46 protein-coding genes and 1 tRNA gene (2 of these 47 cut by a window edge) are annotated in these 57,671 nt (G+C 58.6%); 9 read left to right on the top strand and 38 right to left on the bottom strand.

Going from position 1 to position 57,671, the window contains the following annotated elements:
• The 9 genes from O3648_RS02090 to clpS form a co-directional block, all read right to left on the bottom strand.
• On the bottom strand, positions 1–389 hold the 5' end (the start) of the coding sequence (locus O3648_RS02090) for a cytochrome ubiquinol oxidase subunit I (RefSeq protein WP_279754616.1). Its footprint begins 1,183 nt before the window's first position; only the first 389 of its 1,572 coding nucleotides appear in the window; its start codon is at positions 387–389; the stop codon falls past the left edge of the window.
• 492 nt (positions 390–881) lie between these two features.
• On the bottom strand, positions 882–2,984 hold the full coding sequence (locus O3648_RS02085) for a type IIA DNA topoisomerase subunit B (RefSeq protein ID WP_279740564.1): 2,103 nt from the start codon (positions 2,982–2,984) through the stop codon (positions 882–884).
• A gap of 416 nt (positions 2,985–3,400) precedes the next feature.
• Positions 3,401–4,630 carry a peptidase E gene (locus tag O3648_RS02080; protein ID WP_279754619.1) on the bottom strand — a complete coding sequence of 410 codons (1,230 nt, stop codon included), beginning with the start codon at positions 4,628–4,630 and terminating at the stop codon, positions 3,401–3,403.
• A 308-nt stretch (positions 4,631–4,938) separates the two neighbouring features.
• Complete coding sequence (locus O3648_RS02075) at positions 4,939–5,595, bottom strand: non-canonical purine NTP pyrophosphatase (RefSeq protein ID WP_371568108.1); 657 nt, start codon at positions 5,593–5,595, stop codon at positions 4,939–4,941.
• Positions 5,596–5,633: 38 nt separating this feature from the next.
• Complete coding sequence (gene rph / locus O3648_RS02070; RefSeq protein ID WP_005506419.1) at positions 5,634–6,365, bottom strand: ribonuclease PH; 732 nt, start codon at positions 6,363–6,365, stop codon at positions 5,634–5,636.
• Positions 6,366–6,507: 142 nt separating this feature from the next.
• Complete coding sequence (locus tag O3648_RS02065) at positions 6,508–7,401, bottom strand: MBL fold metallo-hydrolase (protein WP_279740558.1); 894 nt, start codon at positions 7,399–7,401, stop codon at positions 6,508–6,510.
• The gene (murI, locus tag O3648_RS02060; protein WP_279740557.1) at positions 7,392–8,444 is read right to left on the bottom strand and encodes a glutamate racemase; all 1,053 of its coding nucleotides are present in this window, start codon (positions 8,442–8,444) and stop codon (positions 7,392–7,394) included. The genes O3648_RS02065 and murI overlap by 10 nt, the downstream gene beginning before the upstream one ends.
• A 154-nt stretch (positions 8,445–8,598) precedes the next feature.
• Entirely contained in the window at positions 8,599–9,213 is a 615-nt protein-coding gene (locus O3648_RS02055; RefSeq protein ID WP_371568105.1) for a DUF2017 domain-containing protein, read from the bottom strand.
• Positions 9,213–9,533 (bottom strand): ATP-dependent Clp protease adapter ClpS, encoded by a 321-nt coding sequence (clpS, locus tag O3648_RS02050; protein WP_371568103.1) that lies wholly within the window; start codon positions 9,531–9,533, stop codon positions 9,213–9,215. Before clpS ends, O3648_RS02055 begins: the two co-directional genes overlap by 1 nt.
• A 217-nt stretch (positions 9,534–9,750) precedes the next feature.
• Between clpS and O3648_RS02045 the strand changes: the two genes are divergently transcribed.
• Together O3648_RS02045 and O3648_RS02040 are read left to right on the top strand one after the other, a co-directional pair.
• The gene (locus O3648_RS02045; protein ID WP_279740551.1) at positions 9,751–11,049 is read left to right on the top strand and encodes a nicotinate phosphoribosyltransferase; all 1,299 of its coding nucleotides are present in this window, start codon (positions 9,751–9,753) and stop codon (positions 11,047–11,049) included.
• 72 nt (positions 11,050–11,121) lie between these two features.
• The gene (locus O3648_RS02040) at positions 11,122–11,748 is read left to right on the top strand and encodes an isochorismatase family protein (RefSeq protein WP_279740549.1); all 627 of its coding nucleotides are present in this window, start codon (positions 11,122–11,124) and stop codon (positions 11,746–11,748) included.
• 664 nt (positions 11,749–12,412) lie between these two features.
• Here O3648_RS02040 and O3648_RS02035 read toward each other — a convergent pair.
• The 5 genes from O3648_RS02035 to O3648_RS02015 form a co-directional block, all read right to left on the bottom strand.
• Positions 12,413–14,200: a DEAD/DEAH box helicase gene (locus tag O3648_RS02035; protein ID WP_279754622.1), complete on the bottom strand. Its 1,788-nt coding sequence runs from the start codon at positions 14,198–14,200 to the stop codon at positions 12,413–12,415.
• 267 nt (positions 14,201–14,467) lie between these two features.
• Entirely contained in the window at positions 14,468–14,767 is a 300-nt protein-coding gene (locus O3648_RS02030) for a DUF3039 domain-containing protein (protein WP_279740544.1), read from the bottom strand.
• Between the two features lie 290 nt (positions 14,768–15,057).
• Positions 15,058–16,722, bottom strand: coding sequence for a transporter (locus O3648_RS02025; RefSeq protein WP_279754623.1), 1,665 nt, complete (start codon positions 16,720–16,722; stop codon positions 15,058–15,060).
• Positions 16,698–17,699 (bottom strand): ABC transporter ATP-binding protein, encoded by a 1,002-nt coding sequence (locus tag O3648_RS02020; RefSeq protein ID WP_371568098.1) that lies wholly within the window; start codon positions 17,697–17,699, stop codon positions 16,698–16,700. The genes O3648_RS02025 and O3648_RS02020 overlap by 25 nt, the downstream gene beginning before the upstream one ends.
• Positions 17,700–17,998: 299 nt before the next feature.
• Complete coding sequence (locus O3648_RS02015) at positions 17,999–18,997, bottom strand: co-chaperone YbbN (RefSeq protein WP_279754625.1); 999 nt, start codon at positions 18,995–18,997, stop codon at positions 17,999–18,001.
• A 312-nt stretch (positions 18,998–19,309) separates the two neighbouring features.
• Between O3648_RS02015 and O3648_RS02010 the strand changes: the two genes are divergently transcribed.
• Positions 19,310–20,596: an AI-2E family transporter gene (locus O3648_RS02010; RefSeq protein WP_371568095.1), complete on the top strand. Its 1,287-nt coding sequence runs from the start codon at positions 19,310–19,312 to the stop codon at positions 20,594–20,596.
• A gap of 150 nt (positions 20,597–20,746) precedes the next feature.
• Here O3648_RS02010 and O3648_RS02005 read toward each other — a convergent pair whose 3' ends face one another.
• Entirely contained in the window at positions 20,747–21,565 is an 819-nt protein-coding gene (locus tag O3648_RS02005; protein WP_371568093.1) for an alpha/beta hydrolase, read from the bottom strand.
• A gap of 581 nt (positions 21,566–22,146) precedes the next feature.
• Here O3648_RS02005 and nucS point away from each other — a divergent pair.
• On the top strand, positions 22,147–22,860 hold the full coding sequence (gene nucS, locus O3648_RS02000; RefSeq protein ID WP_279740532.1) for an endonuclease NucS: 714 nt from the start codon (positions 22,147–22,149) through the stop codon (positions 22,858–22,860).
• Between the two features lie 223 nt (positions 22,861–23,083).
• Here the strand turns inward: nucS and O3648_RS01995 are convergent, their stop codons facing one another.
• The 13 genes from O3648_RS01995 to O3648_RS01935 all read right to left on the bottom strand — a co-directional run bounded on the left by O3648_RS01995 (position 23,084) and on the right by O3648_RS01935 (position 36,635).
• Complete coding sequence (locus tag O3648_RS01995; protein ID WP_279740530.1) at positions 23,084–23,341, bottom strand: F0F1 ATP synthase subunit epsilon; 258 nt, start codon at positions 23,339–23,341, stop codon at positions 23,084–23,086.
• A gap of 2 nt (positions 23,342–23,343) precedes the next feature.
• Positions 23,344–24,807, bottom strand: coding sequence for a F0F1 ATP synthase subunit beta (atpD, locus tag O3648_RS01990; RefSeq protein WP_371568089.1), 1,464 nt, complete (start codon positions 24,805–24,807; stop codon positions 23,344–23,346).
• Between the two features lie 56 nt (positions 24,808–24,863).
• Positions 24,864–25,805 (bottom strand): F0F1 ATP synthase subunit gamma, encoded by a 942-nt coding sequence (locus O3648_RS01985; protein ID WP_371568088.1) that lies wholly within the window; start codon positions 25,803–25,805, stop codon positions 24,864–24,866.
• 75 nt (positions 25,806–25,880) lie between these two features.
• The gene (gene atpA / locus O3648_RS01980; RefSeq protein WP_371568086.1) at positions 25,881–27,506 is read right to left on the bottom strand and encodes a F0F1 ATP synthase subunit alpha; all 1,626 of its coding nucleotides are present in this window, start codon (positions 27,504–27,506) and stop codon (positions 25,881–25,883) included.
• Positions 27,507–27,693: 187 nt separating this feature from the next.
• Positions 27,694–28,506 carry a F0F1 ATP synthase subunit delta gene (locus O3648_RS01975; RefSeq protein ID WP_279740525.1) on the bottom strand — a complete coding sequence of 271 codons (813 nt, stop codon included), beginning with the start codon at positions 28,504–28,506 and terminating at the stop codon, positions 27,694–27,696.
• The gene (locus O3648_RS01970) at positions 28,506–29,063 is read right to left on the bottom strand and encodes a F0F1 ATP synthase subunit B (protein ID WP_005506460.1); all 558 of its coding nucleotides are present in this window, start codon (positions 29,061–29,063) and stop codon (positions 28,506–28,508) included. The genes O3648_RS01975 and O3648_RS01970 overlap by 1 nt, the downstream gene beginning before the upstream one ends.
• A 51-nt stretch (positions 29,064–29,114) precedes the next feature.
• Positions 29,115–29,318, bottom strand: coding sequence for an ATP synthase F0 subunit C (atpE, locus tag O3648_RS01965; protein WP_005506461.1), 204 nt, complete (start codon positions 29,316–29,318; stop codon positions 29,115–29,117).
• A 142-nt stretch (positions 29,319–29,460) separates the two neighbouring features.
• The gene (gene atpB / locus O3648_RS01960) at positions 29,461–30,252 is read right to left on the bottom strand and encodes a F0F1 ATP synthase subunit A (RefSeq protein ID WP_005507804.1); all 792 of its coding nucleotides are present in this window, start codon (positions 30,250–30,252) and stop codon (positions 29,461–29,463) included.
• Positions 30,253–30,365: 113 nt separating this feature from the next.
• Positions 30,366–30,626: a hypothetical protein gene (locus tag O3648_RS01955; protein WP_279754629.1), complete on the bottom strand. Its 261-nt coding sequence runs from the start codon at positions 30,624–30,626 to the stop codon at positions 30,366–30,368.
• Positions 30,627–30,654: 28 nt separating this feature from the next.
• Positions 30,655–31,221: a hypothetical protein gene (locus tag O3648_RS01950; protein WP_371568083.1), complete on the bottom strand. Its 567-nt coding sequence runs from the start codon at positions 31,219–31,221 to the stop codon at positions 30,655–30,657.
• The gene (locus O3648_RS01945) at positions 31,221–32,498 is read right to left on the bottom strand and encodes a glycosyltransferase family 4 protein (protein WP_371568081.1); all 1,278 of its coding nucleotides are present in this window, start codon (positions 32,496–32,498) and stop codon (positions 31,221–31,223) included. The genes O3648_RS01950 and O3648_RS01945 overlap by 1 nt, the downstream gene beginning before the upstream one ends.
• A 214-nt stretch (positions 32,499–32,712) precedes the next feature.
• Positions 32,713–34,671 carry a polysaccharide biosynthesis protein gene (locus O3648_RS01940; protein ID WP_371568079.1) on the bottom strand — a complete coding sequence of 653 codons (1,959 nt, stop codon included), beginning with the start codon at positions 34,669–34,671 and terminating at the stop codon, positions 32,713–32,715.
• A complete protein-coding gene (locus O3648_RS01935) occupies positions 34,671–36,635 on the bottom strand; it encodes a glycosyltransferase (RefSeq protein WP_371568155.1) in 1,965 nt (654 codons plus the stop codon). Before O3648_RS01935 ends, O3648_RS01940 begins: the two co-directional genes overlap by 1 nt.
• 428 nt (positions 36,636–37,063) lie before the next feature.
• Between O3648_RS01935 and O3648_RS01930 the strand changes: the two genes are divergently transcribed.
• Positions 37,064–38,065, top strand: coding sequence for an NAD(P)-dependent oxidoreductase (locus O3648_RS01930; protein WP_279740512.1), 1,002 nt, complete (start codon positions 37,064–37,066; stop codon positions 38,063–38,065).
• 160 nt (positions 38,066–38,225) lie between these two features.
• Here the strand turns inward: O3648_RS01930 and O3648_RS01925 are convergent, their stop codons facing one another.
• The 9 genes from O3648_RS01925 to argS form a co-directional block, all read right to left on the bottom strand.
• Complete coding sequence (locus tag O3648_RS01925; protein WP_371568076.1) at positions 38,226–39,404, bottom strand: L-threonylcarbamoyladenylate synthase; 1,179 nt, start codon at positions 39,402–39,404, stop codon at positions 38,226–38,228.
• 170 nt (positions 39,405–39,574) lie between these two features.
• On the bottom strand, positions 39,575–40,483 hold the full coding sequence (gene prmC / locus O3648_RS01920) for a peptide chain release factor N(5)-glutamine methyltransferase (protein WP_371568074.1): 909 nt from the start codon (positions 40,481–40,483) through the stop codon (positions 39,575–39,577).
• Positions 40,484–40,651: 168 nt separating this feature from the next.
• Positions 40,652–41,734: a peptide chain release factor 1 gene (prfA, locus tag O3648_RS01915; protein WP_049337341.1), complete on the bottom strand. Its 1,083-nt coding sequence runs from the start codon at positions 41,732–41,734 to the stop codon at positions 40,652–40,654.
• A 143-nt stretch (positions 41,735–41,877) separates the two neighbouring features.
• Positions 41,878–44,022: a transcription termination factor Rho gene (gene rho, locus O3648_RS01910; RefSeq protein WP_279788707.1), complete on the bottom strand. Its 2,145-nt coding sequence runs from the start codon at positions 44,020–44,022 to the stop codon at positions 41,878–41,880.
• Between the two features lie 512 nt (positions 44,023–44,534).
• Positions 44,535–45,503 carry a homoserine kinase gene (gene thrB / locus O3648_RS01905; protein WP_279740504.1) on the bottom strand — a complete coding sequence of 323 codons (969 nt, stop codon included), beginning with the start codon at positions 45,501–45,503 and terminating at the stop codon, positions 44,535–44,537.
• 125 nt (positions 45,504–45,628) lie between these two features.
• Positions 45,629–46,729, bottom strand: coding sequence for a threonine synthase (gene thrC / locus O3648_RS01900; protein WP_044150573.1), 1,101 nt, complete (start codon positions 46,727–46,729; stop codon positions 45,629–45,631).
• A gap of 165 nt (positions 46,730–46,894) precedes the next feature.
• The gene (locus tag O3648_RS01895; RefSeq protein WP_371568070.1) at positions 46,895–48,184 is read right to left on the bottom strand and encodes a homoserine dehydrogenase; all 1,290 of its coding nucleotides are present in this window, start codon (positions 48,182–48,184) and stop codon (positions 46,895–46,897) included.
• A 317-nt stretch (positions 48,185–48,501) separates the two neighbouring features.
• Positions 48,502–50,022, bottom strand: a complete 1,521-nt coding sequence (locus O3648_RS01890) for a diaminopimelate decarboxylase (RefSeq protein WP_371568068.1) — start codon at positions 50,020–50,022, stop codon at positions 48,502–48,504.
• Between the two features lie 83 nt (positions 50,023–50,105).
• Positions 50,106–51,770, bottom strand: coding sequence for an arginine--tRNA ligase (gene argS / locus O3648_RS01885; protein WP_279740499.1), 1,665 nt, complete (start codon positions 51,768–51,770; stop codon positions 50,106–50,108).
• 75 nt (positions 51,771–51,845) lie between these two features.
• On the opposite strand from argS, the gene O3648_RS01880 reads away from it, so the two are divergent.
• From O3648_RS01880 to O3648_RS01870, 3 genes are all read left to right on the top strand, one after another.
• Positions 51,846–51,919, top strand: a tRNA-Arg gene (locus tag O3648_RS01880).
• A 235-nt stretch (positions 51,920–52,154) separates the two neighbouring features.
• Positions 52,155–53,102: an NADP-dependent oxidoreductase gene (locus O3648_RS01875; protein WP_279754648.1), complete on the top strand. Its 948-nt coding sequence runs from the start codon at positions 52,155–52,157 to the stop codon at positions 53,100–53,102.
• Positions 53,103–53,116: 14 nt separating this feature from the next.
• The gene (locus O3648_RS01870; RefSeq protein WP_371568065.1) at positions 53,117–54,328 is read left to right on the top strand and encodes an alpha/beta hydrolase fold domain-containing protein; all 1,212 of its coding nucleotides are present in this window, start codon (positions 53,117–53,119) and stop codon (positions 54,326–54,328) included.
• 68 nt (positions 54,329–54,396) lie between these two features.
• On the opposite strand, the gene O3648_RS01865 is transcribed toward O3648_RS01870, so the two are convergent.
• The gene (locus O3648_RS01865; protein WP_279740493.1) at positions 54,397–54,858 is read right to left on the bottom strand and encodes a helix-turn-helix domain-containing protein; all 462 of its coding nucleotides are present in this window, start codon (positions 54,856–54,858) and stop codon (positions 54,397–54,399) included.
• Between the two features lie 285 nt (positions 54,859–55,143).
• Here O3648_RS01865 and hrpA point away from each other — a divergent pair, with 285 nt between their 5' ends.
• Positions 55,144–57,671, top strand: partial view of an ATP-dependent RNA helicase HrpA gene (gene hrpA / locus O3648_RS01860; RefSeq protein WP_371568063.1) — the 5' portion only. Its footprint extends 1,963 nt past the window's final position; only the first 2,528 of its 4,491 coding nucleotides appear in the window; it begins with the start codon at positions 55,144–55,146; its stop codon lies beyond the right edge, outside the window.

Here is a 57,671-nt window from a genome sequence, read left to right as displayed (position 1 = left end):
AACAGCGAGAATGCGTGTACAGCAGGCTTGAGTCGGTCCCAACCGAAGATCCACAGACCGAGGAAGGTAGACTCAACGAAGAAGGCGAAGAGGCCTTCCATTGCCAGCGGAGCGCCGAAGACGTCGCCGACGAAGCGGGAGTATTCGCTCCACGCCATGCCGAACTGGAATTCCTGAACCAGACCGGTGGCCACACCCATAGCGAAATTAATGAGGTACAGCTTGCCCCAGAACTTCGTCATGCGCTTGTATTCGTCCTTCTTGGTACGAACGTAGCGAATGTACAGGTAGGTCACCACAAGGCCCAGACCCAGAGTCAGCGGAACCATGAAGAAGTGGTAGACGGTGGTAATACCGAACTGCCACCTACCAAAATCAAGGGGATCCATTGATAGGTCCTTACTATGTGTGTACTTAATGTGTGTTTGTGCCAGATTTCGGGTAGTCCCCCACCAATGGAGGGCATACGAGAGTTACTGACACAGTGTCTCTCATGCTTCTAAGGTACAGGGTTTTCCTTGGGAGCTGTGAGTAGACTGTGCATAGTATGGACGTTTATTGTTTGACGTTTCTCTAAAGGTACCTTGAACGTTATCCCTCGGCGTGCGGATGGATTGAGGGACGAAACACGATAGTGCCTTGCGGGGTTGGAAGGTACTTTCGGAACTAGGGTGAAACTTTGCAGTTTTATATCACTTTTGCAAAATTTTGGTGACAGATTCCCGGATTGTGACAGGTAATCCAAGTAGCACTCAAAGCTTAAACTTGCCCAAGTTATACCAATTTTACTGAGATTTCCAAGAAATATTGTGATTATTATCATGGAAAAATCATAGAATGTGACACGCCAGCCGCCACTACCCCGTAAGGTACACCGCAAGCTACATATCAATACTCTCAGTATCCAGCTGATGAGCACCCGCAATGATGAATTCCTTACGCGGAGCCACCTCAGAACCCATCAACAAGGAGAACGCACGCTCGGCAGCCTCCGCATCCTCAATGCGAATACGGCGCAACATGCGATGGCGCGGATCCATCGTCGTCTCAGCCAGCTGATCGGCATCCATCTCACCCAGACCCTTATAACGCTGGATGGGTTCCTTATAAGACACATCCTGCTCCTGCAAAGATTCCAGAAGCTCGTGCAGCTGCTTCTCCGAGTAGGTGTACACCATCTCGTTCGGCTTGCCGCGGCGCACCACCTCTACACGATGCAGAGGCGGAACCGCAGCGTACACGCGACCGGCCTCAATCAGCGGACGCATGTAACGGTAGAACAGGGTCAGCAGCAGGGTACGAATGTGGGCACCGTCCACGTCCGCATCGGTCATCATAATAACCTTCCCGTAGCGAGCAGAGTCCAGGTCAAAAGTACGACCCGAGCCCGCACCGATAACCTGAATCAGCGCCGCGCACTCAGCATTCGCGAGCACATCAGTCACCGAAGCACGCTGAGTGTTCAGGATCTTACCGCGAATCGGTAGCAGAGCCTGATACGAGGAAGAACGCGCCAGACGCGCAGTACCCAACGCCGAGTCACCCTCCACAATGAACAGCTCAGAATGCTCAACATTGGTCGAACGGCAATCCACCAGCTTAGTGGGCATAGATGAAGACTCCAGTGCGGTCTTACGGCGCTGAGTTTCCTTATGGATGCGCGCCGAGACGCGGGTTTTCATCTCAGAGACAACCTTCTCGCACAGAGCGGTCGCCTGAGCCTTCTCCGCACGAGCGGTCGACTCCAGGCGAGCCTTCAGGGCATCCCCCACGACCTTCGACACGATTTGGCGGACCGCCGGGGTACCCAGAATTTCCTTGGTCTGACCCTCAAACTGCGGCTCAGCAAGACGCACGGTCAGCACGGCGGTCAAGCCGGCGAGCACGTCGTCCTTCTCAATCTTGTCGTTACCCGCCTTGTACTTGCGTGCGTTATCGGCAAGGTGCTTGCGCATCACGCGCAGCAGTCCCTGCTCAAAACCGGTAGTGTGAGTACCACCTTTGGGGGTGGCAATAATGTTCACGAAGCTACGGACCGTCGTCTCATAGCCAATACCCCAGCGCAGCGCAACGTCCACTTCACAATCGCGCTCCACATCGGTCAGCTGTGAGCGGCCATCCTCACCCAGCACGGGCACGGTCTCGGTGAAAGAGCCACTGCCGCTAAAACGCCAGGTGTCGGTAATACGCTCATCATGAGCCAAGAACTCGACGAACTCGCTAATGCCGCCATCGTACTGGAAAACTTCCTCGTGGGGCTCCAACTCGCCGGGGGTGCCAGGCAGGCGGCGCTCATCGCGGATGCAAATACGCAGACCCGGAATAAGGAACGCGGTCTGGCGCGCACGAGCAGCCAAGTCCTCGTAGCTGAACTTAGCATCGGGGGTGAAAATCTGCGGGTCAGCCCAATAGCGCACACGGGTGCCGGTCACCCCGCGCTTAGCGCGACCCACAATCTGCAGGGCGTCAGTACCCTCGGTTGCGGTAGTGAACGGATCTTCGGGCTTGGGGGTGCGACCGGACTCGAAGTGACCGGGAATGCCGTGGCGGAAGGACATCTGGTAGGTCTTCGAGCCACGGTCCACCTGCACATCCAGGCGGGAAGACAGCGCGTTCACCACAGAAGCGCCCACACCGTGCAAACCACCGGAGGCGTTATAGGAGCCGCCGCCAAACTTACCGCCGGCGTGCAGCTTAGTGAACACGACCTCCACACCGGACAGGCCGGTGCGCGGCTCAATATCGGTGGGGATACCGCGGCCATCATCGCGCACCTCAACCGAACCGTCACGGTACAGAATGACCTGAATGGACTGACCGAAACCGGCGAGCGCCTCATCCACCGAGTTGTCGATAATCTCCCAAAGGCAGTGCATCAGGCCGCGGGAGTCGGTGGAGCCAATGTACATGCCCGGGCGTTTGCGTACAGCTTCCAGACCTTCCAACACGGAGAGGTGGCGGGCGGTGTAGTTCGAAGACGCCACGGGAATCCTTTCGGCAAGTGATGACTGTGTGTTCTCTGTAGGTGTTCCCTGCAGATGCTCTCTGCAAATATGCTCTGCAGATGTTTTCAGCACGGCAAGCTCGCGAAAGGGAGAAAATGCCCCGGGCTTGTACTCATAGTGCTCTAAGTTTCTATTCTATCGTGGCTTGTTGTTGCTTTCTGTCTGCCCCGTCATTAGGCCCTACACCGTCATGAGGCTCTGCCGAGAAACTGGGAACGCAGAGAAGGAACACAGAGAAGCACCGGCTGCCACCCCCCCCCTGGAGTAGCAGCCGGTGTGTGAGTATCTGTGGGTATCTGAATTTTATTTTTAGGGTGAACTTTTTGAGGTATTCAGTCTGGGCGCTTCCAGCCTGTGCATTTCCATCCTGATCGCCTCATAGCAGAGGCACTCCCCTAGTGTGCTTCACCCGAGGCACGCGAGGAGCTCTCGTGACGGTTCGTGACCATGATATTGGACTTGAAGTAGAACTCTTCGGGAAGCTCATTCGTGACCGGGCCATGCGGGAACTCGCTGAGCTTCGGCACGAAGTGCCAGTCCATCAGCTCGCCGCTGCTCTGCTTGAGCACACGGCGTTCTCTCATGGCGTGGTGTACCTTGCGGCGCAGACGCGGGCTGTCTTTCAGGGTGCTGGTGAAGACCCACGGAGTCTCGTAGCCTTCGGTGACCATGCCGAAGGTAATGCGCAGGTTGCCGTTCTCGTCGGCGTCCATCGTGAAGTCGCCGTCTGCGATGTCGGTGAAGGCGAGCATCCAGCTGTGGCGGCGTTCGTAGCTTTCGCGGGTGGTTTGCAGTGCCACAATGATGCGGTGGTCGACCAGCAGCTCCACCTTACGTTCGGTGATTTCGCCCAGACGAGCGTAAGAGCCGAAGGCACGATTCGCACCGCTGCGGCGAGGCCACTTGGTGACCGCACCGTGCGGCACCTCCCCCGCAAAGGTGAAGGGGCCCGTCATGGTACCGGGCAGACGCAGACGCTCAAACGGAGCGGTCGGCAGGAACGTTGTCAACAGCTGATCGGAGCTGACCGATTTACCCCAGCGCGCCATCTCCAAAATCGTCGGTTCAGGACCTACGGGGTAGATATGCGGCATCTTCCGACCGAATTCATCAAAGCCCTCAATAAACTCACCGTTAGAGCTGTACCCGGGCATGGTCGCACCGAGCGGGCGAGTCCAAGACCCCGAATACGGTTTGGTCAGGTGCGGGTTCTCCACCGGCAGGATGCTGGTGCGAGCACCCAGGTAGGCGGGCATCCGCGAGAGGTTGCGCCAGGCGAACTTCGCGGCAACTGCTTCACGCCACCACATCGGGCGTTTGCCCGGGGTCTGCCCGCCCAGGCAGTGCATGAGCAGCCAGAATCCAGCCCAGCCGAGGCAACCTACGGCAATCACCCAGAAAATAATCGTCAGCACGGTGTGCAGGGTTCCGGTCACCCATATGTTCGTGGCGATGAGAGCCATGAACGCCGCCCACGCCGCCATGATGTACGGGCCGAGCGTAATCATCGGGTCGACCACCTTCACGGCGGCAATGACGCGGCGGTTCAGTCCGCGCCACACATAGGAGTACGCCCAGCATCCGGCGGCAAGGGCGAATGCCATCAGCAGAAGAAGGATGAGCATCGGTGTGTCTCTTTCGCTGCAGGTTTTTCTACCACGGTCGGTGACAGCAAGCATCGGGGCAGATGCAGCGTTGAAAGGCTCTTCAATAGCAAAACTCGTCTGCCGAAGGTACCTTCAGCAGACGAGTTTCTTTGGTGTCACTAACCTTGAGGTAAAGCTTCTCACACTATTGTGCCTTTAATTGGTATCCCTGTGGGGGATTTTAGAGGGATGCGTAAAAAAATCGCACCCAGCCCCGCGTTTTCACCCATCAGGCCAGCGCAGTGAGACCGGCACAGCGAGTACACTCTGGCACCTCAGCGACGGTTTTAGGAAGCCAGCGCCGCAGCAATCTGAGGAATTAGCGCCTCAAAAGCACGCGCACGGTGGCTAATCGAATTCTTAATCTCGGCGGGAATCTCAGCGCACGACTTGCCAGCGTACTGGCCCTCATACAGGGCGTTCTCGCCGTTCAGCTCCACGGGGCGCAGAATCGGGTCGTAGCCGAAGCCGCCCTTCCCAGCCGGTGCAGTCAGCAACTCGCCAGGCAGCTCGCCGTACTCGACCGCCTCAAAACCGTTCGGGGAGGCGACTGACGCCGCACAGCAGAACTTCGCACCGCGGTGCTCGGCAGGAATATCGCTCAGCTGAGCCAGCAGCAGGTTCAGGTTCGCGGTGTCATCACCGTGGTTACCCGCCCAGCGTGCCGAGAAAATACCGGGGGCGCCGTTGAGCACATCCACCGACAGGCCGGAATCGTCAGCAATAGCGACCAGGCCAGTTGCCTCGGCAACAGCGCGTGCCTTCAGCAGGGAGTTCTCAGCGAAGGTCACGCCGGTCTCGGGAACATCGGGTGCGTTCACGCTGGAGGCGTCAACCACCTGGGTATTAATGTCCAGGCCATCAATGCGTCCGCGCAGAATTTCGCGCAGTTCCTTGAGCTTGCCCTTATTGTGGCTTGCCAGAACAATCTTTGCGTCTGCCATAGTTTCTCCTTATCGACGGAACTAGTTACCGGGACGGGTTAGTGTGCTAGTGCTTCACGCTGAATCTGAGCCAGCTCTGCAGTGCCTTCCAGCGCCAGGTCGAGCAGGCTGTTGAGTTCGTCGCGATCGAAGGGTGCCCCCTCGGCGGTGCCCTGCACCTCAACGAACTTGCCGCTGCCGGTAACGACCACGTTCATGTCGGTCTCTGCGCGTACGTCCTCGGTGTAGGGCAAATCCAGCATGGGGGTGCCGTCAATAATGCCCACCGAAATTGCGGATACCGAATCAATCAGCGGGTTCGCCTTAGCAGGCAGAATCTTCTGTTCCTTCGCCCAAGAAATAGCGTCAGCCAGTGCCACATATGCGCCGGTGATGGAGGCGGTGCGGGTGCCGCCATCAGCCTGCAGAACATCACAGTCGAGCACAATAGTGTTCTCGCCCAGCTCATCCATGTTGATGACGGCGCGCAGGGAGCGACCAATCAGGCGAGAAATTTCGTGGGTGCGGCCGCCCACGCGGCCCTTGAGCGACTCGCGAGAAGAACGGGTGTTGGTGGCGCGCGGCAACATCGCGTACTCGGCGGTCACCCAGCCCTTACCTTCACCTTTGAGCCAGCGAGGCACACCCTCGGTGAAGGATGCGGTGCACAGCACGCGGGTGTTGCCGAACTCGATGAGCGCGGAGCCCTCAGCGTTGCGGGACCAACCGCGGGTGATGGTGATGGGGCGCAGCTCGTTGAGGGCGCGGCCGTCTTCGCGGGTAGCAGTCATGGGTTCTCCTTGAATCTGTCTGCGGGATTTATGTCTGTCTGTTGATTCTATGTCAAAAAGTGGGCGGGACTGAGCACAGTTTGCACTAGTCCAGCTCGTTTTAGCCTAGCTCGGGTTTGGTCTAGTCCAGTTCGGGCTTCGCCTAATCTAGCTCTGGCTTAGGGAGAGCAATCGCGGTATTCAGCGGCGGATCAAGCACCTCGACCACATTCAGGGTGGACGTGACCGGGTGAGCCTCCGTCGGGCGCGGGTAGATGCGGTAGCTTGCCGCCATTTCGGCAATGCCGACCGGGCCGGAGAAGGCACTGCGCGCCTCCGCGTAGGCGATATCCGGGTCGTTCCACACGGGTAGGTGGGTCAGCAGCAGGTTACGCACACCCGCCTCCGTGGCAGCCTCACCGGCACGCTTGCCAGTCAGGTGAATACCGCGCAGGGCATCATCGCGACCCTCCTGGTATGCCGCCTCACAGAGGAACAGGTCAGCGCCGCGCGCAGCCTTAACCAGGCCCTCGCACAGGTCGGTATCGCCCGAGTACGAGAACACGGTGTGGCCCTCGCGGTCGTTGCAGGTGATACGCAGGGCGTACGGGTCCTTCGAGGGGTGAACCACACGGAACGGCTCCACCCGGAAGGGCCCTATCTGCACGGTCTCGCCCTCAGTCCAGGTGTGGTACTCGAATTCGGTGCTCATGCCCGGGTCCGGGTCCAGGCCGTGAGTCGCAGAAAGGTACTCGTTAATTGCGGCGGGACCGTACAGCGGAATACGGCCCTTAGGCCAGCCGCGCGGATCCCACTTGACCGCCACGTGCAGACCGGACAGGTCAATGCAGTGGTCCGGGTGCAGGTGCGAAATCAGAATCGCGTCGATATCGCTCAGATCGATATGGTGCTGGAGCATGCCGAGTGAGCCGTTGCCCATGTCCATGATGATGCGCCAGGTTCGACCCGCGAAGTCCGTGGCGGTGAGCATATAGCAACTAGCCGGTGAGACGGGGCCGGGGAAGGAGCCCGTGCAACCGATAACGGTTAGACGCATGAGGTGTCGTCCTTAGGGATGGTGCCAGAAAATTCGGTACCCACGGAGATGCGTGCCGCCTCTGCAGGATCTGCCGATTCGTTGATGTTGATGTTGCGGTGTGCCGTAAGCATTTCGGGAGTGAGTGCAGCCAGCGAGCCGGTCGGGTAGCGTTCCGCAACCGAGCTGGTGTGGCGCACGTTGGTGACCTCAGGGCCGAGGAATCGGCGCGCCAGGTGCGAGAACGTCTCAGATTCGCCGGTGGCGAGGAATTCGTGGTGCGGGTTTTCCTCGGGGACCGGGCTTTCAATGGCGTGGTTGAGCAGTTCGCGGTACACGTCCTTCGCGGTCTCATCCGCGGAGGAAACCAGGCTGACGTCCTCACCCATAATGTAGGAAATCACACCGGTTAGCAACGGGTAGTGGGTACAGCCGAGCACGAGGGTGTCCACGCCGGCGTCCTTGAGCGGCTGCAGGTACTGGCGGGCGGTCTCCAGCAGCTCGGGGCCGGAGGTAATACCCTTCTCCACGAACTCTACGAAGCGCGGGCATGCTACCGAGTACACCTCAAGGTTCGGGGTAATCGCGAAAGTATCCTCGTAGGCGCGGGAGGTGACGGTCGCCTCCGTCGCAATCACACCGATCTTACGGTTGCGGGTTGCGGCGAGCGCACGGCGGGCGGCGGGCTGAATCACCTCAATGACGGGGATGCCGTACTGGCGGGTGTAGCGTTCGCGGGCGTCGCGGAGCACCGCTGCGGAGGCGGTATTGCAGGCGATGACGAGCATTTTCACGCCTGAGTCGACGAGTTCGTCCATGATGCGTAGCGCGTTGGCGCGTACTTCTGCGATTTTGAGGGGGCCGTAGGGTCCGTGAGCGGTGTCGCCGACGTAGATAATGCGTTCGTGAGGCAACTGGTCCATGATGGCGCGTGCCACGGTGAGTCCGCCGACACCAGAGTCGAAGACGCCGATGGGTGCCGCAGCCGTGGGGCCTACGGGCGCAGGGCTACCCCAGGGGGTGCGGGCACGGTAGGGATTGGTCGCGTCGATGCTGTCACTCATGTGTCACCTACACTTCGTTATCGGTCGGGTACCACGTTCTATGCTAACTCGCTAAGGTTACCCTTTTAGTCCGTTGAGCGGTTAGATGAGTCGAGAACCACCATTAAGTGGTTGTATATGACGATAGTTTGAGGGGTAACTCGAAAAATTCGCTCTATTCTTGCTCGGTTGTCTCGCCACATGCTCGACCGGGTGTTTCTTTGTCATCCAGCCCGTCGATCATGGCGAGCATGAGCGAGTCCTGAACCCAGGAGACGAAGTTATACACCACAGCCATGTACTCTTCCTGGGTCTCAATCTCGGAAGGGTCGGTAAACGCCGCAATGTCTTCTGCGGTGTCTTCGTCCACGATGTAGAGGCGGTCGGCGAGCACTAGACGAATATCGCCGAGCGCGGCAGCCCAGGCACGGGCATGTTCCTCGTTCAGGCTCAGGTCCCTGGATTCGATGTCGAATGCCAGCATGGCGAGGTTTGCGCGTTTGGTTTCGCGCAGGTCGCGTTCGGTGTAGCGGCGGTATTCGATGGCGGTCTCCTCGTCGTTGCTTGCGGCCGGTAGCAGGCGCGCTACTGCGCTGTCGGCGGGGAGGGTGGGCTTTTCGGTGATGCCGACCAGCGCCTCCAGCGGGTCGACGGTGCTACCGTCAGCGGTGGTGTCTGCCGGGCGCAGTAGTGCGCGCACGTCTTCGGCGAGTTCGCGGATCAGGTCGCGTTCAGCGGGTTCGAAGGAGGCGGTGTAGCCTCCGGGGGTGCGGCGGAAGGGTCGCGCCATTAGTTTTCTACTTTCTCGAAGGTTGCCAGCAGGCCCCAGGCGTGCATTGCCTGGGTGTGTTTTTCGGCGTCTTCGCGTGAGCCGGTGAAGACGATTACCTTGCCGTTGTTGTGCACCTGCAGCATGAGCTCTTCGGCGCGGGCGCGGGAATAGCCAAAGTGACTGCGGAAGACGTAGGACACGTAGGTCATGAGATTGACGGGGTCGTTCCAGACGATGACTTTCCAGGGGATGTCTGTGGCGAGGATGTTTTCCAGGGCGGTGTCGAGGTCGGTCTCTTCAAGGGTTCCGGTGGAGAGGGTCACGGCGGTAGTGTTCATTGGTTTCCTTTGCGGCCGGTTCCCTTTGATTATACGGGCGGGTATGTGTTGCCCCTGTGTTCGTCCTGCGCTACTGCGGTGTTTAGACTGCGTTGTTCATACACAGAATGCTGGTAATTTGTCATACTACAGTACTTAGAGTCAAGAATACTTTATGTAGTGATTGACACGCCGACTCAAGAGGAAAAATACCCTAATTCCCCTCTACAATAAACACATGGCTACTACCTCTCTTCTCACCGATCACTACGAACTGACCATGCTCCAGGCGGCACTCGCATCCGGCGCAGCCAACCGTAAGTGCACCTTCGAAGTCTTCACCCGCCGCCTACCCGCAGGCCGCCGCTACGGTATCCTCGCAGGCACCGGCCGATTCCTCGAAGGCCTCGCAGACTTCCACTTCAACGACGAAGAACTCTCCTTCCTCTCCTCCCGCAACATCGTCAACAAAGAAACCCTCTCCTACCTCGAATCTTTCACCTTCAGCGGCGAGATCCGCGGCTACGCAGAAGGCGAAGCGTTCTTCCCCCACTCCCCCGTCCTGCAGGTCGAAGGTACCTTCGCCGAAGCGTGCGTCCTCGAAACGTACCTGCTGTCCATCCTGAACTTTGACTCCGCCGTGGCGAGTGCAGCCTCCCGCATGAGCGCAGCCGCAGGCAACCGACCCTGCCTCGAAATGGGTTCGCGCCGCGCCCACGAACGCGCCGCCGTCTCCGCTGCACGTGCCGCCGTTATCGCCGGCTTCGTGGGCACCTCCAACCTGGAGGCTGGTCTGCGCTACGGCCTGCACACCATCGGCACCAGCGCCCACGCTTTCACCCTGCTGCACGACAGCGAACGTGAAGCATTCGAGGCACAGCTGCGTTCCCTCGGTGCCCGCACCACCCTGCTCGTCGACACCTACAACGTGGACGAGGCAGTCCGCCTCGGCGTGGAACTCGCTGGCGAAGAGCTCGGGGGTGTGCGTCTGGATTCCGGCGACCTGGTCGCTACCGCGGCACGCGTGCGTGAACTGCTCGACTCGCTCGGCAATACCCACACCAAGATCACCGTCACCAGCGATCTGGACGAGTACGCTATCGCATCCCTGGCGGCAGCACCCGTGGACTCCTACGGCGTGGGTACCAAGCTGGTCACCGGTTCCGGTGCGCCGACTTCCTCCATGGTGTACAAGGTCGTCGAGCGTGAGAACGCCGCTGGTGAAATGCAGCCGGTCGCTAAGGCCTCGGCTGGCAAGGCTTCTATCGGTGGTGCCAAGCGTGCGGCCCGCCGACTCAACGGCATGGGCATTGCGACCGCCGAGGTTCTGGGCACCCACGAGGACCCGAGCCTGCTCGAAGACACCCGCCCGCTCATGGTGGACTTCGTTCGCAACGGCGAACTGCTGCCCGGCTTCACCGGTGAGGAAGGCGTGCGCCGCGCAACCGCCCGCCACGCAGCCTCCCTGGCTGAGCTTCCGGAAGCTGCCCACCGCCTCTCGGAGGGTGAGCCGATCATTCCGACCGAGTTCATCTAAACCATCCTTCTGAGATACTGTTTTCACCTGGCGAATCAGAGTGAAGACCTTCCCTACTTGTAAAGGACAGACATGTCTAAGGCACTGATTATTGTTGACGTGCAGAACGATTTCTGCGCCGGCGGCACCCTCGCTACTGAGCGCGGCGCGGATATTGCCGCGCTGATTAGCGAGTATGTGGAGAACAATCACCACCGCTATGACGCGATTGTTGCCACCCAGGATTGGCATATTGATCCGGGTTCACACTTCTCCGACACCCCGGACTTTGTGGACTCCTGGCCGGTGCACTGCGTCGCGAAGAGCGAAGGCTCACAGATTCATGAAAATCTGGACACCGACTATATTGAGGCGTACTTCCGTAAGGGCCGCTTCGAGGCAGCTTACTCGGGGTTTGAGGGCCTTCTGGCACCCGAGGATGAGGTCGCAACCGGCGAGCACGAACCCGGTGTAGACGCGTCCGAGGGAGGCCCGCAGACTCCCCTGTCGGAGTGGCTGGATGAGCACGGTATCGAGTTCGTCGATATTGTTGGTATCGCGACCGATTATTGCGTGTCGGCAACCGCTCGCGATGCGGTCGATGCAGGATACGAGACTCGCGTATTGGTTGACCTGACCGCGCCCGTGCACGAGGACAAGCTCGACGACGTGGTTGCCGAGCTTGAAGATGAGGGCGTTGAGGTGGTTGAGGTTCTCTAACCTCCACTATCACTGTAGGTAACTCGTCATTTCAGGCGGCGTTGAATATATAGAGACGCAGAATATGCAGAGGCGGGGAGTCTTGGGATGTGCTATCCCAGGCTCCCCGCCTCTAGCGTGCCTATGACTTAGTGTGCCCACGACTCATCGAACGATACAACTCGAGTAGCCGCGGCTACTTAGTCAGCCAAGCTGCCGCGTACCCATTCCAGACCGCAGACCGGGTTAATGCATAGCTGGATCCGGGCAGCGGTGCGGTGAAGCTGAGTTCGCGTACGCCCACCGGGACGGTGAAGATCTTGGCCGTTTACCTGTCCTTTGACCATGGGCGGGGGGAGGTGTGGGTTTGTGCGCCATTGGCTGCGTATGCGGGTACTAGGGCGGAAGCCACAATGATGGGCAGTGCCCATGCTGCGCCAGTGAGGATGGTGCGCCGGGTGGGGTGTGCGTTGTGTGGGATGAGGTTTTCTTTCATGGGATTTCAGATGGGTGAATAATTTACACCTTTGTATACTGTGTACAATATTCATTTTCTGGGGTATAGAACCCGAAAAACATTCTCAACTCATCACGCCATAACTTCGCTCAACCAGGCATTTCCGGGCATGAAAAAGCCCCGCGAGCACACACACTCGCGGGGCTTTCCGTACGTTCTATTCACATTCTAGCGTCGACCGACGAACCAGTCCGACAGCTTATCGATACGCGCCTGAATCTGCTCAGCAGAAGCCTGCGCCACCGCCGGGCCGCCACAAATCTTACGCAGCTCATTATGAATCACGCCGTGCGGCTGCCCTGAACGAATCGACCACGCCGCCACATTCTTCGCCAGCTTATTGCGCAGCGCCTTCAGTTGGCGGTGATCCACCACCGAAGGTGCGGCAGTGGCCGGGCGACGTGCCGCATGCTCACGCTGATGCGCTCGCAGCAGCGTACCGACCTGTTCGGCATCCAGCAGACCCGGAATACCCAGGAAGTCTTGCTCCTCCTCGCTACCGACCGCCAAATCACCAGATGCGAACTCGGCGCCGTCGAACAGCACACCGTGGAAGGATGCCTCGGAGCCGAGCGCCTCGAACTTGCCGCGTGCCAGCTGCTCGGAGGCACGCTCCTCGCGGTTTGCTTCTTCGAGCAGGTGGTCGTCCAGACCCTCAACCATGGGGTCGATTTCCTGGGGTGCTCCGCGGTCAAGGGCGTGGTCACGTTCCACTTCCATGTCGTTGGCGAGCATCATCAGCTGCGGCACGGACGGCAGGAACACTGAGGCGGTTTCGCCGCGCTTACGAGCACGCACGAAACGACCAATCGCCTGCGCGAAGAATAGCGGGGTACTGGTGCTGGTGGCATACACACCCACGGCGAGGCGGGGCACGTCCACGCCTTCGGACACCATGCGCACCGCAACCATCCAGCGCTGCATGCCTTCACGGAATTCGTCAATTTTTGCGGAGGCTTCACGATCGTCAGAGAGGATCACGGCGGGGTATTCGCCGGTGATTTTCTGGATCTGTTCGGCGTAGGCTTTAGCGTCCGCGTGGTCGGTAGCGATGACGAGTGCACCGGCGTCGGGCACGGTGCGGCGCACCTCGGTCAGGCGCTTGTCGGCTGCCGCGAGCACGGTCGGGATCCATTCGCCGTTGGGGTCAAGGGCGGTTCGCCACGCTTGGGAGGTGATATCCTTGGTGAATCCTTCACCAAGGTTTGCCGCCATTTCCTCACCGGCGGAGGTGCGCCAACGCATCTGCCCCGAGTAGGCCATGAAGATGACCGGGCGTACCACGTGGTCCTTCAACGCGGGGCCGTAACCGTAGGAGTAATCTGCCTTGGAGCGGCGGATACCGTCATTGTCGACCTCGTAGGTGACGAACGGAATCGGGGAGGTATCCGAGCGGAACGGGGTACCCGTGAGCGCCACGCGGCGGGTCGCATCGTCGAACGCTTCACGCAGGCCGTCACCCCAGGACAGCGAATCACCTGCGTGGTGAATCTCATCAAAAATCACGAGGGTTTTCGTCGCCTCGGTGTTGCGAGCGTGCAGCTGCGGCTTATTTGCCACCTGCGCGTAGGTCAGCGCCACACCCTTGTAGTGGCGGCTGATGGTTACATCTGCGTTCTTGAAGTTCGGGTCAATGGGAATACCGACCTTCGCGGCAGCGTCTGCCCACTGCTTTTTCAGGTGGTCGGTCGGCGCCACAACAATAAGCTGGCGGACCGTACCGCGGTTGAATAGTTCCTTGGCGAGGGTCAACGCAAACGTGGTTTTACCCGCGCCGGGGGTTGCGACTGCCATGAAGTCGCGGGGGTTGGTGTCGAAGTACTTCTGCATGGCTTCTGCCTGCCAGGCGCGCAGGCTGACGGAGGTACCCCAGGGGGCGCGGTCGGGATATGCCGGGGAGAGCTTCGGCTTCGCCATACTGTCGAATAGTGTGGGTTCCTCTGCGGGTGCGCTCATTCTCTCCTTCTTCCTCGTCTGCATCTGCTGGTTCCATCCGCTGACTCTTCTCCCACGTGTGGAGGTGGTGGGCGTCTGGCGGTCCGGAAACAGCGAGGTTAAATTCTAGCACCACATCCACGGGCTGTTGCCGGGTTGTGGTGCAAGAATTTTGTGCTCGTCAGCAAAGTCTCATGGACGGTGTTGGGCCGTTGAGTCTCGCTGCTGCGTGTTATTCAATCGTATGTATTCAGGCGTATTGCCTGAGGTGTATTTATCTGGCGCGTATTATTCGCCGGAGCCGTTGCCTCCGTCGTTGCCTGGTGCGAGGCCTTCGTAGATTTCCTTGCACTGGGGGCAGACGGGGAACTTCTGCGGGTCACGGCCGGGTACCCACATTTTGCCGCAGAGAGCGCGCACGGGTTCACCGGTCAGCGCCGATTCGAGGATCTTTTCCTTGCGTACGTAGTGGGAGAAGCGCTCGTGGTCGCCGGGCTCAGAAAGCTGGGTTTCTTCGCGTTCGAGCAGGGCGGTGCCGCCTGCGGTTCCGGGGCCAAAGGGGTCTTCGATGCCTTCGATCGAGCTCATGTTTCTCCTTGATAATGAGGCGGGATACATAGGGTGAGGGGCGCCGCCGCTCGGTTGGACGATCGGCGCCTTCTCTATTTTAGTAGCAGTTGGGAGGTGCTGAGCCCACGGGCGGTCAATATGGAGGCAGACCACAGCTCGGCCATAGGCTCTTAGTTATTACGGTGAGCTTCTTTCCGCTAGAATTTCGGGCGGTGCAGAAAAGGGGTTCCGTGCCAGGCTTAGTACCTAACACGGAACCATTCTCGTTTATTCCTGATGTGCTGGAGCTTCAACTCTTGTTAGTTCACTTAGAAGCGTGCCACGCGCTCCAGCATCTTGGAGCTGACCTTGTCGTAGCGGTGACCGCCCCACACCACGCCACCCACGAGCAGGGCGGCACCAATCAGCAGCTGAATTACGCCACCGTAGACGAGGGTCAGCATATCCTGCGTGCGGAAAATATACAGGACAACGGAGATACCGCCAGGTAGTGCGCTGAGCATCACCAGAAGTATAGAGAGCATCAGCAGCAACTGTTTAGCGAAGCCGTCAGTGTTCTTCGGGTTCTTGAACGGGTTAGCGCCGGGAGGCGCCACCGGCGGACTGATGAAGGTATCCATCACGCATCCCATGCCAGCCGCCGCGGCGAACACTCCCAGCTGGTGCATCAGCACGATGGGGAAGAGGTCCAGGTGTCCATTTGCTACACAGGCGACGAATATCACCACCACCACGACCGGAACCGTCAAGATGCTGTAGCCCCAGAGACGACCGATGCGGTCATCAATACCGCGCAGCGGGGAGAGTACGTGCAAGCTGAATGCAGTGTTGTCGTATGAGACGAGGTAGCACATGTAGTAGCCGGTGAAGATGGTGCAGAAGTACATCCAGAATCCGAAGAGCTGCATGACGCCGCTATTGATAATCTGGTAGGCTTCAGCCGCGTTGCCGGAGAATTCAACATGAGTCTTACCGGACCCCACAGAACTCAGGAACAGCGGCATACCCACAGTTAGTATCAGGTAAAGCATGGCGGTGCTGACGGCCAGCATCTGCAGACGGTTATCTTTCAGGAATGAGTGCAGGGTTCGTGCCGCTACGGCACCTCGCGGGGTTGCGGGGAAGCGAGCGAACAGACCCAAATCACCTGCGGCGACTTCGGCTGCACTCGCATGGTGGGCGCTACCGCTCACATTCGCCATGGAGCGTGCAAGGTTCTTACCCCACAACCACCAACCGCCGGCCAGGTAAACAAGGGTCAAGGCCAGGCAGCCAAGGGCGGCGCCCATATGGCCGGTCGTCATAAAGTAGGGCACCGCGAACGCGGACCCGAAAGGCGTCACACCCAGCCACGGTAAGTAGGGCAGCACTTCATCCCAATGCTCGGTCAGGTAAATCATTGTGCCGCCGAAGATAAAGCCGGCACTCATCATCAGTAGCACAGCAATGATCATCAGGGTATTGGCGATGCGCGGGTTATCGTTCAGCACCATCCCCAGACGGTTTGCGAGACGTGCCCACACCATGAGGTTCGCAAGGCCGAGCACGCAGCAGAGGAGGTACACGATGAGCGCAAGCGGCTGCGATAGAAACGCGATAGCGCCCAGCAGCACCGCAATAATGCTCGCAATACCGGGGATACCCACGAACCCGCCAAGGAACTGGCCCTTCTGCAGGGTGGAGGGTTTGATGGGGAAGAGCACGAATCGGCTCTCGTCCAGGGTGCCGTCCAGTCCGGTAAAGACGATAGGGACGATAGCCCAGGCGAGGGCAAGAACAGCACCTACAAGGAGGGCTCCGAGCTGACCGTATTCAGGGATCTTCGAATTAGCAAGCACGTATGCGGAGCCGAGGCTGAAGAGCATACCTCCCGTGTAGAGCACCGCAAAAATCAGGCCAATCAGTGCCCAGATGCTACGGCGGAAGGAAGCGAGCACATACTGCCACTTTAGTGAGACGAGGTGCCCAACCATGACAATCCTTCCGAGGAGGTGCGGCCGCCGACCAACTGCACGAATCGTTCTTCAAGGCTAATGCCTGCGCGTACTTCGTCGACGGTTCCGGCAGCGAGAATACGACCGGAGTCCATGACGGCTACGTGGTCGCACAGGCGCTGAACAAGGTCCATCACGTGCGAGGAGATAATGACAGTTCCGCCGGAGGCAACGAAGCCACGCAGAATGTCCTGAATATTGGCGACAGAAACCGGGTCGACCGCTTCGAAGGGCTCATCGAGAATCAGCACGGAGGGCGCGTGAACGAGAGCGGCGGCGAGCGCAATCTTCTTGGTCATACCGGCGGAGTAGTCGGCGACGGCACGGCCCGCAGCGTCGGTCAGGTCCATTGCAGTGAGCAGATCCTTGACGCGGGAGGCGACGGTTTCCTTATCGATTCCGTGCAGGTAGCCGGAGTAGGTGATGAGCTGCTCACCGGTGAGCTTGTCGAAGAGGTGCACGCCATCGGGCAGCACGCCCAGGTGTGCTTTGGCTTTGAGCGGGTCGGCCCACATGTCAATACCACGCACGTGTGCGGTGCCTTCATCGGGCATGAGCATACCGGTGACCATGGAGATGGTGGTGGTTTTACCGGCACCGTTGCGGCCGACCAGTCCGTAGAAGGATCCGGAGGGGATGTCGAGGTTGATGCGGTCGACGGCGACCTTCTGGCCGAATGCCTTGGTGAGGCCGCGGATTTCAATGGCGGGGCAAGCACCAGCCGCAGGTATAGTCTGCGGGGTGACGGGTAGCTGCGGTGCTACCGATGCGGGAACAGCTGCTGCGGGGGTTGGGAGTGCCTCCGCAGGGGCGTCCGGTACGCGTACAGCTTCCGAGGCTATAGCCTGGGGTACTGCCGCGGCGGGGGCTGCCTCTACTGCGGTCTCTTGTACCGGGTTCTGCGGCGAACCTGGCTCATGCGAATCAGGGTTTCGAGAAAAATGACTAGTGTTCATGTTTTCACCCTATCACTCTTGTAAAAAGGTCCACAGGCTTTGGCTATAAAACCCGCATATTACGTATCCGTCGTGCAGTATATGGACATTCCGGGGTGCTATCTGTAGCGTCCTGGCGCGCTATCTGTCAGGTTGGGGTTTCTGATTTCTCCTTCAATAAAACCACCAAAACCGCAAAAATCAGAGCGGGCTACCGCCTATCCCACAGCCCGAGTACAGGGGGTAGACGATAGCCCGTCCGTATTCAAAGTTTCAGCCGGTTAGACCGGCTCATGACGTTTCCCCGGTGACAGCTGTTTTTAGAACAGCGCCATGGTCAGTGCTGCACGCGCTTTGACGGTGCGCGGGTCAGATACACCCACCACGTCGAAGAGCTGCACGAGGCGTTCACGCACACGCGCCTTATCGTCGGGGCCCACTGCGCTAAACAGGCGCAGCAGACGGTTGTAGGAATCTTCCACGTGGCCACCCACCAGATCCAGATCGGCTACATTGAATGCCGCGTCAATATTCATGGGGTCTGCCGCGGCCGCCGCACGTTCGGTTGCCATGTCCAGGTCCTTCACTCGTGAGAGCAGTTCAACCTGTTCCAGGCCGAGCTTCGCTTCCTTATCGCCGGGGTTCTCGGTGATTGCCTTGCGGTATGCGGCGCGGGCGCCCTCCAAGTCACCGCGGTCAAGGGCGGCAACGGCTTCTGCATGCAGGGGCGGCAGGGGCATTTCATCTTCGGGAACGACCGGGTCGAAACCGCCGGGTAGCTGGTACTGTGCTGCAAGCTGCAGAACCTGGGAGAGCACATCGCCGAGGTCTTCTGTGCTGACCGGCCCGGTGTAAATCGGTGCCGGGCGACCCGCCAGAACAGCAACGCCCGCGGGCACGCCGCTCACGCCGAATGCCTGGGCTACTTCGGGGAGCTTGGTGACGTCCACGGCGGCGCAAATCATGCTACCTGCGGCGGAGTCAACGAGCTTCTGCACGCCTTCGAGCATCTGCAGGGAGGATGGCGAGTGCGGTGCGTAGAGCGCAAAAATCACGGCACCCTGGCTGGAGAGCTGCACGAACTTCTGGAACTCTTCGGGGGTGTTGACCTCGTATCGCCAGGTGGGAGCAGAGCGGGTCTGCTCGCCACCTTGTTCGCCAGCAGACTGTACCGCATTGGGGTTCAGTTCCACCGCGTTGCGTACGGAGGCGGGAATCTTCTGCGCTGCACTGTTCTGTGCTGCACCGCCCTGGGCAAGGTTACCCTGCACCGTGTTCTGGGATGTACCGCGGTCTGCCGGATCAAAAATGATGCTCATCCTGGGCTCCTTTACGTTCTGTATCTATTGTTGCGTGCGGGATCTATTGTTGCGTGCCGGCTAGATCCTTCACGCGTTCCTTCCTCTATTATCCCCACAATGGGCCGTTGCGAGCGAGAGTTATCTGCCGCCTACGCTCTGAGCTCATGCCGGGACTAGCACTTATACTAATCCTTGAACAGCGCACAGATAACTCTCACACTTGCGCTCCCCTATCTTTGGGATTCACCGTTGACGTCGTAACCAAGTAAACCAGCCGGTAGAATGGCACAGTAGAGAAAAAATACCCGGAATGATTCGGAAAGGAAGACCATGAGCAAGAAGAAGGCCTCAGCAACTCCCGCAGAGGCTACATCGTCCCCCGAGACGCGTAAAAAGGATTCCCTCACTGATCAGCTAACGGAGACTTTCAGCGAGCTGACCGAAAGCATTAGCCAGGTGCGTTCTAACCGCCGCCGCGCTTCCATGCCCCCTACGGATACCATTCCGGTGGTCCCCGCCGCTTCCGAGGATGCACCTCCCCCACCCAAGGTGGTCGGCAACGGCAAGACCTCGATGATGCATAACCCGGTCGCTTTTGGTTTCCTCATGACCGTGGGCGTGGGTCTAGCGCTCTTCGCCTACTACATTTTCAACAATGTGGGTGCCCTGGTGGGTTGGGTGACCGGTGCTATTTTCATTGCTCTGGGTCTGGACCCGATTGTGCGCCGCCTGGAGTCTTGGGGCATTAAGCGCGGTATCGGCGTGATTGCTGTGCTTGCTGGTTTTGCTGGCGCTGTGACCGCTCTGGTCATGACCATTGGCCCGATTATTAGCGAGCAGGCATCTAAGTTTGTTCAGTACGCGCCGGGTATTTATCAGAACACGATTAATTCTGATTGGTACCACGAGCTTGATCAGCGTTTTAACATCAGCACCTGGGCGAATGAGAATGTCCCGAAGTTCTTGGAATCAACGTTCTCCTCTTCACAGGTCAATAGCTTCATGTCGAGCCTGGTTACTGCTGGATCCACCCTAGCGCAGAGCGTGACCGGCGTGATTATTGTGCTGTTCCTGTCTCTATACTTCCTCACCTCGATGGACACCATCAAGGCATGGGGTGTGCGTCTGGCGCCGTCGTCCAAGCGTGTGCGCGTCAAGTACATTACCGACAAGATTACCGAGTCGGTGGGTAACTACGTGATGGGTCAGGCTCTGGTTGCTGTGCTGAACGCGTTTGTGGCGTTCTTGATTATGACTTTTGTGGGCTTTAGCTTCCCGCAGTTGATGGCTTTGGTCGTCATGATTCTGGCGTTTATTCCGCTGGTTGGTGGCGTGATTGCGCTGATTTTGACCTCGATGATTCTGCTGACTCAGGGCTGGAGCCTGGCGCTGTGGTTTGCGGTGGCGTACTTCCTGTACTTGCAGGTGGAGGCGTATCTAATTTCTCCGCGTATTATGGCTCGCGCTGTATCGGTTCCTGCCGGCGTTGCGATTATTTCGGTGGCTGCCGGTGGCGCACTCTGGGGCGTGCTGGGTGCACTGATTGCTATTCCGGTGGCGGCTTCCATGCTGATTCTGGTCCGTGAGGTATTCATTCCTCGCCAGGACCAACTTTAGTCACCTCCCAGCGGTAGATTCCCTTTAGGTTCTCTACACGCTCGCGGCTCTTCTGCCGAGCAAGCATTTAAGACAAAAGGCGGTGGCTTTGGATATTCTATCCAAAGCCACCGCCTTGATATTTTTGTGCCGTATTTTTATGCCGATTCTTTAGAGCTCAGTGATTTCTTCTGCCACCGGGCCGTTGTATTCGGTGGGCAGCTCGGTGGATACACCGGTCACGATGCTGACCACGGTGTTGAGGACCTGCTGTACGGACTTCTCGCCCACCCACAGGTGCTTGCACCCCTCAAAGGGAATCACCTGAGTGCGCGGTACAGCCGCGAAACGCTCACGCGCCGCCGGAGGCTGCAGGTAGTCATCATGCTCAGGAACCAGCGCGTACAGCGGGTTCGAGATATTGTTCCATTCGTCCAGCTCAGCCGGGTGCACGCGGTGCAGCGGCGGGGAGAGCAGAATAGCACCGGTGAACTCGTTCGCGTATTCGGGCGCGTACTTGAGCACCAACTCAGTGCCGAAGGACCAGCCAACCAGCCAGGGGTTCGGCAGGGCACACTCACGTACAAACTTCAGGATTGCATCGAAGTCCTTCTTCTCGGCAAAGCCGCCGTCAAAGACGCCTTCACTAGTGCCGCGAATCGAAGAAGTACCACGAGTGTTGAAACGTAGCACCGCAATATTCGACAGCGCCGGCAGGCGGAAGGACGCCTTCTTGTACACGTGCGAGTCCATGTAGCCGCCGTGCGTGGGCAACGGATGGAAGGTCACCAGGGTTGCTTTGACTTCGCCTTCGGGCAGTGCGAGTTCACCGACGAGGCGCTTGCCATCCGCAGTGGTGACGGTGAAGTTCTCGCGGCGCGCAGGAAGCACAGTACGTGCCTTAATGGGGGTGTGTTCAGCAGCGGTGCTGAAGACGTAGCGGGCGGGATCGAATTCCTGCTCGCGAGTGGTATCGGCGGTGTTGCTCATTGCGTTCCTTCAAGAATTGGATTCGAGAATGTGGTCTTGGGCTGCACCTTATGTGCAGTGTTCAGCCTATTTGCGGCGGGTGCGCCAGCAATGCTGATGCCAGTGTCTGCGCTCATCAATGGCGCGGCTACGGCCCATCGTATGGCTTTCTTGCCACACCACCAGATGCGCTGTTCTGGGTGGAATCGGGCGGTAGCATTCGGGGCATGTGTAGGTTTTTTGGGCGTTGACGGCTGGAATGTATTGCACCAGCCAGTCACCGTATCGGTCACGTTCTAGTCGGGGCGTAGGGTCGAGAATCCTGCTAATATCACGCCCTGCGGGTGCTTGACGGTGCCACTTATCGCTGGTGGTGCCGGATGCTCGCCTGCCGGGATGATTTTTACGTGCCATGAGCCCTATTCTACCGCGCCACTCAACTATCTCTACCTACCAGCCCTGCCGCTGTTCGCTATGCGCTCTTCCTCATCCGGAGGCAGTACTCCTCCCCGCTTTGTGCCGCGACCTGCATCGAGCTCAGGTTCCCTAGCTCATACCCTCACCTGCTAGAGCCAAGCACTCGTACCTGCTAGAGTGGACGGATGCGTATTGTCATTGCTGAATGCTCCGTAGATTATGAGGGCCGCCTTCGCGCCCACCTGCCCCGCGCTACCCGCCTACTAATGGTCAAGAATGACGGCTCCGTCCTCATTCACTCCGACGGTGGTTCCTACAAGCCCCTGAACTGGATGAGCCCTCCCTGCTCCCTGCTGGTGGCTGAGCGCAAGGACGTTCCGCAGAGCATCCGTGAGGAACTGGAGTCTGATGTTCAGCAACTGTGGACCGTACAGGCGGCTAAGAGCGATGACCGCCTCATGATTCGTATCTACAAGATTGAGCACGAGCACGCCACCGACCTGGGTGTTGACCCCGGCCTCATCAAGGACGGTGTGGAGGCTGACCTGCAGCGTCTACTTGCCGAGCAAATCCACACTCTCGGTGATGGCTATTCGCTGGTGCGCCGCGAGTACCCAACCGCTATCGGTCCGGTAGACATCATGGCGAAGGATGCGCACGGCATCTCCGTGGCGGTTGAGCTTAAGCGTGTGGGCGATATTGACGGTGTTGAGCAGCTTACCCGTTATCTGGAGCTGCTCAACCGTGACCCGCTGCTGGCTCCGGTGCGCGGCGTGTTTGCGGCACAGACGATTAAGCCGCAGGCTCGTACCCTGGCTGAGGACCGCGGTATCCGCTGCGTGAGCCTGGACTACGATGCGATGCGCGGCGTGGACGATTCGGCTGACCGCCTGTTCTAAACGGCTCTAGCTAGGCGGCTACACATAGAGTGAGGGGGCCTCCCAACCGTGGGAGCCCCCCTTTCTGTGCGCATCATCTTTCTAGGCACGCTATTGTTTTGCGCGCTCTCTTTTTGCGCACATGACCTGTCCCGTATACACCAATCGCCGGTGCCCTTCCCCTGTCGAGGAGGAACACCGGCGAGGTGTACACACTGTCAATTCCCCGTGTGGGGAACCGGCTTTAGATATGTGTGTGCTTTGCAGCGATGGTCACGTGGTCGTTCGAGACGGTCAAGAAACCTGCGTTGAGGATGGTCTTAATGGGCTCACCCTCAATAGGTTCAATGAGCAGCTCGCCGTCCTGTGCCAGCAGCGTGCAGGTGGGGATCATACCCGGCAGGATACCAAGGTCACCGCTAACGGAGCGTGCACGAACGTACTTCGCTTCGCCAGTCCACACGACGCGTTCGCGGGAAACAACTTCAACTTTCAGAGCCATGATTACTTAGCTCCAGTCTGTGCCTTGATTTCCTCGTAGCGGCGCATAACGTCGTCCATACCACCAATGTTGTAGAACGCCTGCTCGGGGATGTGATCGACATCGCCGTTGCAGATCATCTGGAAGGACTCGATGGTGTCCTTCAGCGGAACGGTCGAACCCTCGACACCGGTGAACTGCTTTGCAGTGTAGGTGTTCTGGGAGAGGAACTGCTCGATACGACGTGCACGTGCCACGACAATCTTCTGTTCCTCGGAGAGCTCGTCCACACCCAGAATCGCGATGATGTCCTGCAGTTCCTTGTTTTCCTGCAGAATAGCCTTCACGCGAATTGCGGTGTCGTAGTGCTCCTGGCCGATGTACTGTGCGTCCAGAATTCGGGAGGTGGAGGACAGCGGGTCAATTGCCGGGTACAGACCGCGCGATGCGATTTCACGAGAGAGCTCGGTGGTCGCATCCAGGTGCGCGAAGGTGGTTGCCGGCGCCGGGTCGGTGTAGTCATCCGCAGGCACGTAAATTGCCTGCATGGAGGTGATGGAGTGACCGCGGGTGGAGGTAATGCGTTCCTGCAGCAGACCCATTTCGTCCGCCAGGTTCGGCTGGTAACCCACTGCGGAGGGCATGCGGCCCAGCAGGGTGGAAACCTCAGAACCTGCCTGCGTGAAACGGAAGATGTTGTCGATGAACAGCAGCACGTCCTGGTTCTGAACATCGCGGAAGTACTCCGCCATGGTCAGACCGGTCAGTGCCACGCGCAGACGGGTTCCCGGGGGCTCATCCATCTGGCCGAATACAAGAGCGGTGTCCTTCAGAACGCCTGCTTCTTCCATTTCGACCCACAGGTCGTTACCCTCACGGGTACGCTCGCCAACACCGGTGAACACGGAGGTACCACCGAAGTTACGAGCCACGCGGGTAATCATTTCCTGGATCAGCACGGTCTTACCCACGCCTGCACCACCGAATAGACCAATCTTACCGCCCTTAATGTAGGGGGTCAGAAGGTCGATGGACTTAATACCGGTCTCCAGCATTTCGGTGGAGCCTTCCAGCTCTGCGAAGCCGGGAGCGGCACGGTGAATCGGCCAGTAGGTGTCAGCCTTGATCTCGGAGTTCGGCACGTCGAGTGCGTCACCGAGAACATTGAAGATGTGGCCCTTCACGCCGTCACCAACGGGGACGGAGATCGGTGCGCCGGTATCGACTACAGCCTGACCACGGACCAGGCCGTCAGTCTGCTGCAGGGAGATAGCGCGAACGATTGAGTCGCCCAGGTGCTGTGCGGTCTCGAAGGTGATGGTGCGGGTGCGACCGTCGAGGGTCAGCTCGGTGGTCAGAGCGTTGTAAATCTCGGGGACCTGACCGGCGGGGAACTCGACATCGACCACGGGGCCGATGACGCGGGCAATACGACCCGTTGCGCCCTGAGTCGGTGCGGTGACCGATTCGTTGTAGGTGGCAGTCATATTTCTCACTTACTTAGAAAGTTTGGACAGTTGATGGCTTCGTTGGCGTACCAATACTAGGAGCCGAGGGCGTCTGCGCCGCCCACGATTTCAGAGAGCTCCTGAGTAATTTCCGCCTGACGTGCGTTGTTCATCAAACGGGTGTACTTGGTAATCAGCGTCTCAGCGTTGTCACCTGCGGTCTTCATTGCGCGCTGGCGGGATGCCAGCTCACTTGCTGCTGCCTGCAGGAGGCAGGAGAAGATACGGGATGCAACGTAGCGCGGCAGCAGCTTGTTGAGTACTTCCTCAGCGGAGGGTTCGAACTCGAAGGATGCCGCCTGCTCGTACTCAGCCTTGGTCAGTTCCTGGTCGGGAACGATTTCCTCGCCCATAGCCTTTGCGTCAGCCACGTGGATGGGCAGCAGGCGCAGAATCTTAGGGTCCTGAACAACCATCGATTTGAACTCGGTGTACACGATGTGCAGTTCGTCTACGCCGCCCTCTTCGATGGGCAGGTCGTAGGCTTCGAGCAGCGCGTCACGAATTTCGACGGCGGTTTCAACACGAGGTGCATCGGTGTGGCCCTCCCACGCACGGGCGTAGGGGCGCTCACGGAACTCAAAGTAAGCCTTTGCCTTACGACCGACCAGGTACAGCTGTACCTCCTGGCCGTTAGAGCGCAACCTCTCAATCAGAGATTCAGTACGACGCAGGATAGCCGAGGAGTACGAACCAGCCAGGCCGCGGTCGCTGGTAATAACCAGGATTGCGGAGCGGCGGTGTTCGTAGGTTCCGAACTCGTGCGGCTTATGAATCAGCGGGTGTTCGATACCATGCTGAGTCGCAACCGCAGTCACCACACGGGTCAGAGCGTTTGCGTAGGGGCCGGCTGCCTGAGCAGCATTACGAGCCTTGTTAATGCGGGAGGTCGCGATCATCTCCATCGCCTTGAAGATTTTCTTCATAGACGACGTCGAAGCAATCTTCTGTCGGTAAACCCTAATCTGGGCTCCCATAGAGCTTCCTTTCTCCTTGCTTTCTGCCCCGCCCCAGCCTCATAGCTGAGGCGGGGAGAAGGCGAGGACTAATCGCTAACCGATGGTTTCCTGAGTGATTTCGCTATCGTGAGCTGCCTTGTGTTCCTCGTGACCTGCGTTGACGAGGTGGCTGCTACCCTCAGACTTGAAGCCCTGCTTGAATTCAGCAACTGCAGTCTTCAGCGCGGCAACGATGTCATCCTCAAGTTTGCCGGAGGAAGCGATATCGGTTAGTACCGAGGTCTTGTGACGCAGGTACTCGATGAAGCCTTCTTCGAAGCGCAGCACGTCGGAAACCTCAATGTCATCGAGGTGACCGGAGGTACCAGCCCAAATGGAGACAACCTGCTCTTCAACTGCGTACGGGGTGTACTGCGGCTGACGTAGCAACTCGGTCAGGCGAGAACCGCGGGTCAGCTGTGCCTTGGTAGCGTCGTCCAGGTCGGATGCAAACATTGCGAACGCTTCCATCGAACGGTACTGTGCCAGCTCCAGCTTCAGGGTACCAGAGACCTTCTTCATAGCCTTGGTCTGTGCGGCACCACCAACACGGGAGACGGAGATACCTACGTCAACTGCCGGACGCTGGTTAGCGTTGAACAGGTCGGACTGCAGGAAGATCTGGCCGTCGGTAATGGAGATGACGTTGGTCGGAATGAAGGCGGAAACATCGTTTGCCTTGGTCTCAATGATCGGGAAGCCGGTCATCGAGCCAGCACCGAGGTCGTCAGAGAGCTTAGCGCAACGCTCCAGCAGACGGGAGTGCAGGTAGAAGACGTCACCGGGGTATGCTTCACGTCCCGGCGGGCGGCGCAGCAACAGGGACACAGCGCGGTATGCTTCTGCCTGCTTCGACAGGTCGTCGAAGATGATGAGGACGTGCTTGCCACCGTACATCCAGTGCTGGCCGATAGCCGAACCGGTGTAGGGTGCCAAGTACTTGAAGCCTGCTGCGTCGGATGCAGGAGATGCCACGATGGTGGTGTACTCCAGCGCGCCACGAGTCTCAAGGGTGTGGCGGACAGCTGCAATGGTGGATGCCTTCTGGCCAACAGCCACATAGATGCATCGAACCTGCTTGTCGGGGTCACCGGAAGCCCAGTTGTCCTTCTGGTTCAGAATGGTGTCGATCGCGATAGCGGTCTTACCGGTCTGGCGGTCACCAATGATCAGCTGACGCTGACCGCGACCGATCGGAATCATCGAGTCGATTGCCTTCAGACCGGTCTGCAGCGGCTCGTGAACCGACTTACGCTGGGTCACGCCGGGAGCCTGCAGCTCCAGTGCGCGGCGGCCTTCGGACTCAATGGGGCCAAGGTCATCGATCGGGTTACCAAGGGGGTCAACAACGCGACCGAGGTACGCGTCACCAACCGGCACCGAGAGGACCTCACCGGTGCGGTGTACGACCTGGCCCTCTTCAATACCGGTGAAGTCGCCCAGGACAATCACACCAATATTGCGGGTATCCAGGTTCTGTGCGAGGCCGAGGGTGCCGTCTTCGAAACGAAGCAGCTCATTCGCCATAACCGAGGGAAGACCCTCGACACGAGCGATACCGTCGGAGGCCGATACAACTCGACCCACCTCAACACGTTCTGCATTGCCGGGTTCATAAGACGCTGCAAACTCGTTCAGCGCATTACGGACATCGTCGGCATTGATGGTCAGTTCGGCCATCTTGTGTCCCTGCTCTCTCATTGTGGTTGCATTCCGATAACGGAACCAACCGAAACTTGCAATTCGGGTTGAACGGGTGGGCAATGCCACTGCTTCTGTGAAGGGGGCATATGCAACGCACCCGCTACCCGAGGTATCTTCTAAATCACCGTTGCGACGAACGGTCCAGCGTCGCTAGCTTGAGCCGCTAGCCGATGGCACGAGCCAGATCGGACATACGGGTCTCGACGGTACCGTCAATCACCTCGTCGCCCACCTGAACACGCAGACCACCCAGAACGGCGGGGTCCACCGAAACGTCGAGCTTCAGCTCACGGCCGTACACGGCGTTGAGCGCACGACCGAGACGTTCAAGCTGTACCTGCGACAGCGCAATCGCGCTAGTTACTCGCGCAATGTAACGGTTCTGTCGCGTGACGATGATTTCTGCGAACTCATCGGCTACCCGTGCAGCGTGACGGCCGCGGGGGTTGGAGCCAACTCGTTCGAGCAGAAGCACACCTTCGGCAGTGGTGGCGGGGCCACCGAGCGCCACGGCGAGCTTCTTCTTTGCTTCTTTGCTTGCCTGATGGTCGGACAGCGCTTCCTGCGCCTGAGTGTTGGATTCAACGGTACGCACAAAGGTGAGTAGTTCGTTGAGTACCTCGTCCAGGGCGTCCACGCCACCGCGAGACTGAGCCGATGCGGTCACGGCGAGTACTGCTGCATACTCCAGGGCATTCGCCAGATCAGCATCATCAGACCAGCGCTGAGCCACCGCATTGGTGAGAACAGCCATAGCCTGAGAAGAGATCTTGCCGCCGAAGACGGTGTTAGCGATACCCTGACGTGCTGCTGCATCACGCGAAGAATCGGTGACAGCACGGCGCAGGGTGCCGTTGTGGTCGAGAACATCAACCACAGCGAAAAGCTCGCTCGCCAGGTTCAGGGGTTGCAGGGAAGCGTGAGCTTCCAGTACCTCTTCCACCTTGCTCAGTGATTCAGTAGATACTCCTGCCATTACCGAGCCGCACCTGCGTTCTGCTTCTCGGTTTCAAGGTCAGCAAGAAAACGATCTACCACACGGGCCGATCGCTCATCATCGTTGAGGGCTTCGCCCACAATCTTGCCGGCAAGGGTCGTAGCAAGAGTGCCAACCTCGGAACGGAGGGACACTGCTGCTGCCGCACGCTCTGCCTCGATAGCCTTTGCCGCATTATCGCTAATACGCTGAGCCTCAGCGGTTGCACGCTCGCGAGCATCGGCAATAATTGCCTCGCCCTCTGCGCGTGCCTCTTCACGAATCTTCTGAGCCTCCAGTCGAGCGCTTTCGAGCTGCTGGGTGTACTCATCGCGAGCCGCTGCAGCCTCTGCCTGTGCCTTCTCGGCCTTGGCAAGGCCACCTTCGATTGCTTCCTTACGGTCCTGGTAGATCTTCTCGAACGCCGGGACAACGTACTTAGCAACGATGTAGTAGAGGATCAGGAATCCGATGAGGGTAATGACAATTTCCCCGACGTCGGGAATCAAGGGGTTCGAAGTTGCCTCCGCTCCCCCATCGCTTGCCAGATAAATCATGGAGGGAATCCTGTTCTATGGGATGGGTCGTTTAGGATGTGGCAGAGCCGGTTACTTGATGAAGACGAGAACCAGGCCCAGAATTGCCAGTGCCTCGACCAGTGCGAAGCCCAGGAACAGCATGGGCTGCAGGGTCTTCTGGGACTCGGGCTGACGAGCAACGCTGGTCATGTATGCCGCGAAGATCAGACCCACGCCGATGCCGCCGCCAATAGCTGCCAGACCGTAGCCAACCGCAGTGATGGAACCAACCATTATTTTTCCTTTCAACAGTGTTCGACCGGGAACATACCCGAACCGAACAGAGTTTGATTTGAGTTATAGCCCGCACAGTGAACGTGTGGGTTGCTTTATTCACGCCCAATGACGAACGTGAAAATCTAAAAAACTAGAGAGTTTAGTGCCCCTCGGAAACCGAGCCCTGCAGGTACACAGCCAGCAACAGAGCGAACACATAAGCCTGGATGCACTGAATCATGAATTCCAGGAAGTACAGGAACATGCCCAGAGCACCGGGTGCAATAGCAGCCAGGTAGCCGATGCCGCCCAGGGTCTCAACCATGTAGGTCACCATACTGGATGCAACCATCAGCGCCAGGTGACCACCGAACATGGTCGCAAAGAGACGCAGTGCGTGAGTTGCGGGACGAATCAGCAGGTTCGAGAAGAACTCGATCGGGATCAGGATGGGGTAAATCCACACCGGCAGACCCGACGGCATGGTGATGTCCTTGAAGAAGCCGCCCAGGCCCTTGCGCTTGATACCAACACCAACCCAGGTCAGGTATGCGACGCCAGCCAGCGCGTAGGCGCTACCGGGGTGGGAGAAGGAGGGCAGCTGAACAAACGGAATCGAACCGAAGAGGTTGTTCACCAAAACAAAGAAGAAGGAGGCGAAGAGAATCGGCACGAAAGGCTTGTAGTGCTGTACGCCCAGGGTTTCCTTGCCGAGGGAGTTACGAGCAAACATGTAGCCAGACTCAGCGATGAACTGAGTCTTGCCAGGAACCATGGCGCGCTTACGTGCTGCGGTGAGGAAGAATACCGCGATAATCACCACGGACAGCAGAATCAGTACGTTCTGCTTACCGAATGCGAAATCACCAATGGTGAAGAAGGGGGGCAGATGCATGTCTTCGGGGGTCGGCGGCACATAGGCTTCCGCGAGGATCAACCCGTTCTCGATCAAAGCAAGTCCTTTCTTGCTACTAGTGGCTATCAAGAGCCCATGTCTGCCTATAAAACGACTGACATGCTAACTACATGGATGAATGTGTGACCTAGCGGTCCGCGTTCGATGACCTAGCGGTCTTTATTCTGCCTGGTCATATGGGTAAAGACGAGGGTCAAACCTCCAACGGCGCCAATCAAGACACCAACCCACACCAGCCAGGTAGTGGAGAAGACCAGGTCACCAAGGTAACCGATGCCTCCCCACACTGCTACACCGATGATCAGATAGAGAATCGACATGACTGCGCCGGAGAGACCTCCGTCAGATACCAATTCTCCGGTAGAGCGGAGCTTTTTATCTCCGTCCCACCATTTCTTCTCTTCGGCCAAACGTATTTCCTTTCAAACACCGATCGCGTTACCGACCATGGTCTTCTAGATCGGTGTCGAAGTATAGAATTCTCAGTCGTGCGATGCTGACCGTTTCAATAACAATCCACAGAATCACACCGGTACATGCGCCTGCGAGAGTCCAACCGTGCCTCAGACTCTCGGGGAACGGCACAAAAATCAATACCAGACCAAGTAGGGCAATCTTCACAAGGTAGCTCACCACCAGCGATTTGGGTACACCCCAGTCTAAAATGGGAGCAACCAACATAACTAATACGCCCAGAGTGAAGCATATATAGATTATCAGAAAGCCCAAAGTTATTCCTAGCGCGCCCACAGGGCCCGCAAACAGGTATGCACTCATCATACCGCCCAACCAAGCCAGCAGAGAGTAAGCCGATACCCTATAGAACAAAAATTTCCAGGAAAGCTCCTGGCTCTCAAAAGAAGAGGCCGTCAAACCTGCTTGAGCACGCTCTCGGCGGCGTTTCTGCTGCCATCTACGTTCCGCCGGCGGATACCACAGAACGTCCACCAAGCGCCTCCATACAGGCTCAACAGGAACCTGAGATTTGGGCTGTCCAAAAACCATTAGTGTTTCTCCCCACGGTTCTGATTTGACTGAGTGGAAGAAGGGGGAGCAGAAGAGGACTGACCCGCACGATCTTTCACAGACACAGAATCGGGCATAATCGGCTCCGGATGCAACAAGGTCGGCTCCACATTCTCAGGAGTCGCCGGAACACCGGTTGCAGAAGTCAACGAACCAGTAGCAGGCTCCGAAACAGTCTTCTTCGTCTTAGGAGCCGATGCAAAATGCTTCGACAAATCAATCGCAGAAGCAGGAGCCACGCCGCCAAAAAGCTGCGGCATACGCAGATACACCGCCAACACGGCAAGAGCCACCATCACCACACCCACAGTTGCCACCACAGATCCTGCAGCATACAGGTCAGATGCGAACGCCAGCAGCACCCACACCAGAATCGTCGTACCCGTCACCACAGCAGTCGAACCAAGGTGACTGAAACCAACATCCGTCAGACGCTGATAAGTGTGAGTACGGTGCGGCTTGTACCACTGCTCCCCCGCCATAAAACGACGGAACAGAGTAATACCAGCATCCGCAAGGTAGGTCACCAGCGGAGCAAAAGACAGCAGGAACGGAACATCTGCAAACCACGCACCCACAGCCATCGCACCCAGCGCCGCACCCAAAACATAAGAACCCGCATCACCCAAAAACACGTTCTTACCAGGGCGCACATTCCACGGCAGGAACGCCGCAAAAGCACCAGCAACAGCCACACCAGCCAAAGCCAGCCACGGCAGGTTCACCATCCAGCCGGTCAGCGCATAAGCCAAACCAGCCACCAGACCGTGAGCACCAGAAATGCCGTTAATGCCGTCCATAAAGTTCGCCACGTTAATGTATCCGGCAATAAAAATCGCGCCCAGAATCAGCAGCAGAACGTTCGTGCCCTGCACCGTCGCAAAGCTTACGCTCACCAGCACACCAATCACCAGTTGCAGGCCCGCACGACGCATAATACTCACGCCGTGAATATCCTCCAGCCAGCCCAAAGCAAGAGCGCACAAAATCGCCACGGCAATCGTCACCGCCAGTTGCAAAGACTCAGAAGAACGGTATGTCCAGCCGAACATAGTAGCCATCACAAACGCCAGCAGAGTCGCCGCAGCAGTCGCCAGACCCATACCGCGGTAGGTCGGAGCAGTATGCGAAGAACGTTCATTAGGAACATCCACCATATTATTGCGGTGCAAAATCGGGCGCACCGCAAACGGCAAAAGGGCACCCAAAACAAAAGCAAGAGCAAAAATACTCAATAGCTCAGAAAAGGAGGTCATACCAGCTCCAAGGCATTGCGCCGTCGAAGCTGGAACCAAGCTCCAGAATCGCGGCTGAGGGACGATGTGTGTGCAGTATATGTTTACTTCGTATTCTATAAAACTATTCACCAACGCGGGGTTAGCCTTCACAGAATCCAGTGCCGCGCAAAGAGCAAACACCGGATACCGCACCCGCCATGCAAGTACAGCATCCGGTGTCATTCCGTAAAGATTAGAACGTCTGTGCATCCGCCAGAGTACGCGGATCCGGGGCACGCTCCAGGCCATGACGCTCATAGCCGCTGTGCTCTCGATAGTTCTGAATCCACAGCTCATAATCGAGCTCATCAGGGTTAAGTGCCGGGGCACTCGACCGGGAAATATACCGGTTCTCCTCACTGGGTACCAGCTTCTCGGTACCGCCGAAGAGAGCCTCATCTAGCTTCTCACCCTTACGAAGACCTATCTCCTTGATCTCCACGTCATACCGCTCATACGCCTGGCGCATTGCCTTTGCAACATCCAGAATCTTGACCGGCTGACCCATATCCAGCACCATGACCTCGCCCGGGCGACCAATAGCACCGGCAAGCATCACCAGCAGGCAGGCATCGGTAATCAGCATGAAGTAACGGGTCGCGCGCTTATCCGTCAGGGTAATCGGACCACCTGAGAGGATCTGCTTCGTAAAAAGCGGCTTAATCGAACCGCGCGAACCAAACACGTTACCGAAACGAACCGACACGTAAGTGTTGCCGGTCTTCTCGCCAAAGTACGCGGTCAGACGCTCCGCCACACGCTTGGACTGGCCCAGCGCAGTCTTCGGGTCAGCAGCCTTATCGGTCGAAACGTTTACGAAGGTCTTCACGCCCACCGCCTCCGAGGCACGCAGCACGTTGAGAGTGCCCAGGGAGTTCGTCTTCCACGCCTCCTGCGGGTAGGCCTCCAGCGCCGACACATGCTTCAAAGCCGCAGCGTGGAAGACCACCTCGGGGCGACGGTCACGGAAAATCTCCAGCAGGTTATCACCCTCACGAATATCAGCCAGAATAATGCGGTCATCATCCAGACTCGACTCGTGAGTAATCGAAACCTTCGTCTCCATCAGCAGAGTCTCATCATGATCAAGCATCATGAGAGTCTTAGGTTTAAACTCACTAATCTGACGGCACAACTCAGAACCAATCGAGCCGCCTGCGCCCGTGACCAGCACACGCTTACCGTGCAAGTACGAACGCAGAATATCGCGGTCAATATCGTAGTTAATCTCGCCACGAATCACGCGCATCAGGTCGTTATCGCTCGCAGTAATCAGACGCTCACCCATCAGGCGAGCATTCGCGCTACTAATACGCTGAACCTCAACCTTAAGCTTACGCATGCGGTTGCAGAAGGACTCGAAGTAATCCTCCGACATATCCGAAATCGTCACCAGAATCTTACGGGTACCCGACTCACGAATCACCTGCTCCAACTCGAGGTAAGTCGTAATCACCGAAATCCCATGGAACTTGGTACCAGCCTTCAGCTGGTCATCATCAAAGACAGCAATCGGGCGAAGCTTCGCCTCCTCATCATGCAGCATCGAATCCATGACCATGCCGCCAATAAAACCGGCACCGTACACAATCACGGGCTCACCAGTCAGCTCGCGCACAGCACCGCGCTCAGTGTACACACGCTTCGCCATACGGGCACCAGCCATCATAATCAGCGAAAACGCACCCGCAATCGCAGGCACACTATGCGGAATATGCGGCAGACCCAGCAGCTCATCCACAAAGGAGAAAGCAGTCAACGCAGCGCCCGCACTCAAAGCAGCCGCACCGGCACGCCACGACTCGTCAAACGAACCGTACGAATACACGCCGTTATAAATCTTTACGCCCGCCAAGCCAACAGCCAGGTGCAACACCATAGCCAACGTAGCGGTCATCGTCAATGACGCCGGGTGAATAATATCGAACACCGAGCCGTTACTGAGCAACACACTATAGCGGAGCATGTAGGCGAACAAAACCGACAAAACCCAGGCGCTCGAATCAAGCAGCGCCTGCGCAATCAGCCACCACGGCTTACGCTCATACAGGCGGTTCACCAGCATCGTGCCAGAGTCACCCTCCGTCACCATCGTGCCGCGCTGAGCAGCCTTCCGCATCAGCACATGAGCGTGAGGTTTCAACTGAGCCACTACATGCCTCCTTCAGATGCGGTACCAGAAGAACGAGAAGAAGCACGAGCCGTCAAAGACGACAACGCACGAAACGCCGAACGGCGCACCTGCTCAGGAACAAAACGGTACACACTACGCACCGCCATGTTCTGAGCCCACTGAAGCTTAGAAATACCGTGGCCGGTGTACAGTCGACGCTGAATCGCCACATCCTGCAACCAGGCGTCCACTCCCCCGCGCTTCGTGTACGCGCCCGCACCCGCACGGTAACGCACCAGCGCATCGGAGATATTGCCCAGACGGTAGCCGGCATCGCGCAGACGCATCCACAGCCACCAGTCCTCAGCGCCGGGTACAAACTCGTAACCGCCCAGCTGCTGCACGGCGCTCTTCACGAACGCCACAGACGGGTGATAAATCGGGTTGCGCGAGTCCATCGCGCTGAGCAGACGCTCAGAATCAATAATCGCCTCGCGGGTCGACTCCACCGCAGTATTGCTCTCATTCACCTCAAGCATGGCAGAGCCCAGCACCGTGTAGCCGCCCTGCACCAGGGCAGGAATTAGACGCGCAAAACGAGTCGGCTCAGACAGGTCATCAGAATCAGCACGAGCCACCAGCTCACAGGAACACGCCTGCAGACCGGCGTTCAGCGCCTCCGCCAAACCAACATTCTGAGCCAGCTCCACCACCTGAATCGGCGGGCAATCCAGATTCTCAGCGCGCTGAACCCAGCGGTCCACCACGGCATCCAGCTCGCGGGTCAGCGGGCCGTCCTTCACCAAAACCAGCTCAGAAGGACGCACTGTCTGGTTCAGCAGATTCGACTCTAACGCTTGATCCAAGTAAGCGGGGTTCTCTTTCGCATACAGGCTCATCAGCACCGAAAAATCAGGGACAGAGCTCACGCAACCACGCGCCTTCTCAGAGTCAATGGCGCTAACAGTAGCCGGCACGCCGTATCGGCCGGGGAAAGTCAGCGGATAAACGCCCTCAAGCACCTGAGCATTCGGGCGAGGCGCACGCAAACCATCACGCACACCATTGAGGAAATACCCCAGGTAGGTGCGGCGATCATCAGTACGCAGAACAGTAGAAATCCACAAACGCGCCGACGAGCCACCATAGAGCAGCTTCTCCAGCGGGTTTAGGGTACGCGAGCGGGTAAAGACCCACAGCTTATTACGCACATCGTTATAGAAACGCGGACCCGGGTCAGCGTTCGTCGTACCAAAAGTCTTCGTGTGGTGCTTAGCCACCGAGGAAGGCACTGCAATGCCGTCACGGTGATGAATCAGACGAGTCGAAAACTCGAAGTCATCATTCCAAATGAAGAACTCAGCAATCGGCAAACCACCGTTACGGCGAATAGCCTGCGCATCCATCAGAATCGACACGAACGAGGCGCTACGAATCGGGCGGGCCCCCACCGCCTGCGCACGAGCATGACGCTGCTCCCCTGCCGCAAACATGGTGCGCGGAGTATTCATCGGGTGGTCCTCACCGTTCGTCCACACCACACGAGATGCCACCACCGCGGGGCGCTGCGAAGGCACCGGCGAATAGTTCAGCCAAGCGGCAACCGCCTCCGACAGGGTGTTCTCGGTCGGCTCGGTGTCATCGTCCATAACCCATACCAGGTCTGGGTTATGGCGTTCCAGGGCGCGGTCAATACCCACTGCGAAACCACCAGCACCGCCCATATTGCTCTCCAAGCGGATGCAGTCCACCGGCAGCTCATAATCCAGGGCCCGCAGATACTCGGCAGTACCGTCCGTGGAAGCGTTATCAACAATCACCACCGCCGCAGGTACGCGCTCACCAGAAGCGATACCAGCGAGAGTCTTCGGCAGCAGGTCCTCACGGTTATAGGTCACCACCACGGCAACCGTGCGGGGATATTCCTTCAAAGAATCATGAGAAGAAGACTGTTCGGAAGAAGGCTGGGCAAAAGCGGTCATGTTGCTGTACTTCTCTGCCATAAGTTCTCCCTCCGCGGCGCGATGCGCCTGAATCAGCCGGTACGCGATAAGCCATCCCATGCTGGGCGCTTCTGGTGTTTCTCGCGCCCACGGCATTCAATCGTGTGGATATATCACTCAAAGAAAACATTTTACCCGTGCTCTCCACTAGAGAGTGAACCGTCATCCCAAAAGATGCCCTATATAACAAATAAACAACCAAATTCAGTTGATTTATCCGCATAGCGGACGTACCCGCACACCCACTTTTGAGTATCCATCAAGCTATCAGTTTCACAGCCTGTGTTTGCGCTGTGCACCCCGTGCGAAAAAACGACCAGAGACCGAATAAAACCCCACAGATTCCCCATAAACTGTTCAAATATGGGAAAGTTGAAATAACCCCATTTTTCCCCGCAACGTTCGCGGGCTCGTGAGAGGTAAAAGAGATGTCCGAATCCAAGTGGAAAGTCATTGGTGCCAGCGGCTTCGTTGGTTCCTCCATCGTCGCGCGTCTGAACACAGAAGGTATCAGCGTCGACCCCATTGAGGCACCTCGACTCGCAACCCGAGCCCTTGACGTAGACAGCATCATCGACGAAGCAGACCAGCTTGAAGGCATCATCGACTCCCTCGCAGAAGCCTTCGCGGGCGCGCAGGTCGTCGTCAACGCAGCGGGCCTCGCAGCACCCAATATGCAAGATCTGCCCCCGCTCATCGGCGCAAACGCCCTGCTTCCCGCCGTGATTGCAATCGCTGCACAGCGCACCGGCGTACGCCGCGTCATCCACCTCTCCTCCGCAGCGGTACAGGGCCCGCGGCTCGTGCTGGATGATTCCGAAGAGACCAACCCATTTAGCGCCTACTCCTTCTCCAAGGCACTCGGTGAAGAAGCACTGCTCGATCTGCAGGACTACTTCCTCGAAGAGCACCCCGACAGCGCACCTGAACTGTGCATCCTGCGCGCAACTAGCGTGCAGGGCCGCGGCCGACGCACCACCGAGCTCTTCGCCAAGATGGCGTCCTCCCCCTTGGCGTCCGTTGCGGGTGCAGGCACCGGCAAGTCTCCGGTCTCTAGCGTTCATGCCCTCGCAGAATTCGTGGTCATGCTCGGCACCTTCCCCGGTAAGCTGCCCACCATCGTGTTGCAGCCTTGGGAAGGCGCAACCGTCGCCTCCGCATCCGTGGATGCTGGTCGCCGCCACCCGCACCGCCTGCCCGAATGGCTCTGCCTCGCAGCCGTCAAGGCAGGCTACACCGTTTCCGAGCTGATGAACGACAAGTTCGCTGGTTCCGTGCGCAAGGTCGAGGTCATGTGGTTCGGCCAGGGCATCGACGATTCCTGGGCACGCGACAACAACCTTCTGCCCACCCCGCGCGTACGTGAAGTACTGCGCAACGCCCACACCGCGCTGGGCAAGAAGAAGGACCGCCGCTTCGACAAGAACTAGGTAGCACGTGTGCTCTCCTAGAGGTACACAGCTGAGGCACACAGCCTAGAGGGCTCATAACGTATAGGGAACCCCGATATATCTGATTGATATATCGGGGGTTCCCTATATGTTTTATGCTCCGAATTCTTACACTCCGAGCTCTACAACGTGCAGAAGTTTAGAGCTGATTCTCCGGCATGTCCTTCTGCTCGGTCTTTGCCTCAGACTCGGTCCTAGCAGCTTCAGTCTTGGTTTCTGCTGGCTTAGCCTCACCCTGTGTGGCAGTCTCAATCTTCGACTCACCAAAGACCAACGCGCGAGCAGTATCAGCAGGAACCGTGTGAGTCTGCGGCTCATCCGCACGAACCGGCTTCGGAGTGTTGTCACGGTATCCACGCGAACGCTCCTGATCCACGCTGGTGCTGAATGCAGAAGACAGCGCCGAAGTAGCGCCCATCAGGGATGCAGCAACAGAGCCGGCAGCCGGTGCCGAAGCGCGACGAGCAGGCTCACCGCTCACAGTGTGAGTGCTGTCCCACTGCTCGTACGCCTCATCCAGGTCAGCCTGCTCATCCAGAGCACGCTCAGAAGAAGTCGACTCAGACGACGCAGACCCAGCTTCCTCAGCCTTACGAGCCGCCTGCTCGTCAGCCTCCGCACGAGTCAGGATGGTCGGAACAACTTCGCGCAATTCCTCCACCGGAATTGCACCCTCACGAACCACCACGTAGGGGAAGGAGGTGCAATCCAGAATCGTGGACGGTGCCGGCTCACGCTCAGTCACCACAACCACGCCGTCCTCATTCGGCTCAGATTCAAGCGGCTTAGGACGAGCGCCACCGTCAATCACCACGGCAACGTCCTCACCCAGGGACTCCAAGGCGGTCTGCGCGTCCAGTGCGGCTTCCTGACCGGTCTTGTTTGCGCTCGAAACCGCCAGCGGACCGTGTTCAGTCAGTAGCTTCAGGGCGAACTCATCATCGGGAACACGTACGGCAACGGTACCGCGGGTCTCACCCAAGTCCCAGCTCAGCGACGGGTACGAGTGAAGAATAATAGTCAGCGCACCGGGCCAGAATCGACCACCCAGGTCATAAATATCATCCGGAACGTCGTCGACCACGCCAGCGAGCGCAGCAAGATCAAAGATCAGCACAGGCGGCGGCATGGTGCGGTCGCGGCCCTTATCTGCCAGCAGCTTGGCAACGCCCTGATGCGAGAAAGCATCTGCGGCAATACCGTAGACGGTATCGGTGGGCATCACAATCGTGTCGTGTGCCTTCAGCGCCTCGCGGGCAGCCTCGATGGCCTCGCGGGTCTCAGTTTCAGTCGTTACGGGGTACAGCTTTGCAGTCACGGGTCTTATTCTCTCATGTTTTTCTTGGTGCGGCGAGACACCGGCACCCACAACGCGCCATGTGGAAGCAATCTTCCGGGGGTTCGCCATATTTCACTGGCTCTGAGCTGGTTACCGAGGGGGGACGCGTTACCTTCATGCAGCCCGGTACGGGCTAGGTGGTGCATTTACTAGTCTAAAGGTTCTAGTGGGTGCGGTTTATAACCGACGCTATGACGCGGACGATTATTCAGGTCACGCACCGAGTAGCACCCCTCAAAGCCGACGCGCGCCAACAGTTCGGCGACGGCTTCTTCCTGGGTGTCGTCGTGCTCCATGATGAACAGACCGCCGGGTGTAAGAAGCTCGAAGGCGCGGGCGGCAATCGCGGAGGGTATCTGCATGCCGTCCTCTCCCCCACCGTACAGCGCCATGTCCGGGTCGTGCAGGGCGGCTTCCGGGTCGGCAGGTACGTTCGCCGGCGGAATGTACGGAGGGTTCGAAAGTACCGCTTTGAAGGTTCCGGCAAGTTCGGGCAGGGCGGTGAGAGCGTTCCCCTGTACCAGGTGCACACCGAGCGGCTCCAGGTTTTTACGGGTGTAGGCGATGGCATCTTCGGAGAGTTCCACCGCGAACACCTGGGCGTTCGGCAGTTCGCTCTTGATTGCCGCGGCGATAGCGCCGGATCCGGTACACAGGTCGACGATGCGCAGCGCACCAGTTGCCGAATCGGTGCGTGCGCTTAGCACTTTGAGGGCTTCTTCGACGAGTAGTTCGGTCTCGGGGCGGGGTACGAACACGCCCGGTCCGACCGACAGCTCTAGGCGGTAGAAGGGAGCGGAGCCGGTGATGTGTTGCAGCGGTTCGCGGCAGGCGCGGCGGGCGACCAGCGCCTCGTACTCTGCGACCTGGTCGGGAGTGAGCCTTTCCCCCATCAGCGCAGCGTGCTGGAGGCGCGAGCGTGAGCCGTCATAGAGCAGGTATGCGGCGAGTAGCTCAGCATCCACTCGGGGGCTGGGCACCTGCGCCAGTACCGCGGTGGCGCGCGTGAGTACCTGAGCGAGTTCTTCCCCACGCGGGTCGTACACATTCACCTTCATGAGCTCTCCTTCTCGTCTCTCAACGGTTCAAAACCTGTCACAGCATATGGCTAAGGGGCTCCACCGCCGTAGCGGCGAGCCCCTCACCAACATCTCACATCGATTCAGCGAATCGGCAAGAGCCTATATACAGAATCTACTTCTGCACAGAACTACTTCTGTACAGGGTTACTTCTGTTCCTGGCCCACCTGAGCGAGGCGGTGCGCCTCATCCATCTCAATAGCGGACTGAACCACAGGTTCCAGGTCACCATTCAGTACGGCATCAAGGTTGTACGCCTTGTAGCCGGTGCGGTGATCCGCAATGCGGTTCTCCGGGAAGTTGTACGTACGGATACGCTCCGAACGGTCCATAGTACGCACCTGCGAAGCACGATGTGCCGCGTTCTCAGCATCAATCTGCTCCTGCTGGTGAGCCAACAGGCGCGCACGCAGAACGCGCATCGCAGCTTCACGGTTCTGCAGCTGAGACTTCTCATTCTGCATCGCCACTACAATACCGGTCGGAAGGTGAGTAATACGCACCGCCGAGTCAGTGGTGTTCACCGACTGACCACCGGGGCCCGACGAACGGTACACATCAATCTTCAGGTCGTTCTGGTTAATCTCGATTTCCTCGGGCTCATCCACCTCGGGGAACACCAGAACACCAGCCGCAGAAGTATGAATACGGCCCTGAGACTCGGTCGCCGGAACACGCTGTACACGGTGCACGCCACCCTCATACTTCAGGTGTGCCCACACACCCTCAGCAGGCTCATTCGAGGAGCCCTTAATAGCAATCTGAGCGTCCTTGTAGCCGCCAACATCGGTGCTAGTCGAAGAAATAATCTCAGTCTTCCAGCCCTTGTTCTCCGCATAACGCATGTACATGCGCAGCAGGTCACCAGCGAACAGAGCCGCTTCGTCACCACCGGCACCAGCCTTCACCTCAAGAATGACGTTACGGCCATCATCCGGGTCACGCGGAATCAGCAGGCGGCGCAGCTTCTCCTGAGCAACCTCCAGCTCCTCCTCCAGACCGGGAATCTCCGCCGCAAAATCCGGATCCTCATCAGCCATCTCGCGGGCAGCCTCAAGGTCGTCCTTCAGCGAAGTGTACTTGTTGTACGCAGTCACGATACCGGTTAGCTCCGCGTAACGGCGGCCCACACGGCGTGCCTTACCCTGGTTCGCCTGCACAGCGGGGTCGGCCAGCTGATTCTGCAGGTCAGCATGCTCATCCAGCAGAACCTGAATAGATTCAAACATTCTGTTCTCTCTTCCATCTCCCGCACTTTACGCCGCACGGGCAGGCACTAGACATCTCGCACCCCTCACAACGGGGATGCACAAAACGAACGTCTCACGCGCCCCACCCACAATCTGGAGGCGGGGCGCGTGAGGTACGAGCCTTAGTCGACCAGACGCAGACCGTTCTTCTGAACCGTCAGAAGAAACTCCACGTTGCTTTCAGTCTTACGCAGCTGGTTGGTCAGAACACCCAGAGCCTGCTCGGGTTCCATGCCCGCCAGGGCACGGCGCAGACCCCACATAATCTTAATCTCATCCGGGGAGAGCAGATTCTCCTCGCGGCGAGTACCAGAAGCGTTAATATCAACCGCCGGGAAGATACGCTTATCCGCCAGCTGACGGGACAGGCGCAGCTCCATGTTACCGGTACCCTTGAACTCTTCGAAGATCACTTCATCCATCTTCGAGCCGGTCTCAACCAGGGCGGTAGCCAGGATGGTCAGCGAGCCACCCTCTTCAATGTTGCGGGCAGCACCGAAGAACTTCTTCGGCGGGTACAGCGCTGCAGAATCCACACCACCGGACAGGATACGACCGGATGCGGGAGCCGCCAGGTTGTATGCACGGCCCAGGCGCGTCATGGAGTCCAGCAGCACTACCACATCGTAGCCGAGCTCCACCATACGCTTCGCACGCTCAATAGCCAGCTCAGCCACAGTAGTGTGATCCTCAGCCGGGCGGTCGAAGGTCGAGGCAATAACCTCACCCTTAACGGTGCGCTGCATATCGGTCACTTCTTCAGGACGCTCGTCTACCAGGACCATCATCAGGTACACGTCCGGGTTGTTCACGGTAATTGCGTTCGCAATGGACTGCAGCATTAGGGTCTTACCGGCCTTCGGCGGGGACACAATCAGACCACGCTGGCCCTTACCAATCGGGGACACCAGGTCCACCACGCGGGTGCCCAGCTTCTTCGGGGTGGTCTCCAGGCGCAGACGCTCCTTGGGGTACAGCGGAGTCAGCTTCGAGAAGACGCGGCGGTTCGCTGCTTCCTCAACGCTCTGACCGTTAATCGCCTCAACCTGAACCAGCGCGTTAAAGCGCTGGCGGTTATTCGACTCACCCTCGCGCGGCACGCGAATCGCGCCGAGCACATGGTCACCCTTACGCAGGTTGTACTTCTTCACCTGAGCCAGGGAGACATACACGTCGTTGGTGCCGGGCAGGTAGCCGGTGGTACGCACGAAAGCGTAGTTATCGAGAATGTCCAGAACACCCGAAATCGGTGCCAGCACATCGTCTTCGCTCAGGCGAGGCTCGTTCTCCTCGCGGCGGCGAGCCTGCTTCTCAGCACGCTCAGCCTGACGGTCACGCTTGGAACGGCGCTCAGGACGCTCGGCGCGCTCTGCACGCTCAGCAGCCTTACGCTCGGCACGTTCACTACGCTCAGTATTGCGCTCTACACGCTCTACGCTACGCTCACGCTTAGTGCGACGCTCGATACGCTCACCATCCTGATCGCGACGACGCTCACGAGTGCGGGTACGCTTCGAGCTCTTCTCACCGTCGGGGGTACCAAAAGTCATGTCCAGGGCAGCGTTCAGACTGTCCAGGCTCGCGGTGCCGTCAGCGGTAGTAGCCTTCAGCTCAGCAGAGTTACCAGACAGGTCAATCTGCTCCGAGCGCTCACCAATACGCTCAGCGGCCAGCTCAGCGCGCACATCCAGCGGAGGAACCTCAGCGGGATTCTCATCCTTACGGGTGCGGGTGCGGCGGGTACGCTTCTCCGCCTTCTCGGATTTCTCAGCCGATGTATCCTCACCCTCAGCGGCACGGCGAACGCGCGCACGCTTCTGAGCGGGAGTCTCGTAACGGGAGGAACGGGTACGCTTCTCAGACTTTTCAGCCTTCTCAGCACCCTCAGCGGGGGCTTCAGCGCCCTCAGTGTTTTCGGTCTTCTCAGCCACCTTAGCCTCGGCGTCCTTCTGGGCGCGAGTGCGGCGAGTACGGCGAGGCTTAGATTCTTCAGCTTTCTCAGCAGCGGGAGCCTGTACAGATTCAGCAGCTTTAGCGGGCGCTTCAGACTTAGGTGCTTCGGACTTGGGCGCAACAGGAGCGGCTACGGCACCACCACGCTGATGCTCCTCAAGAGCCTGAACCAGTTCAGCCTTCTTCAACTTCAGATAGCCGCGGATGCCAAGCTGCTGGGCGAGGACACGCAGCTGCGCGACCTTCAAGTTTGCAAGTTCCGGTGCGGCAGCTGCCGTACCGTACTCATCGGTGACAACAATATTCTTTGCCAACTACAATTCCTTTGGTTATAAGCCCTGAAAATCTTCAGAATAAAGATCGGGCGGGCGCTATAGCGCGGTCAAAGGTTTAGACACTGCTGAAAGAAAACAGCAGTCTGCACCTTCGACTCCCTCGAACCGCGCTGGAGGCGGTTCGCGTCTCTTACCGTACCCGCTGATTCAGACACAGCGAGCACACACGGAAGATAAGGCGCTCTATCACAAATGTGGGTAAGCCCAAACCATCATCTATACAAACCATCTACACGAGATGAAGAGGATGGATTGGTCACTTTGAAAGGGCACCCGCCGCGAAACCGAACCCTCAGAAAAGTCTTCCCTATGCGTCAGGAATAAAGAAAGACGTGAATCCCACAGGCATTCCCCCGAACCTTGCCGGTTCCCGCCCAGATACAAAAAGCATCTGAGGCATCAGGGGAAACGGAAGTACGTTACGAAGGATAGTATCGACGGTCTACATTGAACGACGGGCGAACCTCAATATAGGACGAACTAATAACGTCCTACTGAGTAACTATAACACCTTCAGTATCAATTTCAAGGGGAAGAACCCGCCAGTTCAGGCGGCGATCCACAATAGCGCTACAAGGGTGAGTCGCCGCAAACTCAGCAATCGCTTCCTGAACCTGTCGCACCTGCTCGTCACCGTGCGCAAAGGTCAAAACCGTTGGGCCAGCACCAGAAATAACCGCCGCAAAACCCTGACCGCGCAGGTACGAAACCAGCGTAGCCGATGGCTCCATCGCAGTTACGCGGTACCCCTGATGCAGGTAATCCACGGTCGCATCCATCAGGTACTCGGGAGTATCGGAGAGGGTACGCACCAGCAGCGCCGCACGAGCCGAGTTCGCCACCGCCTCAACGTGGGGCATCTGCGCAGGAATCAGCGAACGGGCAAGCTTCGTCGACACCTCATAATCAGGCACAGCCACCACAGGATGAACATCAGGATGCACCGGAATAATCACGGACTTCCAGTTGCCCATCTCACCCCAGGACACCGACAGGTTGCCGTAAATCGCCGGAGCCACGTTATCCGGGTGGCCCTCCATATCGGAGGCAACCTGCAGCATCTGATCACGGCTCAGACGGTGCTCTTCCGGCAGCAGGCCGCTTGCCGCAGCTACACCCGCCACAATAGCCGATGCCGAAGAACCCATACCGCGAGAATGCGGAATCTTATTATCAGCAATCAGCTTCACCGGGGGCAGTTCATCCAAACCAGCCGCAGTAAAACCAGCCTTCATCGCCTGCAAAACCAGGTGGCTCTCATCGCGAGGAACCTCCGCGCTACCCTCACCGCTGAGCTCAAACTCCAGGCCGGACTCAATACGCTCAACAACCAGCTCATCATAGAAGCCAAGACCCAAACCCATACTGTCATAGCCGGGCCCCAGGTTAGCGCTCGTAGCGGGAACGCGAACCTTAACGGACGCGCCCACCGGAATATCAGAAATATGCAGGGAAGACATGAGAAGAACCTCGCGATCGGTGACGTAATGAGTGAATAAGTGAAAGATACAAAAAAAGGGGCTGTCATGCAGGTGCACCCCGCCCCGCAAACACGGGACGGAGTGCACATCGTAATATGAACAGACTAGTTCAAATCAAGAATATCTGCCACAGCAACCACGTCGAAGGGAGCCTTAGTCGGCTCAACCTTCACACCGTTAACAGCCTCAAGAGCCCACTGCGGGTCCTTCAGACCGTGACCAGTCACGGTAATCACAATGGTCTTACCCTCGGGAGCTTCACCTGCGCGGTGCTTCTTCAGCAGACCCGCAACACCGGCAGCCGAGGCCGGCTCCACGAAGACACCCTCGCGGGCAGACAACCAGCGGTGAGCCTCCAGAATCTCCTCATCGGTGACAGCCTCAATCACGCCGCCAGACTCGTCACGAGCAGCTTCAGCTTTCTCCCACGATGCGGGGTTACCGATACGAATCGCGGTCGCAATGGTCTCCGGTGCCTCAATTGGGTGACCAGCAACAATCGGTGCAGCACCAGCAGCCTGGAAACCCCACATAATCGGACGCTTGGTCGCAACCGGCTCCAAAACCTTACCGTCACGGTTGGTGTAAGGCTCCGAGTACTCCTTGTAACCCTTCCAGTACGCGGTGATGTTACCCGCGTTACCCACCGGCAACAGGTGATAATCAGGAGCGTCACCCAGGGTGTCAACAACCTCAAACGAACCGGTCTTCTGACCCTCAATACGGTAAGGGTTGACCGAGTTCACCAGGAACACCGGGTAATTCTCGCTGAGCTTGCGAGCAATCTCCAAGCAGTTATCGAAGTTGCCGTCAATCTGAATGATGTCAGCACCGTGAGCAATAGCCTGAGACAGCTTACCCATCGAAATCTTGCCGTCCGGAACCAGCACTGCGCAGCGCATACCAGCCTGCAGAGCGTACGCTGCAGCCGACGCCGAAGTGTTACCGGTCGAAGCACACACAACAGCCTTCGCACCGTCACGCTTAGCGGCGGTCATCGCGCTGGTCATACCTCGGTCTTTGAACGAACCGGTCGGGTTCATACCCTCAAACTTCAGGTAAACGGTGTTACCGGTCTCAGCAGACAGTGCCGGCGCGTGAATCAGCGGGGTACCACCCTCACCCAGGGTCACAGCCTTCACATCGTCTGCGAAAGGCAGACGGTCACGGTACTCATTGATAACGCCCTGCCACACGTGTGCCATTGGGTTCTCCTTCAATCTTGGCGCCCCGCCCGCCGGACCTTGCAAGGTCCGGCGCGGTAGCGGGTACGCGGGTTAGTTCGTCAGCGATGCTTCTACACGCAAGCATCGCACGTTTAGTGAGCAGCACTTGCCACACATCAGTTCGCGCTGAGTAATTCTCGACGCTTAGTGTTTCTCGGACTCCACACGGATGACCGAGTTCACCTCACACACAGTATCCAGAGCGTCAATCACAGCAATCGCACGACGCAAATCGGAATCCTTGGCCGAGTGAGTCACCATACGAATCTGAGCCGCACCCCCCTTCGGAGCGGACTGACGCAGAGAATCAATAGAAATACCATGCTCAGTCAGGATGCGGGTAATGTTCGCCAGAACACCCAAGCGGTCCTCTACCAGAACACCCACCGAGTAGCGAGACACCACGTTATCCAGGCTGGTTGCGTGCAGCTGAGCGTGAGAAGTCTCCGGAACACCGGGGCCACCCAGCACCAGACGACGAGCCAGGGACACGAAGTCACCCAGAACAGCCGAAGCAGTCGGAGCGCCACCCGCGCCGGGACCGTAGAACATCAGCTCGCCGGCGTTCTCTGCCTCAACGAACACAGCGTTGAACGCACCGTGCACGCCCGCCAGTGGGTGCTGACGAGGAATCAGGGTCGGGTTCACGCGAATATTTGCGCCGTCCGCGCCCTCACGTTCACAAATAACCAGCAGCTTGATGACGTAACCGTCAGCATCCGCGGCAGCAACATCATCAGCGGTGATGGAGGTGATGCCCTCGGTGTGCACATCATCAATAGTGAAAGTCGAGTGGAACGCCAGCGAAGCAACAATCGCAGCCTTCGACGCAGCATCGTGGCCCTCAACATCAGCAGTAGGGTCAGCTTCCGCGTAGCCTAGTTTCTGAGCCTCAGCCAGTGCATCCGCGAAGGACGCGCCGGTGGTGTCCATCTGGTCAAGAATGTAGTTGGTGGTGCCGTTCATAATGCCCAGAACGCGGGTCACACGGTCACCAGCCAGGGAGTCGCGCAGGGGGCGCAGAATCGGGATAGCGCCCGCAACAGCAGCCTCGTAGGAAAGCTGAGCACCGGACTTATCAGCGGCCGCCTGCAGCTCCACTCCGTGCTTAGCCAGCAGTGCCTTGTTACCGGAGACCACCGACTTACCAGCCTCCAGAGCACGCAGAATACGAGTGCGAGCCGGCTCAATACCACCGGTCAGCTCAATCACTACATCAGCTGCATCAATCAGAGATTCAGCGTCAGTGGTGTACAGCGAGGGGTCCGCGTTCCAGTGGCGGGATGCATTAGTATCGCGCACAGCAATACCGATCAATTCCACAGGCGCGCCAATGCGCTTTTCAAGGATGGCGTTATCCTCGACCAGGATGCGAGCAGCCTGGGAACCGACATTACCGGCACCAAGCAGTGCTACTTTGATCTTTTCAGCCACGATAGTCTCTTTCTACGGTCTGTTCCGGGTTCACCCCGGTATCTCTTCGGGCTACGGCGTGGATGCGGCGCAGAGCACGCACTCAACAACCACTTTATCAAGAGCCGGGGACAGCTCAGCAGCCTCAAGGTGCGACTTTTATTCTCTGAGATGAGGTATCCCTCACAGTTATGAGGTAGCCTTATTTTCTGCAAAGTTTTGAACACACAAAACCGTGAAGACCCCACCCGCAATCGCCACCTCACAGCGCGCATTGCAGAGACGGAATCTTCACGGTTTCTGAGGCTCTTGGGTTATGGGGTTCTGAGCTAAGGGCTCTAGATATCCGAACCCATATCCAGCGCCAACATATCCTCCTCATGCTGACGGCGAATCATCACGCGCGAAGGCTGACCCTGCGCGGTCGCAATCACCGGCGGACGAGTAAAGAAGTTATAGTTCGAACCCAGCACATAGCAGTACGCGCCGGTCGCCGGAACCGCCAGAATATCCCCAGCCTGCAGGTCAGCAGGCAGGTAGCAGTAACGAACCACCACATCGCCAGACTCGCAATGCTTACCCACCACGCGAGAGAGCACCTGCTCCCCCGCTGGGGCACGATTCGCCAAGGTCACAGAATAATCCGATTCGTACAGCACTGGGCGGGCGTTATCACTCATACCGCCGTCCACCGAAATATAGCGGCGCACGCGAATCTCACCGTTCTCATCCTCAATGCTCACGTTCTTAATGGTGCCCACCGCATACAGGGTCGCACCCGAAGGACCAGAAATAGAACGACCCGGCTCGAAAGACATGTGCGGAATCGCCATACCCAAACGCTCGCAGGTTGCCGCAACGGAAGAGGCAATCGACTCGGTCACCTCGGTAATGGAGCGAGGGTGATCCGCCTCAGTGTAGCCGATGCCGTAGCCGCCGCCCAGGTCCAGCTCCGGCAGGGTCACACCCAGGTCACGGTTGAGGCGGTTCATGAACTCCAGGGCGGTAGTAGCCGCCTGCTCGAAGCCCTCCGCCTCAAAAATCTGCGAACCAATATGGCAGTGAATACCGCGGAAATCCAGGGAATCGGTCGCGTTCAAAATCGCGGCTGCCAGCACTGCGTAAGAATCAGTCGCCTCAACACCCCAGTACTCCAATTCCTCTTCATCCAAACCGGCAAGCGCGGCGGTGCCAGGCTGCAGGGACATGCCGAACTTCTGGTCCTCGTGCGCGGTCGCAATGGACTCATGAGTCGAGGCATGCACGCCGGGAGTAATGCGAATCAGCACCGGAACGGGGGCGTAAGGCTCCTCGCCCTCAGCCACACGCTCGGCGGCAAGCTCTGCGTACACACGCTCAATGAGCTTGAGCTCGTCCACCGAATCAGCCACCACGCGACCCAGGCCGGTACGGATTGCGCGGGCAATCTCAGCTTCCGACTTGTTATTGCCGTGCAGGGCGATATTTACCCCGGGCACCTGTGCACGCAGAGCCAGCGCCAGCTCACCACCGGAGGCGGTATCCAGGCACAGCCCCTCCTCAGTCGCCCAGCATGCCACCGCCGTGGATAGGAAAGACTTACCGGCATAGTAGACGCTCACCTGCGCACCGTGCGCCGCGAAAGCCTGCTCAAAAGCGGTGCGGTAGGCGCGGGCGCGGGCGCGGAAAGTCGTTTCAGAGAAGACGTACTGCGGGGTTTCATGCTCAGCAACCAGATCGCTGACGGTCACGCCGTCAATGCAGAGTTCACCCTGCTCATTGCGGGTGAAAGAATCAGTCCAAATGGTACGAGACAGGGCCTCAGGGTGCTCGGGGTAGGTGAGCCATTCGGGGGCGTAGAGGGCGCGGGCTTCGCTCATCGTGTCTCTTTCTTAGCTATCTTTGCAGGCATACGCTCAACCCCCGCCCCGGTGGCACCGGATCGGGGGTTGAAACGAGAGTATTACATGCGCTCGGGTGCGCTCACACCCAGCAGGTTCAGACCATTAGCCAGCACCTGCTGTGCTGCATTGTTCAGCAGCAGGCGGGTACGGTGCAAATCGGTGACCTCTTCATCAGCCTTGGGGGCGACGCGGGAGACACCGTACCAGCTGTGATACGCCGAAGCGAGCTGCTCCAGGTAGCGATTCACGCGGTGCGGCTCGTAGAACTTCGCGGCATCACGCACAGCAGCGGGGAACTGACCGAGTACAGCCAGCAGCTCACCGTCAGCAGCCGAGTCGAGCAGGGAGGTGTCCACGCCGTCCTCAACCTTCACGCCAGCCTCTGCAGCGTTACGTGCCACAGCGGCGGTACGTGCGTGAGCGTACTGCACGTAGTAGACCGGGTTCTCATTGCTCTTGGAAGTCAGCAAGCCCAGGTCAATGTCGATGGGGGTGTCCACCGAGTAGCGGGTCAGCTCGTAGCGGGCCGCGTCAACGCCAACGGCTTCGACCAGGTCCTCGAGGGTGACCACAGTGCCGGCACGCTTGGACATACGGACGGGCTTGCCGTCCTTGACCAGGTTCACCAGCTGACCGATCATGACCTCAATCTGGTCGGCACGGTAGCCAAGAATCTGTGCGATAGCCTTCAGACGGCCCACGTAGCCGTTGTGGTCAGCACCAAGCATGTAAATCGCCACATCGGCGGGGTTTTCTGCACGGGTCATCTTGTCCTGGTAGTAGGCGATATCGCCCGCCACGTAGGCGTGGTTGCCGTCAGACTTAATGACCACGCGGTCCTTGTCGTCACCGTAGTCGGTGGTGCGCATCCACCATGCGCCGTCAGCCTGGAAGAGCTGACCGTTCTCGCGCATGGTGTCGAGCAGGGCGTCCACCTTGCCGCCTTCAAATACGGAGTTCTCATGGAAGAACACGTCGAAGTGGGTGCCGAATGCCGCCAGGGACTCCTTGATCTGATCGAACATCAAGTGAGTACCGATTTCGCGGAAGATTTCTTCGGGGTTCTCAGTCTCAAGCGCGTCGGGGCGCTGAGCCAGAATCTGGTCCTTAATATCAACAATGTAGGCGCCAGCGTATCCGTCCTCGGGGGTCTCCTCACCGCGGGCCGCGGCAATCAGGGAGCGCACGAAACGGTCAATCTGGGTGCCGTGGTCATTGAAGTAGTATTCGCGCACGACGTTAGCGCCCTCAGCCTCAAGGACGCGGGCGAGCGCATCACCGACGGCAGCCCAGCGGGTACCACCCAGGTGGATGGGGCCGGTGGGGTTCGCAGAGACAAACTCAAGGTTGATGGTCTTACCGGCGAACTTGTCGCTGCGGCCGTATGCTTCGCCAGCCTCAACGATCGTGGCGGCGAGCTCACCAGCAGCTGCGGCGTCCAGGGTGATGTTCAGGAAGCCGGGGCCAGCAATATCTACAGATGCAACACCGGCGATGGCGCCAATCTTCTCTGCCAGAAGAGCTGCTGCCTCACGCGGGTTCTTGCCCACCTTCTTAGCGAGCTGCAGAGCGACGTTGGTTGCCCAGTCACCATGTTCGCGGGACTTGGGGCGCTCCACTCGGACGGCGGGCAGTTCAGCGCCCTCCACAAGGGTCAGCTGGCCGGAGGAAATGGTTTCTTCAAGGGCAAGCGCAATAGCTTCGGAGAGTTCTTCAGGAGTCATAACAAACTATTCTAGCAAGCCTTGGCAGGTGCCTGACCGTTTTATCTAGTGCTTATCTGATACCATAGATGGGTTGCCTCTGTAGCTCAGCGGATTAGAGCACCAGTTTCCGGTACTGGGGGTCGAAGGTTCGAATCCTTTCAGGGGCACGATGTTCTTATTCGAGAGGGAACACGGGAGCCGGTATCCGAGGCGTATCGTTCGGGTATCGGCTCCTTTTTATTTTTATTTAACGGCCATGCCGGGTAGCTCCCTCTTAAACCTCAGAGAATGGACACTACCCACCTGCCTGTTGTGGCAACGCTAACCACCTTGAGAGAATGGGGAAACGCGCACACCAGGCACATCAGCACGGCTTCAAGCCACGACAGCGGAGGTAACCCGATGACCACCATGCGCCAGATTCAGCTCACCGAATGGGGTGACGAAAGCGTTCTGCACGAAGCAAACGTGCCTATCCCCTCCCCGGTGCGCGGTCACGTGCTCATCAAGACGGTTGCCGCCGGTGTCAACCCGATTGATCTGACCACTCGCAAGGGCTTGGGTCCCGCCGCTCAGCTGGCAGACCCGTCGTACAAGCCCTTCGTGCCCGGCTGGGATGTTGCCGGCACCGTGGTTGCTACCGCCGGCGACTACACGGGTTTTAAGGTGGGCGACGGCGTATTTGGTCTTGTTTCTTTCCCCTCCCCCGCCGGTGCGTACGCCGAGTATGTTCTCGCCCCGGCGCATCAGTTGGTGAAGGTGCCCGCCGATGTTCCCTGCGCACAATTGGGTGGCGCTCCCCTGGCGGCGCTGACCGCATACCAGGCGATCTTCGAGGTGGCGCGGTTGAAGGAAGGTGAGCGCGTGCTCATTCACGCCGGTGCCGGAGGCGTCGGTCACCTCGCCGTTCAGTTGGCGGCGCAGGCGGGCGCTCAGGTTTTTGCGACCGCCTCCGCGGCGAACCACGAGTTTGTGCACTCGTTGGGTGCCCAGCCCATTGATTACCGCACCGAGGATTTCCGTGCCGTACTGGGTCAGACCATGGACGTGGTACTCAATTCCACCGGTCAGCAGACCTTCCTTGATTCGCTTGAGGTGCTGGTTCCTGGCGGCCGTATTGTCACCCTGACCAGCCCCGACCCTCTGGATGTTGCGCGTGAGCGCGGCTTCGAGGCGCAGTGGCTGACGGTTCACCCGGACCGCACGCAGATGCAGGAGATTGCCCGCCTCATGTCCTTGGGTCTATTGAAGGTGCACGTGGATCAGGTGCTTAATTTTTCGCAGGCAGCGCAGGCTCACGCCCTGGTGGCAACGGGTCGCACCCGCGGCAAGATTGTACTGGTTCCCTAACGCGGCGCTGATTTATGTTGAACTCTGAGAGCGCGCCGAAGATTGAGCGCGCACTGAACGCTGAGGGCGCACTACCTGCTGAGGGTGTGCCGACCGTTGAGAGTACCGAGTACCGCTCCGGTTTTTACCGCGAGGCGGGCTTTTACGATGCCCACTCGCTACCCGACTACGGTGCGCAGTCCCCGGTAACTCGCGAGGCGTTCGCCTACGATTTTTTCCCCACGGCTGCTGAAACTTCAACTGCCGTGACTTCTTCCCCCACGCCGTTGCTCGTGTGGATCCACGGTGGCGCCTGGCGCTTCGGCACCAACCAGGCCCTACGCGACACTATCCTGCGCACCCCCTCCGGGAAGCAGCCCAATGCCCAGGCGCTCATGCGCGCCGCTTTTCAGCAGGCAGGCTGGGCGGTTGCGTCCATCAACTACCGGTATTCGCATCAGGCGCTCTTCCCCGGCGCCCTGCACGATGTGAAGGAGGCGGTGCGTTTCTTCCGCGCCAACGCGCACGAGTTCGGTATCGACCCGCAGCGCATTGCGGTGGCAGGTGGAAGCGCCGGCGGGCACCTGAGCATGATGGTTGCGCATACGGGAGATTCCGCCGCCGGTGACTCTGTATTTGGGGGTTCTGCGAGCTCATCCGAGCAGGACGAATATTTTGAAGGCAGGGCGGCGAGCGCCTACCCGTCCCATAGTTCACAGGTGAGGGCGGCAGCTTCGTTTTACGGGGTCAGCGATTTGAGGACCATCTTCACCGATCGCCCTCTGGCTGGCTACGCCCTCGATCATCCCGAGGACGATGGCGCCGAGTGGCGACTGCTGGGAAGCACCTACCCGGTGCCCACAGATGCGTCTACTATCGACGTTTCCAGGGGTGAGCGGGCGGTTCCAGGGGTCTGCATCGAGCGTACCCAAAAGAACTGGGAACGCGCGCATCCTATTGATGCGGTACGCCCCCAGAAACAAGTGGAAAAGGTCGACGGTGCCTCCGCACAGGGAGTGAGCGGCGGTGCCACTGCCCTCATGCTCGTGCACGGTATCAGTGATTCGTGTGTGCCGTACCAGCAATCGGTGCGGATGTATCAGGCGCTGCGCACGCGGCAGGTACCTACCGAATTGGTGCTGGTTCCGGATGCCGAACACGGGGATTCGCGCTGTTTTAGCCTCGAGATTGTTCAGCAGATGCTGCTATTCCTCAACCGCGCTATTCAGCTCAACCATACTGTCTGAACTGTGCCGGCTGAACCGTGCTGTCTCATCAGAGTGATTGGTCAGACAGTGATTGACCAGATACGGGTTTAGCGAACGCGGCGGTTCACGTATTCGTGCTTAAGGCGGTAACGTTCGAGGTCATCAAAAGCAACGCGACGGTGCGTATTAATGCGCTCGAACGGAATATCTCCGCGCTCCAGCAGGCGAACAACGGTCGGGCGAGATACGCCCAGGTAGTCTGCCGCCTCCTGTGTGGTCATCAGGCGGTCCTGGCGTACCACGCAGACATCCTTACGGTCGGCGAATGCGCGCGCTACGGAGGTGAGGGGTCCGTACATTTCGGGAGAAATCTGTACGCGCTCGCCGTCGCCGGTCACCAGGTAGAGGGTTTCTTCGGCGCTGAGGCGATCGAAGTGGGTGCGCAGACTCGCGTGAACGAGGGCTTGGAAGAGTTCTTCGCAGCGGTGGTGAATTTCTTCATGCTGTCCGTCTTCGCAGCAATCCAACACTGCAGCACGTGTTGCCGGGTACGTCTTTGGTGATGGCATAGTCACTCCTTCGTTACTGTGTTATTCACCACTGTAGCAGTTGAACGAAACTATCGAAAAAAAGTTAAGAAGCGCAGTTAATTCGCATCTATAGTGCATAAAATTCAGATAAATAATTATAAGTTTCTTAGATGGCATTTGATGTCATTTATTATATCTTAATTAGTCTTTTTAGGGTCATGATTCCACCGCTCCCCACCCGGGGTTCCCGCGAACAAACCCAAATATGACAAACAAAGCACACCCCAAGCCCACCGCGGGCAAGGCGAGTACACTGGATAAGATATGTCTGAGCAGAAATCCACGAAGAAACACGCAGATACTTCTACTTCTAAGGCCCCCCGCATCGCCCCCACCATGGCGAGCATGGCAGCAGCAATCCACGCGGCAAAGATACGATCCTCCGAAAAAACCGCTGAAAAAGCCGCGGGCAAGACCGCAGATAAAACTACTGAGAACAACGCGGTCAAAAACGGCGCCCAGAAGAGTAACGCAGACCGCAAGAACTCCTCCCGCAGCGCCTCCGAACGCAACTCCAACACCTCCCGCTCCAACCGACGCGGAGGCGGCAACAACCGCACCCGCAAGCAGGGCGGTGCGCAGGGCGACAACAAGGGCAACCAGCAAAAGCACCCGGCACCGCGCCGCTACGAGCCGCTCATCCCCGAGGTCATCACCTACCCCGAAGAGCTGCCCGTCAGCGAACGCCGTGAAGACATCATGAACGCGATCCACGACAACCAGGTCGTCATCATCGCGGGTGAGACAGGCTCCGGTAAAACCACCCAGATTCCTAAAATGTGCCTCGACCTGGGCCTGGGCGCTAAAGGCCTCATCGGCCACACCCAGCCGCGCCGACTCGCCGCACGCTCCGTCGCCGAACGCATCGCCGAAGAACTAGGCCAGAAAATCGGCAAAACCGTCGGCTACCAGGTGCGATTCACCTCCGAAGTGGGCGAACACAGCGCTATCAAGCTCATGACCGACGGCATTCTGCTCGCCGAAATTCAGAACGACAAGCTGCTGCGCCGCTACTCCACCCTCATCATTGACGAGGCGCACGAACGTAGCCTGAACATTGACTTCATCCTCGGCTACATCAAGCGCATCCTGCCGCAGCGCCCGGATCTGAAGGTCATCATCACCTCCGCGACCATCGACCCGGAGCGTTTCGCGCGCCACTTCTCACCGAGCTACGTGCCGGGCAAGGGCATCGTCGACGAAAACCTCAGCGCCGAAGAACGCGAAATCGCCGAAGCAATCCTGCCCGACGACGCGCCACCCATCATTGAGGTGTCTGGCCGAACCTACCCCGTGGAAATCCGCTACCGCCCGCTCGATGAGGAAGACTACCTCGGCGACGACGAAATTGAAGACGACCACGACCCCACCGACGGCGTCCTCGACGCCATCAAAGAGCTGTCCAAGGAAGCCCCCGGCGACATCCTCATCTTCTTCTCCGGTGAACGCGAAATCCGCGACGCCAAGGACGCCATCGAGGCAATGGTCGCCAAGTCCCCGCGCCTGAACTACGAAGTGCTGCCCCTATACGCGCGTCTCTCGCTCGCCGAACAGCACCGCGTGTTCTCCCCCGGATCGCGCCCGCGCATCGTGCTCGCCACGAACGTTGCCGAAACCTCGCTGACCGTGCCCGGCATCAAGTACGTCATCGACACCGGCACCGCACGCATCTCCCGATACTCTGCACGCACCAAGGTTCAGCGCCTGCCCATCGAACGTATCTCGCAGGCCAGCGCCAACCAGCGTTCCGGCCGATGCGGCCGAGTCAGCGACGGCATCGCAATCCGTCTCTACTCCGAGGAAGACTTCAACTCGCGCCCCGAGTTCACCGACCCCGAAATTCTGCGCACCAACCTCGCCGCCGTCATCCTGCAGATGATCGCAATCGGCGTGGTCCGCGAACCCGGCGACATCTCCCGCTTCCCGTTCGTGCAGCCGCCCGCATCCCGCTCCATCAACGACGGCGTGAACCTACTTCGCGAACTCGGCGCGCTCACCGAACGCCCCCGCGCCCCCCGCAAGGGCCGCGGCAAGAGCGCAACCCTCACCGCCATCGGCCGAGCCATGGCGGCATTCCCCGTGGACCCGCGCCTGGCCCGCATGATTATCGAAGGCGGCCGCCGCAACTGCGCCAAGGAAATGATGGTGCTCGCCGCCGCCCTGACCATCCAGGACCCGCGCGAACGCCCCGCCGACGTACGCGCCGAAGCAGACGCCATGCACGCCCGCTTCGTCGACGACACCTCCGACTTCTCATCCTTCCTGTTGCTCTGGGACTACATCAACGAGCAGCAGGCGGCGCTGTCCTCCTCGCAACTGCGCAAATTGTGCCACCGCGAATACATCAACTACCTGCGCATCCGCGAATGGCAGGACCTATTCGCCCAGCTACGCGAAATGGGACGCACTGCCAACATTCACGCCAGCAGCGGCAGGGACATCAACGCTTCTGCCCATGAAATCGACATCCACAAGAGCCTGCTCTCCGGCCTGCTCTCGCACGTGGGCGTGAAGGAAGAACGCGAAAAGGACTCCAAGGGACGCAACCGCGGCCCCCGCGAATATCTCGGCGCACGCGGCACCAAGTTCGCCATCTTCCCCGGCTCCGGCCTGTTCAAAAAGAGCCCCGACTGGGTGCTCTCCGCCGAACTCGTCGAAACCTCCCGCCTGTGGGCACGCACCAACGCCTCCATCGACCCGCAGTGGATCGAAGAAATCGGCAAGCACCTCATCAGCGTGCAATACTCCGAACCGCACTGGTCGCTTAGCTCCGGCGCGGCAGTTGCCTATGC

Source organism: Rothia sp. 27098_8_161 (genome assembly GCF_041432905.1).
In the GTDB taxonomy this organism is placed as follows: domain Bacteria; phylum Actinomycetota; class Actinomycetes; order Actinomycetales; family Micrococcaceae; genus Rothia.
The sequence above is the reverse complement of the archived record's forward strand: the minus strand, read 5'-3'. Positions and strand labels throughout refer to the sequence as shown.

What these genes read in the sequence shown, in the direction of transcription:
- atpD (WP_371568089.1), bottom strand. Translation starts at nt 24,807, where the DNA reads ATGACTGCCACCTACAACGAATCGGTCACCGCACCGACTCAGGGCGCA.
- prfA (WP_049337341.1), bottom strand. Translation starts at nt 41,734, where the DNA reads ATGTTTGAATCTATTCAGGTTCTGCTGGATGAGCATGCTGACCTGCAG.
- O3648_RS01950 (WP_371568083.1), bottom strand. Translation starts at nt 31,221, where the DNA reads ATGGTTTTTGGACAGCCCAAATCTCAGGTTCCTGTTGAGCCTGTATGG.
- O3648_RS02045 (WP_279740551.1), top strand. Translation starts at nt 9,751, where the DNA reads ATGGCTACTACCTCTCTTCTCACCGATCACTACGAACTGACCATGCTC.
- O3648_RS01970 (WP_005506460.1), bottom strand. Translation starts at nt 29,063, where the DNA reads ATGATTTATCTGGCAAGCGATGGGGGAGCGGAGGCAACTTCGAACCCC.
- prmC (WP_371568074.1), bottom strand. Translation starts at nt 40,483, where the DNA reads ATGAAGGTGAATGTGTACGACCCGCGTGGGGAAGAACTCGCTCAGGTA.
- O3648_RS01985 (WP_371568088.1), bottom strand. Translation starts at nt 25,805, where the DNA reads ATGGGAGCCCAGATTAGGGTTTACCGACAGAAGATTGCTTCGACGTCG.
- O3648_RS02005 (WP_371568093.1), bottom strand. Translation starts at nt 21,565, where the DNA reads ATGAGCAACACCGCCGATACCACTCGCGAGCAGGAATTCGATCCCGCC.
- O3648_RS01875 (WP_279754648.1), top strand. Translation starts at nt 52,155, where the DNA reads ATGACCACCATGCGCCAGATTCAGCTCACCGAATGGGGTGACGAAAGC.
- rph (WP_005506419.1), bottom strand. Translation starts at nt 6,365, where the DNA reads ATGACTGCTACCCGCGAAGACGGCCGCGCCCTCAACGAGCTGCGCCCC.
- O3648_RS02025 (WP_279754623.1), bottom strand. Translation starts at nt 16,722, where the DNA reads ATGGTTGGGCACCTCGTCTCACTAAAGTGGCAGTATGTGCTCGCTTCC.
- clpS (WP_371568103.1), bottom strand. Translation starts at nt 9,533, where the DNA reads ATGAACACTACCGCCGTGACCCTCTCCACCGGAACCCTTGAAGAGACC.
- O3648_RS01890 (WP_371568068.1), bottom strand. Translation starts at nt 50,022, where the DNA reads ATGAGCGAAGCCCGCGCCCTCTACGCCCCCGAATGGCTCACCTACCCC.
- O3648_RS02015 (WP_279754625.1), bottom strand. Translation starts at nt 18,997, where the DNA reads ATGAGCATCATTTTTGATCCGGCAGACCGCGGTACATCCCAGAACACG.
- O3648_RS02035 (WP_279754622.1), bottom strand. Translation starts at nt 14,200, where the DNA reads ATGAGCGCACCCGCAGAGGAACCCACACTATTCGACAGTATGGCGAAG.
- thrC (WP_044150573.1), bottom strand. Translation starts at nt 46,729, where the DNA reads ATGGCACACGTGTGGCAGGGCGTTATCAATGAGTACCGTGACCGTCTG.
- O3648_RS02030 (WP_279740544.1), bottom strand. Translation starts at nt 14,767, where the DNA reads ATGAGCTCGATCGAAGGCATCGAAGACCCCTTTGGCCCCGGAACCGCA.
- argS (WP_279740499.1), bottom strand. Translation starts at nt 51,770, where the DNA reads ATGACTCCTGAAGAACTCTCCGAAGCTATTGCGCTTGCCCTTGAAGAA.
- murI (WP_279740557.1), bottom strand. Translation starts at nt 8,444, where the DNA reads ATGAGTGACAGCATCGACGCGACCAATCCCTACCGTGCCCGCACCCCC.
- O3648_RS01870 (WP_371568065.1), top strand. Translation starts at nt 53,117, where the DNA reads ATGTTGAACTCTGAGAGCGCGCCGAAGATTGAGCGCGCACTGAACGCT.
- O3648_RS01930 (WP_279740512.1), top strand. Translation starts at nt 37,064, where the DNA reads ATGTCCGAATCCAAGTGGAAAGTCATTGGTGCCAGCGGCTTCGTTGGT.
- O3648_RS01935 (WP_371568155.1), bottom strand. Translation starts at nt 36,635, where the DNA reads ATGGCAGAGAAGTACAGCAACATGACCGCTTTTGCCCAGCCTTCTTCC.
- O3648_RS01945 (WP_371568081.1), bottom strand. Translation starts at nt 32,498, where the DNA reads ATGACCTCCTTTTCTGAGCTATTGAGTATTTTTGCTCTTGCTTTTGTT.
- O3648_RS01975 (WP_279740525.1), bottom strand. Translation starts at nt 28,506, where the DNA reads ATGGCAGGAGTATCTACTGAATCACTGAGCAAGGTGGAAGAGGTACTG.
- thrB (WP_279740504.1), bottom strand. Translation starts at nt 45,503, where the DNA reads ATGTCTTCCCTGCATATTTCTGATATTCCGGTGGGCGCGTCCGTTAAG.
- O3648_RS02055 (WP_371568105.1), bottom strand. Translation starts at nt 9,213, where the DNA reads ATGGCGCGACCCTTCCGCCGCACCCCCGGAGGCTACACCGCCTCCTTC.
- O3648_RS02020 (WP_371568098.1), bottom strand. Translation starts at nt 17,699, where the DNA reads ATGAACACTAGTCATTTTTCTCGAAACCCTGATTCGCATGAGCCAGGT.
- O3648_RS02065 (WP_279740558.1), bottom strand. Translation starts at nt 7,401, where the DNA reads ATGCGTCTAACCGTTATCGGTTGCACGGGCTCCTTCCCCGGCCCCGTC.
- atpE (WP_005506461.1), bottom strand. Translation starts at nt 29,318, where the DNA reads ATGGTTGGTTCCATCACTGCGGTTGGCTACGGTCTGGCAGCTATTGGC.
- O3648_RS02075 (WP_371568108.1), bottom strand. Translation starts at nt 5,595, where the DNA reads ATGGCAGACGCAAAGATTGTTCTGGCAAGCCACAATAAGGGCAAGCTC.
- O3648_RS01865 (WP_279740493.1), bottom strand. Translation starts at nt 54,858, where the DNA reads ATGCCATCACCAAAGACGTACCCGGCAACACGTGCTGCAGTGTTGGAT.
- O3648_RS02010 (WP_371568095.1), top strand. Translation starts at nt 19,310, where the DNA reads ATGAGCAAGAAGAAGGCCTCAGCAACTCCCGCAGAGGCTACATCGTCC.
- atpA (WP_371568086.1), bottom strand. Translation starts at nt 27,506, where the DNA reads ATGGCCGAACTGACCATCAATGCCGACGATGTCCGTAATGCGCTGAAC.
- nucS (WP_279740532.1), top strand. Translation starts at nt 22,147, where the DNA reads ATGCGTATTGTCATTGCTGAATGCTCCGTAGATTATGAGGGCCGCCTT.
- O3648_RS02040 (WP_279740549.1), top strand. Translation starts at nt 11,122, where the DNA reads ATGTCTAAGGCACTGATTATTGTTGACGTGCAGAACGATTTCTGCGCC.
- O3648_RS02080 (WP_279754619.1), bottom strand. Translation starts at nt 4,630, where the DNA reads ATGCTCATCCTTCTTCTGCTGATGGCATTCGCCCTTGCCGCCGGATGC.
- O3648_RS01995 (WP_279740530.1), bottom strand. Translation starts at nt 23,341, where the DNA reads ATGGCTCTGAAAGTTGAAGTTGTTTCCCGCGAACGCGTCGTGTGGACT.